Here is a 57671-nt window from a genome sequence, read left to right on the forward strand (position 1 = left end):
GCCCGGTTACATTCCGAACCCGGAAGCTAAGCCTTACAGCGCCGATGGTACTGCAGGGGGGACCCTGTGGGAGAGTAGGACGCCGCCGAACAATCTTTGGAGGACCCCTGGTCACCAGCGTTCAGCTGGGATCAGGGGTCCTTTTTGTTTTTCCCTAGCGCGCCGGGTACTCGGCTGCGCAAGAATGGCTTGCGGTACCGAAGACAGGAGTCACCGATGTCCACCAACTCTCCCGACGACCGACCGGAGCGCGACCAGCGGCGACGGGACAGTGGGGACCGTGGCGATCGCGGTGGCCACCGTGGGGACCGTGGCGGCTTCCGTCGCGGCAACGACCGTGGTGAGCGCGGTGGTTACGGCCGGCGTGACGACCGGCGTGACAGCGACCGTGGCGGTTACGGCCGACGCGACGACCGCCCCGGCGATCGCGGCGATCGCGGCGATCGCGGCGACCGTGGTGAACGCGGCGAGCGCGGTGGATTCCGGCGCGACGACAACCGCGGTGGGTACGGCCGACGCGACGACCGTCGCGAGGGCGACCGCGGTTCTCGTCCGACGTTCCGCCGCGATGACCGGGGCGACCGGGACGGCCGGGGTGACCGCCCCGCCTTCCGCCGCGATGACCGTGGGGAGCGCCGGGAGCGCCGGGACGACGACCGCGGTGGATTCCGGCGTGACGACAGCCGTGGCGGGTACGGCCGACGCGACGACCGCCGTAGCGACGACCGTGGCCAGCGTGGCGGCGACCGCGGCGGCTTCCGTCGGGACGACCGGCGTGATGACCGTCGGGATGACCGCGGTGGTTTCCGCCGCGATGACCGTCGGGACGACCGCCGCGATGATCGTCGGGACGACCGCCGCGATGATCGTCGGGACGACCGCCGTGATGACCGTCGGGACGACCGCGGTGGCTTCCGCCGCGACGACCGCCCCGCCTTCCGCCGTGATGACCGTCGGGACGATCGGCGTGATGACCGTTGGGACGACCGCGGCGGCTTCCGTCGGGACGACCGCGGTGAGCGTGGTGGGTTCAGGCGCGACGACAGCCGAGGCGACCGCGGTGGGTTCCGTGGGCGGGACGACCGTGGCCGTGGGCCGCGGCGGGACGATCGCGGTGGACGTCCCGGTGGCTTCCGGGGCCGGGACGACCGGCGTGGCGGTGGCCGTTTCCGCGAGGAGCGGGAGCGGGACCGCGACCGGGAGCCCATCAAGCGGCTGCCGATCCCCGAGGACGTCACGGGCGACGAGATCGACAAGGACGTACGGCAGGAGCTGCAGAGCCTGCCGAAGACGCTCGCGGACGATGTCGCGAAGAACCTGGTGATGGTCGCCCGGCTCATCGACGAGGACCCCGAGGGCGCGTACGGCTACTCGAAGGTGGCCCTGCGGCTGGCGTCGCGTGTTGCCGCCGTACGCGAGGCGGCCGGGTTCGCCGCGTACGCGAACCAGAAGTACGCGGAGGCGCTCGCCGAGTTCCGGGCGGCACGGCGGATGACCGGCACCGTGGATCTGTGGCCCGTCATGGCCGACTGCGAGCGTGGGCTCGGGCGGCCGGAGAAGGCGCTGGAGATGGCCGGGGCACCCGAGGTGCACAAGCTGGACAAGGCCGGGCAGGTCGAGATGCGACTCGTCGCGGCCGGAGCCCGGCGTGACATGGGGCAGCTCGACGCGGCCATCGTGACCCTGCAGAGCCCGGAGCTGGCCTCCACCTCCGTACAGCCGTGGACCGCGCGACTGCGGTACGCGTACGCCGACGCGCTGCTCGCGGCCGGCCGGGTCGACGAGGCGCGCGAGTGGTTCGCCAAGGCGGTGGAATCCGACCGGGACGGCAGCACGGACGCCTCCGACCGGCTCGCCGAGCTGGACGGTGTGGAGTTCGTCGACGCCCTCGACGAGAGCGAGGGCGAGGACCTCGCCGCTGAGGACGTCTCCGCTGAGGACGGCGACAAGGACTGACGTCGGCAGACGAGAGGGGCGGGGCCATACGGTCCCGCCCCTCTCGCATGTCAGAGGTCGAGCGCGCGCAGCACCAGGCCCGACGCCGGTTTCGGGCCGAACGAGGTCGACTTGCGGGGCATGGTGACACCCTGGCGGGCCAGGTGGCGGACGAGGTCCTCGCGTACCGGGTGCATGAGGACGGCCGTACCGCCGTCGCGTTCCGCCTTCTCGACCGTGGCGGCCGTGTCGTGGATGTAGGAGACGTGGGCCGCGGAGTCCTCGGGGATGTGCCAGAGGTGGGCGAGGAGCGTGGCGTGCAGGACCGTCGCGTCCAGGGAGCGCCAGGCGGCGGGGCGGTCGGCGGGGACCGTGCGGGACAGGAGGTCCGGGTCGGGCCGGTCGACGAGGTGGAAGGTGCCGTCGCCGGCCAGCAGGAAGGCGTTGCTCGCGCAGGCCGCGTCGGCGAGGGCCTCCAGGGCCTCTGCCAGCGGGACTTGGAGGTGGCGGACGCGGAACCGGCCGTCGAGGGCGGCCAGGGCGTCGGCCACCGGCAGGTTGTGCAGCAGGCGGTGGATGGCCCGGACGCGGAGGGGGTAGCGGGCCGTGTCGACCAGGAGGACGAGACCGTAGTCCCAGGGGCTGGGGGAGGGATGCTCCGCGCGGAGCCGGCGGTATGTCGCCCAGCGGTGGTGGCCGTCGGCGATGAGGGCCTGGTGCTGAGCCAGGTCGGCCTGGATCCTGGTGACCTCGGCGGGATCGGTGACCGACCACAGGCGGTGGCTGAAGCCGTCCTCCGTGGTCGTCGAGAGCAGCGGCGGCCGCTCCGCGGTGCGTTCCACGACGGCGGCGGCCGAGCCGTCGCCGCGGTAGGTCAGCAGCAGGGGTTCGAGGTTCGCCGAGGTGGCGCGCATCAGGGCCGCGCGGTCGGCGACGACGTGCGGTATGACGTCCTCGTGCGGCAGGACGACCTGCTCAGCGGGGTCGGACACGCGCAGGGCGCCGATGATGCCGCGTTGCAGCATGCCGCTGCCGTCGCGCTGCTCGTAGACGTACAGGCCCGGTTCGGGGTCGGTGAGCAGAACGCCCTCGGACAACCAGCGGCGCAGGGTGTCCGCGGCCTGGTCGTTGCGGGCGGTGGGGGTGGCGGCCTGCGGGAGGATCAGGCGGACGATGTTGTGCGGGTCGGCGGACTGGAGGTGGTGCAGGCCGTCGGGGCGGACCACGACGTCGTACGGCGGGGATGTCACTGCGGCCAGGCTGCCGACCCGGTCGGGATCGTAACGAAGGCCTCGGAACGGGGTGAGTTCCAGGCCTCGGCGCTCCGTTGCTTCCGAGTGACCGACTGTGTTCATCCCGGCATCGTACGTGCGTCACGACTGTCGGTGGCATGGGGGATGATCGGGGGAAAGGCCGTCGAACGAGGAGCGATGTGGGATGAGCCGGAGCGTCAGGACGAGGCCCGAGGGCAGTGGGCAGGCCCTGAGCAAGGCGTACGACACCGCGCTGCTCGACCTGGACGGTGTGGTCTACGCCGGGGGGAACGCGATCCCGTACGCCGTCGAGTCGCTGGCCGCGGCCCGGGAAGGCGGGATGCATCTGGCGTACGTCACCAACAACGCGCTGCGGACGCCGGATGCGGTCGCCGCACATCTGACCGAGCTGGGGATAGCGACGGGGGCGGACGACGTCATCACGTCGGCGCAGGCCGTGGCCCGGCTGATCGCCGAGCAGGTGCCGTCCGGGGCCCGGGTGCTGGTGGTCGGCGGGGAGGGGCTGCGGGTGGCGCTGCGTGAGCGTGGGCTGGAGCCCGTGGAGTCGGCGGACGACGATCCGGCGGCCGTGGTGCAGGGGTACGGCGGGCCCGAGCTGCCGTGGGGGCGGTTCGCGGAGGCGTGCTACGCCATCGCGCGCGGGGTGCCGTGGTTCGCGTCCAACACCGATCTGACGATTCCCGGTGCGCGCGGGATCGCCCCGGGCAACGGCGCTGCCGTGCAGGTCGTCCGGACGGCCACCGGCGCCGAGCCGCAGGTCGCGGGCAAGCCGCTGCCTCCGATGCACCGGGAGACGATCCTGCGGACCGGCGCCGAGCGGCCCCTGGTGGTGGGGGACCGGCTGGACACGGACATCGAGGGCGCGTTCAACGGGCACGTCGACTCGCTGCTCGTCCTCACCGGCGTGACCGACGGCCCGCGGCTGCTCGCCGCGCCGCCGCAGCACCGGCCGACGTATGTGGACGCCGATCTGCGGGGGCTGCTCACCGGTCAGCCCGAGGTCACCGAGGCGGACGGCGGGTTCCGGTGCGGCGGTTGGACGGCGGTGGCCGGCGCCGAGCGGCTGGAGCTGGAGGGTGACGGTGCGGCCCTGGACGGGCTGCGCGCGCTGTGTGCGGCGGCCTGGACGGCGGCCGGGGAAGGTGTGTGCGAGCTGGAGTCGGGGAAGGCTTTGGCGCGGCTGGGGTTGTGAGGCCGCGACGGGCCGGCCGGTGAACCCTGGGGGAGGACAGGCCTCGGGATCGTGATCGATGGCGAGGGTAGGCTAACCTAACCGCGTGTTGGTCGACAGTCCCCCCGAACAGCGCGCGGAGGCACCCTCCGCGCTCCCGAACCGCCAGGCGATACGTGCCGTTGGGCTGCTCGTGTCGGTCGCGATCCTGGTGCTCGTCGCGTTGGCGAGTATCGCGATCGGAGCGAAGGAGCTGTCCCTGGAGCAGGTGTGGCACGGCCTGTTCGCGGACTCGGGCACCTACGGCGACGTCGTGGTCTCCGAGCGGCTGTCACGGACCGTCCTCGGGCTGCTCGCCGGTGCCGCGCTCGGTCTGTCCGGGGCCGTTCTGCAGGCGCTCACGCGCAATCCGCTGGCCGATCCCGGACTGCTCGGCATCAACGCGGGCGCGTCCGCCGCGGTCGTCACCGCCATCACCTACTTCGGCGTCACCTCGCTGACCGGCTATGTGTGGTTCGCCTTCTTCGGGGCGGCGGCGATCGGTGCGCTGGTCTGGTTCCTCGGCGGCAGCCGCGGGGCCACACCGGTACGGCTGGCGCTCGCCGGTACGGCGATCAGCGCCGCGCTGTACGGCTACCTCCAGGCCGTGATGATCATGGATGGCGCGGCGCTGGGCAAGATGCGTTTCTGGACGGTCGGTTCGCTGTCCTCGGCGACCGGCTCGATCATCACGCAGGTGCTGCCGTTCCTCGCGTTGGGGACGGTCCTCGCGCTCGCCCTGGCCCGGCCGCTCAACGCCATGGCGATGGGCGACGACACGGCCAAGGCCCTCGGCGCCGACCTCAACCGCACCCGGGCGCTGTCCATGCTGGCCGCGACCGTGCTGTGCGGGGCCGCGACCGCCGCCTGCGGGCCGATCGTGTTCGTCGGGCTGATGGTGCCGCACGTCGTGCGCTCCTTCACCGGTCCCGACCTGCGCTGGATCCTGCCGTACGCCACCGTCCTGTCGCCCGTGCTGCTGCTCGCCGCCGACGTCCTCGGCCGGATCGTCGCGCGGCCCGCGGAGCTCCAGGTCGGTATCGTCACCGCGATCCTCGGCGGCCCGGTGTTCATCTTTCTCGTACGACGGCGGAGGACGGCGCAGCTGTGAAGACCGCAGTGAAGACCCCACGTGCCCACCGCGTGCTGCGGACCCCGGGCGGGCTGTCCGTCCGGGTGGACGTCCGCGCCCTGACCGTCGTCGGCCTGCTGCTGGTCGCCGCGCTCGCCGCGAGCGTGGTGCTGATCGGCACCGGCGACTTCCCGATCCCGGCGGCCGACGTGCTGAAGACGCTGGCCGGCGACGGAAACGCCGGTCAGGAGTTCATCGTCACCGAGCTGCGGCTGCCGCGGGTCCTGGTCGGGCTGCTGGTCGGCGCCTCGCTCGGACTGGGCGGCGCCCTCTTCCAGGCCATCTCCCGCAACCCGCTGGGCAGTCCTGACGTGCTCGGCCTCGGGCAGGGGGCGACGGCCGGGGCGCTGACGGTGATCGTGCTGATGTCCGGAAGCTCGACACAGGTCACCGTCGGCGCGCTCGTGGGCGGCCTGGCGACCGGGCTCGCCATCTATCTGCTCGCCTGGAAGCGGGGTGTGCACGGCTATCGACTGGTTCTGGTCGGTATCGGTGTGTCCGCGATGGTCACGGCCGTCAACGGCTATCTGCTCACCAAGGCCGACCTCGTGGACGCGACCCGCGCGGTCGTGTGGATGACCGGGTCCCTCAACGGCCGTGACTGGTCCCAGGTGTGGCCGCTGCTCGGGCTGTGCGCCGTGCTGGTGCCGCTCGTCCTCGCCAACGCGCGCGGGCTGCGGATGATGGAGATGGGCGACGACGTGTCGGGGGCGCTGGGGGTGCGGGTCGAGCGCGTACGGGCGCTGCTGATGGTGGCCGCCGTGCTGCTCACCGCCGCCGCGACCGCCGCCGCCGGCCCCGTCAGCTTCGTCGCGCTCACCGCGCCGCAGCTCGCCCGGCGCCTGACCCGCTCGCCCGGGCCCAACCTGCTGCCCTCCCTGTGCATGGGCGCCGCCCTGCTGGTCACCGCGGACTGGGTCTCGCAGCGGGCCTTCGGCGCCGACCAGCTGCCCGTGGGCGTGATCACCGGCGTGCTCGGCGGCGTCTACCTGCTGTGGCTGCTGGTCACCGAACGCAAGGCGGGCCGGATATGAGCGCCCCCGAAGGGTCGCACGTGAGCGACGGCACCAGCACCGGCAGCGGCCTGAACAACCGAAGGAGCACTGTGAACCGCCTCTCCGCCGAGAACGTCACCCTCGCCTACGACCAGCGCGTCATCGCCGAGCAGCTGTCGGTGGAGATTCCCGACAACTCCTTCACCGTGATCGTCGGCCCGAACGCGTGCGGCAAGTCGACCCTGCTGCGGGCCCTGTCCCGGATGCTCAGGCCCAGCCAGGGCCGTGTGCTGCTCGACGGGCAGACCATCCAGTCGATGCCCGCGAAGAAGGTCGCCCGGACCCTCGGCCTGCTGCCGCAGTCCTCGATCGCGCCCGACGGGATCACCGTCGCCGACCTGGTGGGCCGCGGCCGCTACCCGCACCAGGGCATCCTGCGCCAGTGGTCGGCCGAGGACGAGCGCGTCGTACAGGAGTCGATGGCGCAGACCGGCGTCGCCGAGCTGGCCGACCGCTATGTGGACGAGCTCTCCGGCGGTCAGCGGCAGCGCGTGTGGATCGCGATGGCGCTCGCCCAGCAGACGCCGCTGCTGCTGCTGGACGAGCCGACGACGTACCTGGACATCCAGCACCAGATCGACGTACTGGACCTGTGCGCGGAGCTGCACGAACAGCAGGGGCGCACGCTCGTCGCCGTGCTGCACGACCTCAACCACGCCGCCCGGTACGCGACCCATCTGATCGCCCTGCGCGGCGGGAGGATCATCGCCGAGGGCGCGCCGAACGACATCGTCACGGCCGAGCTGGTCGAAGAGGTGTTCGGATTGCGTTGCCAGGTCATCGACGACCCGGAGACGGGCACGCCGCTGGTGGTGCCGGCCGCGCGGAAGGCGCGCGCGCGTGTGGTGACTACAGAAGCTTCCTGAGACGGAACAGGTCGAACAGGCTCGCCTCCAGCTTCACCCGGCCCGAGCCCCAGGCCTTGGCGAAGTTCAGCTCGCCGTCGACCAGCGCCACCAGATCGTCGCCGGTCATGGCCAGCCTGATCTCCGCCTTCTCGCGCGGTGGGCCCTGGAGGGTGTCGCGCACGTCGATCCGGCCGCCGGTGAGACGGCCGACGAAGGTGACGTCGAGGTCCGTGATGTGGCAGCTCACCGAACGGTCCAGGGCCGCGGCCTCGCGGACGTTCCCTTCGGCGGTCTGCATGGTGTCCGAGAGCTTGTCGAGTGCGCTGCGGCACTCCTCGATCGTGGCCATCGCGATCGACGGTACCGCAGTGGTTCGCGGTAGCGTCGGGGCATGAACGACTCGGTTCCGCAGACGGACGCACCCGAGGAGGCGGTGGAGCCCGAGCCGGCCCACGATCCGGCCGCTCCCGCCCCGCTCGGTGTGCCCCGTACCCCCACCGGCAACGCCGAGGTCGACGCCCAGCTGGCGCGGCTCGGTGACGCCGACCACCTCGCCACGGACGGGCACGTCGAGGTGTACGAGGATGTACATCGGGGGCTGCGCGACGCGCTCACCGCGCTCGACGCCCGCCCGGGACTTCCGGCGCCCCCATCGACGTACGGCAACAGGAGCTGAACCGAACGTGGCAGGAGTCGCACGCCGCCGTCTCGACGCGGAGCTGGTCCGCCGGAAGCTGGCGCGCTCGCGTGAGCATGCCGGCCAGCTGATCGCCGCCGGTCGGGTGACCGTCGGCAAGACCGTCGCGACCAAGCCCGCCACGCAGGTGGAGACCGCGGCCGCCATCGTCGTCGCGCGCGACGACAGCGAACCCGACTATGTGTCGCGGGGCGGCCACAAGCTCGCCGGCGCGCTGAAGGTGTTCGTACCGCGGGGGCTGGCCGTGGAGGGGCGCCGGGCGCTGGACGCGGGTGCCTCCACCGGCGGCTTCACCGACGTACTGCTCAGGTCGGGGGCCGCACACGTCCTCGCCGTGGACGTCGGATACGGACAACTCGCCTGGTCTCTGCAGAACGATGAACGCGTCACCGTCAAGGACCGTATGAACGTCCGCGAATTGACGCTTGAAGCGATCGGTGGGGAGCCTGTGGATCTTGTCGTGGGGGATCTGTCCTTCATCCCGCTCGGGCTGGTTCTGCCCGCCCTGGTGCGGTGTGTGAAGCCGGACGCCGACCTGGTGATGATGGTCAAACCCCAGTTCGAGGTGGGGAAGGAACGGCTGGGGAGCGGGGGCGTCGTACGGAGTCCGCAGCTGCGGGCGGAGGCCGTGCGGGGGGTCGCCGAGCGGGCCTGGGGGCTCGGGCTCGGGGTGCGGGGCGTGACCGCGAGTCCGCTGCCCGGACCGTCCGGGAATGTCGAATACTTTCTGTGGCTGCGGGCCGGGGCTCCGGAACTGGACCCGGCCGACGTCGATCGTGCAGTGGCGGAGGGGCCGCGTTGACAACGAACCGAGCTCGTACTGTTTTCCTGCTCGCCCACACCGGGCGTCCCGCGGCCGTGCGCAGCGCCGAGCTCCTGGTCAAGGGGCTGCTGCGGTCCGGCATCGGCGTGCGCGGCCTGGAGGCGGAGGCGCTGGACCTTCCGCTGCCGGACGAGGTGGAACTGGTCAAGGAGGCCACCCCGCAGTGCCTGGACGACTGTGAGCTGCTGATCGTCCTCGGCGGTGACGGGACGCTGCTGCGGGGGGCCGAGTTCGCTCGGGCGTCCGGTGTGCCGATGCTCGGGGTCAACCTCGGGCGGGTCGGGTTTCTGGCCGAGGCCGAGCGGGACGACCTGGAGAAGGTCGTCGACCGTGTGGTGACCAAGGCGTACGAGGTCGAGGAGCGCATGACCATCGACGTGGTCGTGCACCGCAACGGCGAGATCGTGCACACCGACTGGGCGCTCAACGAGGCCGCCGTGCAGAAGGGGTCCGTCGAGAAACTCCTGGAGGTGGTCCTGGAGATCGACGGGCGGCCGGTGACCGGGTTCGGCTGTGACGGGATCGTGTGCGCGACACCGACCGGTTCGACGGCGTACGCCTTCTCCGCCGGAGGGCCCGTGGTGTGGCCGGAGGTGGAGGCGCTGCTGATGGTGCCGATCTCGGCGCACGCGCTGTTCGCCAAGCCGTTGGTGACATCGCCGAATTCCGTGCTCGCGGTGGAGGTGCTGCCGCACATCTCGCCCGGTGTGTTGTGGTGTGACGGGCGGCGGACGGTGGAGTTGCCGCCCGGGGCACGGGTCGAGGTGCGGCGGGGGGCCGTGCCGGTGCGGCTGGCTCGACTGCATCACGCGTCCTTCACCGACCGGCTTGTGGCGAAGTTCGCGTTGCCGGTTTCCGGGTGGCGGGGGGCGCCGCACTAGAGCTGCTGCGGGGCACAGCGAGCGTTGCCACCCGCCGTGCGGCAACCATCCCCGTGTGGCCGGGCAGCACAGCATCCGGATCTCTTCCGACACGGAGAAGCCCGGCCCACCCCCGCGCGGGCGGGGCATCCGGTCAACGAGTCACTCGCCCATGGGTAACGACCAGCTGCTTCCCCGGTTGGGGTGGGGGCGCGTCGCATCGTACGGGTAAAACCTCGTATGGTCAGGGACGTGTTGGAGGAGATGCGGATACGGTCGCTCGGTGTCATCGACGACGCGGTCGTCGAGCTGTCGCCCGGATTCACCGCTGTCACCGGTGAGACGGGTGCGGGCAAGACCATGGTGGTCACCAGCCTCGGGCTGCTGCTGGGCGGGCGCGCGGACCCGGCCCTCGTTCGGATCGGCGCCAAGAACGCGGTCGTGGAGGGGCGGATCACCGTGCCCGAGGACGCCTCCGCCGCCGTACGTGCCGAGGAGGCGGGGGCGGAGCTCGACGACGGAGCGCTGTTGATCAGCCGTACCGTTTCCGCCGAAGGCCGGTCACGGGCCCATCTGGGCGGGCGGTCCGTGCCCGTCGGAATGCTCGCCGAGCTCGCCGACGAGCTGGTGGCCGTGCACGGGCAGACCGACCAGCAGGGGCTGCTCAAGCAGTCACGGCAGCGGCAGGCGCTGGACCGGTACGCGGGCGACGCCGTCGCCGTACCGCTCGCCAAGTACGCCGAGGCCTACCGGCGGCTGCGGGCTGTCTCCGTGGAGCTGGAGGAGATCACCACGCGCGCGCGTGAGCGGGCTCAGGAAGCCGACATGCTGCGCTACGGGCTCGACGAGATCGCGGGCGTCGAGCCGCGCGCCGGTGAGGACGTGGAACTCGCGGAGGAGGCGGAGCGGCTGGGGCACGCCGAGGCGCTGGCGTCCGCCGCGACGGCCGCACACGCCGCTCTCGCGGGCGATCCGGAGGACCCTGAGGGTGTTGACGCGGCGACGCTCGTCGCGGGCGCTCAGCGGGCCCTGGACGCGGTGCGGTCGCACGATCCGGCGCTGGCCGCGCTCGCCGACCGGATCGGGGAGATCGGGATCCTGCTGCGGGATGTGGCGGGGGAGCTGGCGGGGTACGCCGACGACCTCGACGCCGATCCGCTGAGACTCGCGGCCGTCGAGGAGCGGCGGGCCGCGATCAACGCGCTGACCCGGAAGTACGGCGAGGACGTCGCCGCCGTGCTGGCGTGGGCCGAGCAGAGTGCCGCCCGGCTGACCGAGCTGGACGGCGACGACGAACGGATCGGGGAGCTGACCGCCGAGCGGGATGCCCTGCGGGCCGAACTGGGCGGGCTGGCGCAGGCGCTGACGGACGCGCGGACGGAGGCCGCCGAGCGGTTCGCGGCCGCGGTGACCGCCGAGCTGGCCTCGCTCGCCATGCCGCACGCGCGCGTGTCGTTCTCGATCCGGCAGACCGAGGACCCGGAGGGCGTGGAGGTCGGCGGGCGGACGGTCGCCTACGGGCCGTCGGGCGTCGACGAGGTCGAGCTGCTGCTCGCCCCGCATCCGGGAGCACCGCCGCGGCCCATCGCCAAGGGCGCCTCCGGTGGTGAGCTGTCACGCGTGATGCTGGCCGTCGAGGTCGTGTTCGCGGGGACGGACCCGGTGCCGACGTATCTGTTCGACGAGGTCGACGCCGGTGTGGGCGGCAAGGCCGCAGTGGAGATCGGGCGCCGGCTGGCGCGGCTCGCGAAGACCGCCCAGGTGGTGGTCGTGACGCATCTGCCGCAGGTGGCGGCCTTCGCCGACCGGCAGTTGCTGGTCGAGAAGACCGACGACGGCTCCGTGACGCGGTCCGGCGTGAAGGTGCTGGAGGGCGAGGAACGGATCCGTGAGCTGTCCCGGATGCTCGCCGGACAGGAGGACTCGGAGACCGCCCGGGCCCACGCGGAGGAACTGCTGGCGACCGCGCGGGCGGAGGTCTAGGGAGTCCGTAGGGTGACCGGATGATCAACCGCGCTCGCAGAACCGGTTCCTTCGGACTCGCTGTCGCCCTCTCCCGGGCCGGGATCGCCGGTCTGCGGGCCAAGGCGCCCGGTGGGCGCGGCCGTTGGGAGCGGCAGAACCACGCCGGGCGGACCGTGGAGTTGTACGCCGGGCCCGCGTCCGCCGTCGCGGTCGCCGTCGGGGCGGGCAGGGTGCGGCCCGCCGCCGGGTTCGCCGTGCTCGCCGCCGGTGCCTGCGGAGCATACGACGATGTGGCCGGGGCCGGGGATGCCCGGCGCGGGTTCCGGGCGCATCTGGCGGCGCTCCGGGACGGTGAGGTCACCAGCGGTGCGGTCAAGCTGTTCGGGATCTCGGCGGCCGGGCTCGTCGCCGGGGCGCTGATGAAGGAGCGGCCGCTCGACAAGGTGCTCGCGGGTGTCGTGATCGCCGGGGCCGCGCACTTCGTCAACCTCGTCGACGTACGTCCCGGGAGGGCGGCCGGCGCGGTGCTCGCCCTCGGCGTGCCCGGGCTGCTGCGGGCAGGGCCCGGGGCGGAGCTGGCCGCCGCCGCGATGGGAGCCGCCGCGGCCGTGCTGCCCGACGACCTCGGTGAGCGCGCGATGCTCGGCGACACGGGGGCGCACGCGCTGGGGGCGGCCCTGGGGGCCGCCGTGGTCGCCGGCAGCGGGCGGGCCGGGCTCGCCGCGCACGCCGCCGCGCTCGTGACTGCGGCGGCCTACGGGGAGAAGGTGAGCGAGGCGGCGGGCGCCGCGCGGGTGAACCGGTGAGCTGCTCTCACTCGTGTGGGTGACCCGCGGTACCGTTCCGCCCGGCCCCCACGGGCTCGGCGTTCCCGGAATGCCCCCGCGTCCTGGCATCCTTGACGGAGTACGCGTAGGAAACAGCGCGGTACCTCCCCTCCGCCCGATCCTTCTGTACGTTCTTCGTGACCGTCCGACGCCGAACCAGGAGCCCCGGGCACGTGACCCCCGTGAGCAGCCACTCGCCGCACGGCCAGGCACCGTTGCGCACCGTGCAGGTGCTGGGCGGAGGCAACGCCGTCAGCAGCGCGCACGTGCGCTCCCTGGCCGCCGGGCTCGTCGCACGGGGCGTGAAGGTCACAGTGTGCGCCCCCGTCGAGGCGGAGCACGCCTACGACTTCACCGGCGTCGGCGCCGACCACGTCGATGTGCCGCGCAGCAGCGACCCGGCCGCCGTGGCCGTGCTGCGGGCGGCCTGCTCGGGTGCCGATCTGGTGCACGCGCACGGCCTGCACGCCTCCTTCCGCGCCGTGCTCGCCCTCAGCGCGCGGCGCGTCCGTACCCCGCTCGTCGTCACCTGGCACGACCGGGCGCACGCCGAGGGAGCCCGCGCCCAGTTTCTGCGCCTGCTGGAGCGGCGGGTCGTGAAGGCGGCCACCGTCGTCCTCGGGACCACCTCCGAGCTGGTCGACCGGGCCAGGCGGACCGGCGCGCGGGACGCCCGGCTCGCCGCCGTGACGTTCCCCGCACCGCGCCGGCCCGCCGAACCCGACGATCCCGACCGGTTGCGCCCCAAGGTGCGGGCCGAACTCGGTGCCACCGGACGCCCGTTGCTCATCGCGGTCGGCTCCCTCGACCGGCACCGCGGCTATGACGTCCTGCTCGACGCCACGCGCGCGTGGCGCGGCCTCGATCCCGTACCGCTGGTCGTGATCGCCGGGGAGGGACCGCTGCGTACGGTCCTGCAGCGGCGGATCGAGGACGAGGAGCTGCCGGTGCGGCTCATCGGCCGGCGCGACGACGTCGGTGAACTGCTCGCGGCGGCCGACCTCGCGCTGCTGCCGAGCAGCCGGGAGGCACGCTCCCTCCTCGCCCAGGAGGCCCTCCACGCGCGTGTGCCGCTCGTCGCGACGAACGTCGGCGGCATCCCCGAACTCGTCGGCGACGCCGCCGAACTCGTCCCCTACGGAGATGCCGAGGCGCTCGCCGACGCCGTCGTCCGGCTGATCGGCGACCCCGCGCGGCGGGAGCTGCTGAAGGACAAGGGCGTGCGGCAGGCGGCCACCTGGCCGACGGAGGACGAGACCGTAGCCCAAGTCCTCAGTGTGTACGACGAGTTGACGCAGCCCGCACCCAGGTTCTGACGCATCTGTCCATGCTCTAGGTCGTGTCCGCAACGAAGCACTACTAGGGCACATGCCTGCGGGCCCGCAACGCCAGGCTCAACGCCAGTACCGTCTGCGGATCGTCCAGGTCCGTGCCGAGCAACTCCCCGATCCGCGCCAGCCGGTTGTACAGCGTCTGCCGGTTGAGGTGGAGTTCGCGTGCCGTCTCCGCCTTGCGGCCCGCGTGCGCCAGGTACGTTTCGAGGGTGGGCAGCAGGGGCGGTCGGGAGCGGTCGTCGTGCTCCCGGAGCGGGCCGATGGCGCGGTCAACGAAGGCCGCCAGGTCGGGGTGGTCGCGCAGCCGCCACAGCAGCAGGTCGATGTCGAGGCGGCGGGCGTCGTACCACGGCCGGTCCGGCAGGCCCTGGGCCGCCGTGGCCGTCTCCGCCGCGTGCCGGAGCCCCGCCGACGCCGCCGCCCAGCTGCCCGGCACCCCGACGACCACCACCGGCGGCTGCGTCCCCGGCCGCCGCATCCCGGCCCGCTCCACACCCGCCCGCAGCGCCGCCGCGACCCGGTCCGCGACCGTCTCCCGCTCCGACTCCGCACGCAGGCCCAGCAGCAGCGGGACCCTGCCCTCCACCGGACGTACGCCCAGCAGAACCGGCACCCCCACCGAGGCCAGCTCCTCCGCCACCGCACGGGCCAGCACCGCCCAGCTGCCGCCGGGGGACAGGGCGTCGCCGAGCCGCATCACCACCGGCAGCAGCGGGCTGCCGCCCGGCTTGAAGCCCAGGACACGCGCCTGTGCCGGGGCGTCCTCGGCCGCGATACGGCCCTGAGCGAGGTCGGTCAGGAAGTCCCCCCTGCCCCGGGCCGCCAGCTCCTCCTCCTGCCGCGCCTGCATGAGCACCACGGCGAGGATCCCGGCCGTCCGCTCCGCCGCCATGCGGTGCACCGGCGCCAGGGGAGCCCGTACGGGGAGGAGGACGAGACGGGCCCGTACCGACCCGGTGCCGGGGCCGCCACCCGGTACGTCCACCAGGACCGAGCCCGCCGGCGGGTCGTCCTTGTGCCGGCCGCGCAGCCCCTCCCACACCTGGAGCGGATCCGCGCCCTCGGGGCCGGCACCGGCGGCGTACAGCAGCTGCCCCTCCGGCGTCTCCAGGAAGACCGGGTTGCCGCCGAAGTCGGCCAGGATGCCGAGGACCTGGGGGACTCCGCCGCCGCCCAGCAGGGCCTCGGTGCAGCGCCGGTGCACCTCCTCGGCCCGCTGGAGCAGGGCGTAGTGGCCGTTGACGATCTCGGTGTGGATCTCCTCCGTGACCGTCACGAAGGGCACCTCGCGGTGCAGTTGGACGAGCGGGAGCCCGGCCGCGCGGGCGGTGTCGACGAGGGCGGCGGGCAGACGTGTGAAGCGCGGGCCGAGCTCGACGACGAGGGCCGCGATGCCGCGCTCGGCCAGGGTGCGGACGAACGCGCGCTGTTCGGCCGGGCGCGCGCCGAGGCCGTAGCCGGTGGTCAGCAGCAGCTCGCCGCCCTTCAGCAGCGAGGCGATGTGCGGCACCTCTCCCGCGTGCACCCAGCGCACGGTGCGGTGCAGCCGGTCGGCCCCTGCCAGGACCTCGGGCAGGCCGCTGCGCAGTCCGGGCAGTTCCAGCGCCCGCTGCACGGTGATCCCGGCACCCTCGACATCGCTGTCTCGACCCCTGTCCATGTGCCGGACGCTACCTGCGCCCATGCCTCGGCGACATCTCCGCGGAGGTGATCGCCGGGCCAGGTTGGATCGTCCGGCGCTGGGTAGCGGCGTCGGCATGGACTTCAGTGTGGTCGCCGTCGCGCGTGAGGACGACAGTCCGGTCGAGGAGCCCTTGCGTGTCGCCGTGGTCGCCGACCGGCTCGGCTACCGGGAGGTGTGGGCCGGTGAGGGGCCGACGTGGGACTCGTTCGTGCTGGCGGCCGCGATCGGGCGGGCCACCGAGCGGGTCGCCCTGACGGCCGGTCCGGTGCCGGTGTCCGTACGGGACCCGGTTTCGATCGCCCGGAGCACCGCCTCGGTCGCCGCCGTCACCGGGCGACCGGCCGGGGTGGCGCTGGGGACGTCCAGCAAGCGGGTGGTCGAAGGGGTGCACGGGCGGCCCCGCGTCCGGCCCGCCGCCGTGCTGGAGGAGACGGCCGCGGCGGTACGCGACCAGATGCACGGCGCCCCGGGCGAGGCGATCGTGCCGGGCAGCTCCTTCCGCCGCCGCCACCGGCCGCCCGGCGGCCCCCTCACTGTGGCCGCGTTCGGCGACCGCGCGATCGCCACGGCCGCCGCACACGCCGACCGTCTGCTGCTCGACCTGGTCTCCCCGGAGCAGGTCCGCATCCTGCGCACGAAGATGCTCGACGCCGCCGCACGCGTCGGCCGCACCCCGCCGAGACTCGCCTCCTGGCTGCCGGCCGCCGTCGCGCCCGATGCCGAGTCCCTCACCCAGGTCCTGCGCAGCATCGTCGGCTACCTGGCCGTGCCGGGGTACAGCGACATGTTCATCGCGGCCGGGCTCGGCGAGGCCGTGGAGCTGGCAGCCGGCGGAGCCGACCCCGACACGCTGCTCCGCGCGCTGCCCGCCGAGGCCGCGGGCACGGTGGGCCTGGTCGGCGACCTGGACACCGTCCGCTCCCGCATCGACGCCTACGCAGAGGCCGGCCTCGACGAGATCGCCCTGGTCCCGGCGACGGCGGGTGATCCGGGTGGGGAGCGGACGCTGACGGCGCTCGCGGCGGTCTGAAGAGGTCTGTCCAGTCGCCCGTGCTGTTCAGCTCTTGATGGTGCGGAGCAGGGCAGCCAGATGTCGGCGGTGGCCGGCGACAGCCTGGCGCTGCTCGGGGGCGGCGTCGGGATGGTCGCGCAGCCATGTGTCCAGACGGTCCAGCGCCCGTCGCACGCGCTGTTCCCCCTGAACCCCCTTGGGCGAGGTGCGCAGGGAGTGAGCCAGCTGCACCAGCAGAGGGTGGACCGCGGAGTGGTTGCCCGGGAACACCTCCAGCCAGTCGAGCGCGGTGTCCAGCACCTGGCCGACCGCTTCGGCGTCGGGCAGGTCCCCGTTGCGCAGCAGGGCCTCCAGCAGTCTGCCGTTCGCGCTGTTCCGCTCGGCGCCGGGCCGGAACCTGCCCCGTGCGATCTGGGAGGCGCGCCGGCGGGCAGCGGGGGACAGCGCACGGCTGTCGAGCAGCTTGATCACCAGGTGTCTGACGTGCTGGGCGCGGTACTGCACGGTGCACCAGTCGAGACACGCCCGGTGCAGGTCTTCGAGGACCGGCGGGTCGAGTTCGTCGGCTCCCGCCAGCATCTCGGCGAGCACGAGCCTGGCCTTGCGCGGATGTCCCTGTTGTTCCAGCAGGTCGCAGGCGCGGGCGACGAAGCGGTTCCACTCGGCGTGGATCTCCGCGCGCCGCCCGCAGAGGTAGATCGTCAGCCAGGGCTTGTCGTCGTCCGGTGCCACCAACATGTCCGGGGACAGCACCTGGACCGCACGGGCGGCCAGCCGGCCGCGGTCGGCCCGTGTCGTGCGGCTGCTGCTCAGCGCGACGTTCAGCAGGCCCAGCGCACCCTCTTCCCGGGGGTAGGTGTCCAGCCACTGGAGTGTCGCGGCCAGCGCCTGGGCGTACTCGTCATCGGTGAGGCCGGGGCGCCTCAGCAGTGAGGTGAGCAGGTACGCCGTGTGCTTGCTCGGCGGAGCAGGGGGCAACTGGCCGAAAGCCGCCTTCAGCAGTCGGCCCGTGGTGTCCGGGGCGAACGTCCTGCGCAAGAGGGGCGGCAGGACGGAGCGCGCCACGCTGGGATCGGGACTCTCCTCCAGCAGGGCCAGCGCCTGGTCCGCGAGCCGGTGCAGCTCTTCGGGGTCACGGTCGGGCAACTCGGTGCGCAGGAAGGCGCCGAGCATCTCGCTCACGCTCTTGCGCGAAGCGCCGTGGCACGACGACAGCCATTCCGTGGCCATGCGGCCGAGTTCTGCCTGCTCGTCCTCGGTGAAAGGTGCCTGAACGCTGCGCTCGGCCTTGCCGATGTTCTTCAGCAGCGGAGGCAGCACCATGCCCCGCTGCTGGTGCCGTCCGGGGTTCGCCGCGAGCCAGTTCACAGCGGCCTGCGCGGCACGCGGCAGGGCGTCCCGCCCGGGCAGCTTGGGATGGATCAGCTCTTTGAGCACGTAGGCCGCCTCGGGGCGCAGCCCGTACCCCGCGCGGTCCTCCAGCCAGGCGAGGGAGTCCGTCACGGCCTGCTCGAACACGTCCTTGGGCAGGTCCTCGTACTCCCGGTGTCTGACGAGCACGGGTTCGAAGGCGTAGCTGGCGTTCTCCGGGGCGCCGGGCACCACCGTGTCCAGGAGCAGGCGAGCGGTCCGCTCCAGGCCCGCCCCGGTGAGTTCGGGGCGGCGGACGAGCGGCTTGGCCACGTAGGTCGCCTCCCGCGTGGTGCCGTAACGGTCGAGCCAGCGCAGCGCCCAGCTCAGGACAGGGCCGATGCGCGCGTCGTGGTGGGGCAGGCCGTTCCTGGCGGGGTTGAGGAGGGCCTGCAGCGGGCGGGAGGCGCTGAGGCGGAGAGCGTTGTTCGCGTGGCTCAGCCAGTCGTACGCGAGGTCCGCCGTCCACTGCCTGGACGCCGGGGTGATGTCGTCGGCCCGTAACGCCTGCTGAATGGCCATCGCCGTGCGGGGCCCGCGAGGGTGGATGCGGATCCAGGCCATCAGGTAGGGACGACTGATCCCGGACGACAGGTGGCGTTCCATGGCAAGGATGGTGTCCAGGGCCCCGGCCTTGCGATGGTGCCGTCGCAGCCACGGTTCGACCAGTTCCCGTTCGGCCACCTGGCGCCAGGTGCGCCGGGTGAGGAGGGCCTGCAGTCCCTGGCCGTCACTGTCCTGGGCCTCCACTCCCACCAGCTTCCGCAGGGCTGCGAGGTGCTCGGCGCACCACGCCTCGATCGCACGGCCCAGCCGGTCGTCCACCGCTTCGTCGAGCGTCCCGCGCAGCCGGTCCACCGCCGTGACGACCCGCTCCAGGGCGTGGCCGTCGGCGAGACCACTATCCAGCACCTGGCGCAGACCCTGCCCGTACACGGTTTTGGGGGTGCCGGTGTGAAGGACTGCCTGGCCGAGCAGGAAGTCGGCGTAGAGGTCATGCATGGGCCGGAGCATGTCGTCTTGGGCGTAGAGCAAGCCGTTGTCCATGAGCCGCATGATCTTCCACGCGCCCGCCTTCCGGCGTGGGTCATCGGCACCCTGGGCGAAGAAGTCGAGGGCGGTCGTCAGAGGACAGGGGGAAAGGGCGGCGATCCGGGCCACGGCCACCGTCGCGGGGTCGGCGTCGCCGTACCTGAACGCCGCGGGCAGCCCGATGCCTCCCAACAGGCCTTTCAGCCAGGCGTCGAAGTTCGGCCCCTCCTCGCCGGCGTCGTCGAGGCGGGGCACGACGTCCGCCAGGTCCTTTCCCGCGTCGGCCTGGTTCTCGTAGATCGAGGCATACAGCTGGCTGACCGCCGGAGGGCCGGCGCAGAACCGCTCCATGTACCGCCGGCCCTTCTGCTTGACCGCTTTCCGGGCCCGTTGGCGCACCATTTCCCGGCAGATGTCAGCGTGGTACCGCGAGTCCCAGCGGACGTTGACGGTGTCAAAGGTCGTGTGTGGGAGCAGGGCCTCGCGCGCGAGTTCCGCCAACCGCATCTCCCGTGCGGTCGTCAGCACGGCCAGGGGGACCTCGGACGCGTGGGCCTCGGAGCAGATGGTGCTGTAGGTGTCGGCCGCTGCGTCAAGCCAGTCGATGTCGTCGGCGACCACCAGCACCTTGCTGCCTCTCCCCGCCGCTGTGCCGACGCTGTCCCAGACCCGGGTCAGGGGCGCCTGCTCGGTGAGGTGGACGACCAGCCAGTCCCGGCTGTCGGCCAGGGTGGCGGTCTCCAGGCACAGGCGTGTCTTGCCCGCTCCGGGCTTGCCGGTGAGCACCACTCCGGCGGGCAGGCCCGGTCTGCTCGCCAGTTCGCCGAGTCGGTCGAGGATGCTGCCGGGCGAACTGTCGTCGCCGGGGTCGACGAAGCGCAGCTTCTCCTGCACGAGTGGCTGCTGCCCGTGACGGACCCGCTCCCAGTGGACGTGGTGCTGCTTGAGCGCTTTCCCGACGTGGTTCCAGCCGTCCGGCAGCGCCGGCCGTGGCCGCGGGTCGACGCCCTCCTCGCGCAGCCGCGCCCTCCACTCCTCGTCGTCGACGAGGTCGAGCGCCGTCACCTCATGGGTGCTGACCCCGCTCGCCGTGAGGTGTTCGCGGAACACGGCGACCAGGAGTCCGGAGTCCGTGGTGATCACGGCCGCCCCGGACATGCCCTGCCAGGGGCTCGCACCGCGCGGCGCCGGGGCGGGTGCCGCGCCTTCGATACCGATGCGCAGGTCTTCCGGCGCCTCACCGGTGTCGGCGGTACGGAGCGAGCAGCGGACCGCGACCCGGGCCCGCGTGACGTCGCCCGGCGTGTCCGGCGTACTCCGGTCGATCTCGGCGTACCTGGGGTAGCCGACGGCTCGGGCGGCCACTTCCCTCGGTCTGCTGCGGTCGATGCTCCCCAGCAGCACGGGATCGACGGCGCTGCCGGGATCCGTGTCGAGCCTCAGCAGGGCCAGGTCCAGCCTGCGGTCCCGCCATACGCACGTCACGGGCCGGTGGGTGCCGTCCTCGCCGAGTACGACCGCCACGGCCGTGGTGCCGTCGAGCACATGGGAGGCCGTCAGGACCAGCCGGCCGGAGATCCGGTAACCGCTGCCGAGACTGCACTGGTCGGGATCGGGCAGGTCACCGACGACTCGGGCGACCCGGGCCACGTCCAGGCCGGACGTCACCATCACGGGTCACCTCGGCCGTCGGCTCACGGTGTCGTTCGTGCGGACCGGCTGGTTGTCGATCGTCTGAGCGTCCAGCTGGAGCCGCAGGGTCTGCACGTCACTGCGGCCCTCCGAGCGCTGCGCCCCGGCGGAGATCACATGGACCCGGATGCCGCCGTTCACCCCACCGGACCGGGTGAGTGTCGTCTGCAGTTCGAGTTCGAGGGAGGACACCGAGAGCCGTACCGGTCCTCCCTCGGCCTCCGCCGCGCTCATCGCCTGCGCCAGTTCCCGGCGTATCGCACCGAGGGCGGCCGCCAGGCCGATCTCCTCGTCCTGCACCGATCCGGACGACGTCATCGCTCCCCCTGCCAGACGGTCTGAACCTGGGTCCGTTCGGAAATCCAACATTCGCACGGAAGCCCCGTCAATGCTGTTTCCCGTGATCGCCGACCCGAAATCCCACCGGGGTCAGAGGAGTTCAGCCGCCGTACGCGCCCGAAGCCGTCAGACGCAGGGCCGTGTCGATGAGCGGAACGTGGCTGAAGGCCTGCGGGAAGTTGCCGACCTGGCGCTTCAGGCGGGGGTCCCACTCCTCGGCCAGCAGACCGAGGTCGTTGCGCAGCGACAGCAGCTTCTCGAACAGCTTGCGGGCCTCGTCCACGCGGCCGATCATCGCCAGGTCGTCCGCCATCCAGAACGAGCAGGCCAGGAACGCGCCCTCGTCGCCGGGAAGGCCGTCGACGCCCTCGTCGCCGCCCGAGGTGGGGTAGCGCAGGATGAAGCCGTCCGGCGTGGACAGCTCGCGCTGGATCGCCTCGATGGTGCCGATGACCCGCTTGTCGTCGGGGGGCAGGAAGCCCATCTGCGGGATGAGAAGCAGGGACGCGTCCAGTTCCTTCGAGCCGTACGACTGCGTGAAGGTGTTGCGCTCCTTGTCGTAACCCTTCTCACACACGTCCCGGTGGATGTCGTCCCGCAGCTCCTTCCACCGCTCCAGCGGGCCGTCCACGTCGCCGGACTCGATCAGCTTGATCGTGCGGTCGACGGCGACCCAGGCCATGACCTTGGAGTGCACGAAGTGGCGGCGCGGGCCGCGCACCTCCCAGATGCCCTCGTCCGGGTTCTGCCAGTGGTCCTCCAGGTAGCGGATCAGCTTCAGCTGGAGCAGGGAGGCGTAGTCGCTGCGGGCCAGGCCCGTCATGTGGGCCAGGTGCAGGGCCTCGGTGACCTCGCCGTACACGTCCAGCTGGAGCTGGTGCGCGGCGCCGTTGCCGACCCGGACCGGCGCGGAGTTCTCGTAGCCGGGCAGCCAGTCCAGCTCCGCCTCGCCGAGCTCGCGCTCGCCCGCGATGCCGTACATGATCTGCAGGTTCTCGGGGTCGCCGGCGACCGCCCGGAGCAGCCACTCACGCCAGGCGCGGGCCTCCTCGCGGTAGCCGGTGCGCAGCAGCGAGGACAGGGTGATCGCCGCGTCCCTGAGCCAGGTGTAGCGGTAGTCCCAGTTCCGGACGCCGCCGATGTCCTCCGGCAGGGAGGTCGTGGGCGCGGCGACGATGCCGCCCGTCGGGGCGTACGTCAGCGCCTTCAGCGTGATCAGGGAGCGGATCACCGGCTCGCGGTAGGGGCCGTGGTACGTGCAGTGCTCGACCCACTCCCGCCAGAACTCCTCCGTCGCCTCCAGCGACTGCTCCGGCTCCGGCAGCGGCGGCGCCTCCTTGTGCGAGGGCTGCCAGGAGATGGTGAAGGCGATCCGGTCACCCGGAGCGACCGTGAAGTCCGCGTACGTGGTCAGCGACTTGCCGTAGGTCTCGGCATGTGTGTCGAACCACACGCTGTCCGGGCCCGCGACGGCGACCGTGCGCCCGTCGTGCTTGTGCACCCACGGCACGATCCGGCCGTAGGAGAAGCGCATGCGCAGCGCCGAGCGCATCGGCACGCGGCCCGAGACGCCTTCCACGATGCGGACGAGCTGCGGGGCGCCGTCTCGCGGCGGCATGAAGTCGATCACCCGGACCGTGCCGCGTGGCGTGTCCCACTCCGACTCCAGGATCAGCGAGTCGCCGCGGTAGCTGCGCCGGGCCGCCGTGGGCGGCTGCTGGTCGGAGGCGTGGGCGGGGCCGAGCCGCCAGAAGCCGTGCTCCTCGTTGCCCAGCAGACCGGCGAAGATGGCATGCGAGTCGAAGCGGGGCAGACACAGCCAGTCGACTGTCCCGTCCCGGCAGACCAGGGCAGCGGTCTGCATGTCTCCGATGAGTGCGTAGTCTTCGATGCGCCCGGCCACGTGCAACTCCAGTCGAACGGCCACGTCACCCCGCAAGGGGGCTGTCGCTAGTGCGGTCAAGGGGTCGTTGTAATGCGTCGTTGAGCGTTGAAGCAAAGCAGCCGCGCGGCTGTGACGCCAAACGACAATTGTTGCTCAACGAACTGACGAGCTCTCGTTGTTCCGGTGATTACGGGCGGGGGTGGTGCCGTGTTTCCGGCCGGGCTCGGCAGTGAGTGTCCGAGCAGGATACGACGCACGTAGATGATCTGCGTGCCGCTCTCGGCAAGGAGAGGCCGCCGAACGGGTGAGCAACGGGTGAGAGCGGGCACCTCCGTGTCGACGCGTGCGCGGAGCGTGGCCGGAAGCCATCGGGCCGCGGCGCTGATACGCTGGTAGCCCGTGGACCGGTGGGCGCCCCCCGAAGGCGAAAAATCCGAAGGGGACCCCCGAACCGCAGCGACGGCACCCCGGACATTCCGGTGAGGCAGCCGCACCGCACTCCATACCGCGACCACGGGAGCCCCCTCTTGGCCATGCCGCCCAAATCTTCGACGACCAAGCACATCTTCGTCACCGGGGGCGTCGCCTCCTCTCTCGGCAAGGGCCTGACGGCCTCCAGCCTCGGCATGCTGCTCAAGGCGCGGGGCCTCAGGGTCGTGATGCAGAAGCTCGACCCGTACCTCAATGTCGACCCGGGCACGATGAACCCCTTCCAGCACGGTGAGGTGTTCGTCACCAACGACGGCGCCGAGACCGACCTGGACATCGGCCACTACGAGCGCTTCCTCGACCGCGACCTGGACGGCTCCGCCAACGTCACCACCGGCCAGGTCTACTCGACGGTGATCGCCAAGGAGCGGCGCGGCGAGTACCTGGGCGACACGGTGCAGGTCATCCCGCACATCACCAACGAGATCAAGCACCGCATCCGCCGTATGGCCACCGACGAGGTGGACGTGGTGATCACCGAGGTCGGCGGCACGGTCGGCGACATCGAGTCGCTGCCCTTCCTGGAGACCGTCCGTCAGGTCCGGCACGAGGTCGGCCGTGACAACGTCTTCGTTGTTCACATCTCTCTCCTGCCCTACATCGGGCCCTCGGGTGAACTCAAGACCAAGCCGACCCAGCACTCGGTCGCGGCCCTGAGGAACATCGGTATCCAGCCAGACGCGATCGTGCTGCGCTGCGACCGCGAGGTACCGACCGCGATCAAGCGCAAGATCTCCCTGATGTGCGACGTCGACGAGGCCGCCGTGGTCGCCTGCCCCGACGCCCGCTCGATCTACGACATCCCGAAGACCGTGCACGGCGAGGGCCTGGACGCCTACGTGGTCCGCAAGCTGGACCTGCCGTTCCGTGACGTGGACTGGACGACCTGGGACGATCTGCTGGACCGCGTCCACAACCCGGACCACGAGATCACCCTCGCGCTGGTCGGCAAGTACATCGACCTGCCCGACGCCTACCTCTCGGTCACCGAGGCGCTGCGCGCGGGCGGCTTCGCCAACCGGGCCCGCGTGAAGATCAAGTGGGTCACCTCCGACGACTGCAAGACCCCGGCCGGAGCCAAGGCCCAGCTCGGCGACGTCGACGCCATCTGCATCCCCGGCGGCTTCGGCGACCGCGGCGTCCTCGGCAAGGTCGGCGCCATCCGCTACGCCCGTGAGAACAAGATCCCGCTGCTCGGCCTCTGCCTCGGCCTGCAGTGCATCGTGATCGAGGCGGCCCGCAACCTCGCCGACATCTCCGACGCCAACTCCACGGAGTTCGACCCGGCCACCGCCCACCCGGTCATCTCCACCATGGCAGAGCAGCTGGACATCGTCGCGGGTGAGGGCGACATGGGCGGCACGATGCGGCTCGGCATGTACCCGGCCAAGCTCGCCGAGGGCTCCATCGTCCGCGAGGTCTACGACGGCAAGGAGTACGTCGAGGAGCGGCACCGCCACCGCTACGAGGTGAACAACGCCTACCGCGCCGAGCTGGAGAAGAAGGCCGGGATCGTGTTCTCCGGCACCTCGCCGGACGGCAAGCTCGTCGAGTACGTCGAGTACCCGCGCGACGTCCACCCGTACCTGGTCGCCACCCAGGCGCACCCGGAACTGCGGTCGCGTCCGACGCGTCCGCACCCGCTGTTCGCCGGCCTGGTGAAGGCCGCGGTCGAGCGGAAGAACTCCAAGTAACACACCAGTTGTACGGTGGCCGGGGTGCATACCTTCAAAAGGTGAGCACCCCGACTGCTTTTTCTGCACGTGTGGAGGGACAGGGCATGACGATCAAGGACACTCCCGAGGAGTGGGAGATCCGCGCGACGGACACCCCCTTCGTCGGCAAGAAGACCTCCGTCCGCACGGACGACGTGGTCATGCCCGACGGCTCGGTCGTCACCCGCGACTACCAGGTCCACCCCGGCTCCGTCGCCGTCCTCGCCCTCGACGACGCCGGCCGCGTCCTGGTGCTGCGCCAGTACCGCCACCCCGTGCGCCACAAGCTGTGGGAGATCCCGGCCGGCCTGCTCGACGTCCCCGGTGAGAACCCGCTGCACGCCGCCCAGCGCGAGCTGTACGAGGAGGCGCACGTCAAGGCCGAGGACTGGCGGGTGCTGACCGACGTCTACACCACCCCCGGCGGCTGCGACGAGGCCGTGCGGATCTTCCTCGCCCGCGATCTGTCCGAGGCCGAGGGCGAGCGCTTCGAGGTCGCGGACGAAGAGGCCGACATGGAGCTGGAGCGGGTGCCCGTCGAAGACCTGGTACGCCTGGTGCTCGCGGGAGAACTGCACAACAACTGTCTGGTCGTGGGTGTGCTGTCGCTGGTCGCCGCGCAGAACGGCGACGGGCTGGAGGCGCTGCGGCCGGCGGAGGCGCCGTGGCCGGCACGTCCGTTCGAGTCCTGAACGCTGCGCCCTTGGCGGTGTGACCATCTGCTGATCCGATCGGGGGATGTGCCCGCCGTGCTCCGCCCGGACCGTAGCAGAGCGTGAACTAGGCTCGGGAAACGCCCGATCCGGAGTCCCGGCGGGCGCCGACGTGCGGTGGGATCGGGAGCGTGGCCCGTGACGGAACAGGCGGTGGACACGGACGGGGTGCGGCTGTGGTACGACGCTCCCGAGGAGAGCCGGTTCCTGGGCCGCACCCGGGAGTTGAAGGAGCTGCGCGCCGACATCGAGCGCGCCGGCCTCGACACCCTCGCCGGTCGCAAGGCTCCCCGCGCGCGCGTGCTGCTCATCGCCGGCCGGCCCGGCTCGGGCCGCACGGCACTCGCCGAGGAGCTGGTGCGCCAGGTCGCGGACGGTTATCCGGACGGGGTGCTGCGTGCCCGCCTGAGCGACCCCGACGGCACCCCGGTTCCCGTCGAGCAGACCGCCCGCGAGCTGCTCACCGCCCTGGAGCGGCAGGCGCCCGCCGGAGCCGCCGAGGACGACCTCACGGCGACCTTCCGCGAGGCCCTGGCCGACCGCCGGGTGCTGCTCCTGCTCGACGACGCCGCCGACGCCGAGCAGGTCGACGCCCTCCTGCCGGACACCCCCGACTGCCTGGTCGTCGCCGTCGCCGAGGGCCCCCTGACCGGGATCGCGGACGTCCGCCCGTGCACCCTCGGCGGCCTCGACACCAAGTCCGCGGTGGAGCTGCTGTCCCGGCACACCGGCTCGGTGCGCATCACCGTCGACCCCCGCGCCGCCGAGAGCCTCGCCGAGCTCTGCCAGGGGCAGCCCGCCGCGCTGACGCTGGCCGGCGGCTGGCTCGCCGCCCGCCCCAAGGCGACCGTCGCCGACTTCGCCAAGCAGCTGCGCGCGGAGGGCGACGAGGGAACACCCCTCCACCGCGTCTTCCGCCTCGCCTACGCGTCCCTGCCGAGCCCCGCCGCGCGGATGCTGCGGCTGCTCTCCCTCGCCCCGGCCGGTCTGGTCGACGCGCACACCGCCTCCGCGCTGGCCGGCTGCGCGGTGAGCGGCGCCCGCACCACCCTGGACGACTTCGTCCGCCTCGGCCTGCTGCACGCCGTGGACTCACCACTGCCGCAGTACGAGGTCCCCGGCTGCCTGTACCCCCTGCTGAAGGTCCTCGCCGACCACCACGACCGTCCGGCCGAGCTCCAGCTGGCCCGTGCCCGCATGCTGGAGCGGGCCGTACGGCTGCTGCAGGCCTGCCGGGCGATCACCGAGACCGACAGCCCGCAGGCCGCGAAGAAGCTCCTCGGCATGCCGAGCTCCCTGCGCTTCCCCCATCCCCGGGCCGCCGCCGAGTGGCTGAGCCTGCGCCGGCCCGCGCTGCTCGCCATGGCCCGTCTCGCCGTCGCCGACGGGGAGCTGGACACCCTGGCCCGGCGGCTGATGGCCCAGCTGGTGCGGGCGATGGTCGCCCACTTCGGCACGCAGGCCGCGGCCCCGGACCTGTACGGCATCCACCGCCTCGTCCTCGACGTGGCCGAGCGCCGCGACCTGCCCCGCGAGAAGGCGGCGGCCCTGCTGAACCTGGCCGACCTCGACGCCCGCACCGGCCGCACGGCCGAGGCGCTGGTGCGCTACCGGGCCGCGCTGGACGCCGGGCGGGAGGCGAACGACCCGTACGCGACCGGCCGCGCGATGGAATCCGTGGGCGGCGCCCACCTGGAGCTCGGTGACTACGACCGGGCCGCCGACTGGTTCGGCCGGGCCCTGACCGAACGGCTCGCCCGGGGCGAGCGGGCGGACGCCGCCCGGCTGTACGGCCGTATCGCCACCGCCCACACCTACGCGGGCCGCTACGGCGAGGCGCTGCGGGGCTGGCGGGCCGCGATCGCCGGACACCGCCGGACCGGTGATGTTCCCGCCCACGCCCGGGCGTTGAGCGAGCTGGCCCGCGTCCAGGAGTACGCCGGGCACCCCGAGGAGTCGCTGAGCACCTGCCAGGAGGCCGTCGAATGGGCGCGCCGGGCCGAGGACGTACGGCTGCAGGCGGCCCTGCACCTGCGGCTCGCCGACACGCTCGAACGCCTCGGCGACCCCACGGCGGCCCATCTGCACCGCAGGGCGGCCGAACGGATGCTGGGGGAGGAGCCGGGCGATGAGCTCTCTGAGGCCGATCCGGACCCAGAACCTCTGGAACAGGACGCTAACGCCTGCGAAATCCGTAGTACATCCGCTGAAGATTGATGCAATGAAAGGCTAGACAGCGGGAACACCTTCATTAGACTGGCTCTGCCGCACGTTCTCCTGCGGTCTATCCCGGTGTGCCTGAGCGCTTCCGGGTATGCCCTGTAATGCCCCCATACCCTCCGAGCCAAGGACCGTGATCGACGTGAAGGTCGGCATTCCCCGCGAGGTCAAGAACAACGAGTTCCGGGTGGCCATCACCCCCGCCGGCGTGCACGAGCTGGTGCGCCACGGCCACCAGGTCGTCGTCGAGCACGGTGCCGGTGTCGGCTCCTCGATCCCGGACGACGAGTACGTCGCCGCCGGTGCGGAGATCCTCCCGACCGCCGACGAGGTGTGGGCCTCGGCCGACCTGCTGCTGAAGGTCAAGGAACCCGTCGCCGAGGAGTACCACCGCCTCCGCAAGGACCAGACGCTCTTCACGTACCTGCACCTGGCCGCCTCCAGGGAATGCACCGACGCCCTGCTGCAGTCGGGCACCACGGCGATCGCGTACGAGACCGTCGAGCTGCCGAGCCGCGCGCTGCCGCTGCTCGCCCCGATGTCCGAGGTGGCCGGTCGCCTCGCCCCGCAGGTCGGCGCCTACCACCTGATGCGCGCGGGCGGCGGCCGCGGGGTGCTGCCCGGCGGCGTCCCGGGCGTGCCGGCCGGGCGGGCCGTGGTCATCGGTGGCGGTGTCTCCGGCTGGAACGCCGTGCAGATCGCCATCGGCCTGGGCTTCCACGTGACCCTGCTCGACAAGGACATCAACAAGCTCCGCGAGGCCGACAAGATCTTCGGCACGAAGATCCAGACCGTCGTCTCCAACGCCTTCGAGCTGGAGAAGGCGTGCCTGGAGGCCGACCTCGTCATCGGTGCCGTCCTCATCCCCGGCGCCAAGGCCCCGAAGCTGGTCACCAACGAGCTGGTGTCCCGGATGAAGCCGGGAAGTGTCCTTGTCGACATCGCGATCGACCAGGGCGGCTGCTTCGAGGACTCCCGGCCGACCACTCACGCCGAACCGACCTTCAAGGTCCACGAGTCGGTCTTCTACTGCGTCGCCAACATGCCCGGCGCGGTGCCCAACACCTCCACCTACGCGCTGACCAACGCCACGCTGCCGTACGTCATCGAGCTGGCCGACCACGGCTGGGCCCAGGCGCTGCGCCGCGACCCCGCGCTGGCCAAGGGCCTCAACACCCATGACGGCAAGGTCGTGTACAAGGGCGTGGCCCAAGCGCACGGCCTGGAGCACGTGGAGCTCGCCTCGCTGCTCGGCTGAGGAGGCGCACGGCGTAGGCCGGCTAAGTCACCAACTGGTCAAGGCGATACGTCAACACGAGTCGTCAACGCCCCGCACCCGGCCGGACCTTGCCGACAAGGTCCGGCCGGATGTGTGTATGGTCACTTTGCGATTCTCGGCCAACTCGCCTCGAACGTAACCCTTCAACCGATTCGCGCACCGGTGAAACCTGCCGTGCGACGGCCGTACGCCCTTGACAGCGGGATGTTTCATTGCCGACACATCGGGCCGGGTCCGGCGGATTGTGTTGCTGCGAACCGCCGACACGCCATAGAGTCGCCAACCGTCGGCATGGTGCCACGCTGACCTGTCTAGAAGTTTCCTGGTCACCAAGGAGGTAAGACGACTTGTGAATGAGTCGACATTTACTCCCGGGGGTGGTCAACCAGGAATGCCTGCACGGGGCCAGGGCCCCGGGCGGTTCGAGGCTGTCGGCTCCGTCGCTGTGCGCACCTTCGCAGCCCACCAGAGTCAGAGTCCGCAGATGGCTCCGACAGCACCCCAGAGCATGGATGGCCAACACGTGAACGCCATGGCCGGCGACGGAAGTGGCGCGCCCCACAACCACTTCGCCGACTACGACGAACTGCCCGACGGGCACTTCTACGACCCCGACGCGGAGTACGAGCCCGACCCCGAGTACGCGGCCACGCTCGCGCCCGACGCGGCCCGCCAGCGCCGCGAACGCATCGGCCCGACCGGACGCCCGTTGCCGTACTTCCCGATCCCCGGCCCGCTGACCGACCACGGCCCCGCGAAGATCATCGCGATGTGCAACCAGAAGGGCGGCGTCGGCAAGACGACGTCGACCATCAACCTGGGTGCCGCGCTCGCGGAGTACGGGCGCCGCGTGCTGCTCGTCGACTTCGACCCGCAGGGCGCGCTGTCGGTCGGACTCGGCGTCAACCCGATGGAGCTCGACCTCACCGTCTACAACCTGCTCATGGAGCGGGGCATGGCGGCCGACGAGGTCCTGCTGAAGACCGCGGTCCCCAACATGGACCTGCTGCCCAGCAACATCGACCTGTCGGCGGCCGAGGTCCAGCTGGTCTCCGAGGTCGCCCGCGAGTCGACGCTGCAGCGCGCGCTGAAGCCGCTGCTGCCCGACTACGACTACATCGTGATCGACTGTCAGCCCTCACTCGGTCTGCTCACCGTCAACGCCCTGACGGCCGCGCACAAGGTGATCGTGCCGCTGGAGTGCGAGTTCTTCGCCCTGCGCGGTGTGGCGCTGCTGACCGAGACCATCGAGAAGGTCCAGGAGCGGCTCAACCCGGAGCTGGAGCTCGACGGGATCCTGGCCACCATGTACGACTCGCGCACGGTGCACAGCAGAGAGGTGCTCGCGCGCGTCGTCGAGGCGTTCGACGACCACGTCTACCACACGGTCATCGGGCGCACGGTCCGCTTCCCGGAGACCACGGTCGCCGGAGAGCCGATCACCACCTACGCCTCCAACTCCGTCGGTGCCGCCGCCTACCGCCAGCTCGCCAGGGAGGTGCTCGCCCGGTGTCACGCCGAGTGAGTCTGCCGGGGGCCGACGAACTCTTCCGTACGACAGGGGGGATGGCGCTGCAGTCGTCCACTCCCAGGCGTCAGGCCAACGGCGAGGCACGCGTGCCCGCTCCCGCGGGGGAGAGCGAGCCGGCGGCGGCCGCCGAGGAGGTGCCGCAGTCGGTGCCCGCGCAGGGCGGCGACGGCGAGGGGGTGGAGCACGTCGCGGCGGACGCGGAGCCGGCCGAGGCCGGTGAGTCGCGCAGCCGCGGCACGGAGCGGTCCGCGAGGCGTGCGGCGCAGGAAGGTTCTGCCGCGCCGCAGGCCGCCTCCGCCGCCGCGGCGCCGCGCAAGCGCGGGCGGGCGGCCACGCGGCGGCCCAGCGGCCGTGAGCGGCACGACGAGAAGATCACCGTCTACGTCTCCGCCGAGGAACTCATGGATCTGGAGCATGCCCGTCTGGTGCTCCGGGGCGAACACGGGCTGGCCGTCGACCGCGGGCGGATCGTCCGCGAGGCGGTCGCCGTCGTGCTCGCGGATCTGGAGACCAGAGGGGACGCCAGCATCCTCGTACGTCGGCTGCGTGGGCGCTGAGCGGTCTCCGCTTAGCGGTAGCCTGCGGGGGCTATGACCTCGAACGGTTCCTCAGCCTCCGGCGGCGCGGCCGGCCGTCGGCGTGCGCTGGGCCGTGGGCCGGGCGCGGCGCCGGCGGCTCCACCGGTCGCGCCCGGTGTGCCCGGTATGGGGCCGGTCGTGCCTGTGGAGCCGGAGGTCGCTCCACGGGAGCCGGAGCCGGAGCCCGCGGTCGTAGTTCCAGAACCGGAGCCGGAGCCCGCGGTCGTGGTTCCGGAACCAGAACCGGAGCCGGAGGCCGCCGCCCCGGAACCGGAGCCCGCACCGGCTCCCGGGCCCCCTCCGGGTGAGCCGCCGGACCCTTCCGCCCCCCAAGAGCCCGGCGACGGCGTCTTCAAGGTCCGGCTGGCCAACTTCGAGGGCCCCTTCGACCTGCTCCTCCAGCTGATCTCCAAGCACAAGCTGGACGTCACCGAGGTCGCCCTGTCGAAGGTGACCGACGAGTTCATGGCGTACATCAGGGCGATGGGTCCGGACTGGGACCTCGACGAGACGACCGAGTTCCTCGTCGTCGCCGCGACCCTGCTCGACCTCAAGGCGGCGCGGCTGCTGCCGGCCGCCGAGGTGGAGGACGAGGCCGACCTGGCGTTGCTGGAGGCCCGGGATCTGCTGTTCGCGCGGCTGCTGCAGTACCGGGCGTACAAGCAGATCGCGGACATCTTCAGCGGCAGGCTCGACGAGGAGGCCCGCCGCTACCCGCGTACCGTCGGACTCGAACCCCACCACGCCGAACTGCTCCCCGAGGTCGTCATCAGCATCGGCGCCGAGGGCTTCGCCAAGCTCGCCGTCAAGGCGATGCAGCCCAAGCCCAAGCCGCAGGTGTACGTCGACCACATCCACGCGCCGCTGGTCAGCGTGCAGGAACAGGCCGGGATCGTCGTCGCGCGGCTGAAGGAGCTCGGCGAGGCCAGCTTCCGGTCGCTCGTCGAGGACACCGACGACACACTGACCGTCGTGGCCCGGTTCCTGGCCCTGCTGGAGCTGTACCGCGAGAAGGCCGTGGCGCTGGAGCAGGAGACCGCGCTCGGCGAGCTGCTGGTGCGCTGGACCGGCGGGGACGCGGACGCCGGGCCCATGGTGACCGACGAGTTCGACCGACCGCCCGAAGTGCCCAAGGAGGAGAAGGCGTGAGCGAGGAGACCAGCGAGGTGCCCGCGGGTCTGCGGACCGTGGCCGACCTCGACCTCAAGCCCGCCCTGGAGGCGGTCCTCATGGTCGTGGACGAGCCCGCGACCGAGGAGCACCTCGCGAAGATACTTCAGCGGCCCGGACGGCAGATCGCGGACGCGCTGCGCGAGCTGGCCGACGAGTACACCGTCCAGGGACGCGGCTTCGAACTGCGCCTCGTCGCGGGCGGCTGGCGCTTCTACACCCGGCCCGAGTACGCGGCGGCCGTCGAGGGCTTCGTGCTCGACGGCCAGCACGCCCGCCTCACCCAGGCCGCGCTGGAGACCCTCGCCGTGGTCGCGTACCGTCAGCCGGTCAGCCGCAGCAGGGTCTCGGCCGTCCGAGGCGTGAACTGCGACGGCGTCATGCGCACCCTCCTGCAGCGCGGTCTGATCGAGGAGGCGGGCACGGAACCCGAAACAGGTGCCATCCTGTACAGGACGACGAACTACTTCCTGGAACGGATGGGCCTGCGCGGTCTGGACGAGCTCCCGGAGCTCGCGCCCTTCCTCCCGGAGGCGGAGGCGATCGAGGCCGAGACCCAGGAAGGCGTACCGTCGTTCGATCCGGACGCCCCGGACATGGACGACGGTCCCTCGACGAACATGCCTATCACGACGACGACGGAACTTTGATGCGAAGCAGCGGCAACGGCAAGAGCGGCGGGAACGGCGGGCGCGGTAACTACCGTGGCGCCGGCAACAACAGGGACCAGAAGCAGGGGCAGGGACGCCCCCGCAAGCCCCGCCCCGAGGAGCGCCGCTACGACGTCGGCCCCGGGGCGACCAAGGACGGGCCCAAGTCCGGGCGCGGTGGCGCGGCCCGCGGCGGCGCCAAGGGCGCGCCGAAGAAGGCGCAGCCCCAGCGTGGCCGTACGGCCCCTGCCCGCTCCCGGGAGTACGAGGCGCGGGCAGAGGAGCGCAACCGGGAGCGGTACGCGGGCAAGAAGGACGTCAAGCTGCCCAAGACCTTCCCCGGCGCCGAACAGGAGGGCGAGCGGCTGCAGAAGGTCCTCGCGCGCGCGGGCTACGGTTCCCGGCGCGCCTGCGAGGAGCTGATCGAGCAGGCGCGGGTCGAGGTCAACGGCGAGATCGTCACCGAGCAGGGGCGCCGGGTCGACCCGGAGAAGGACGAGGTCAAGGTCGACGGGCTGACCGTGGCGACCCAGTCGTACCAGTTCTTCGCGCTGAACAAGCCCGCCGGTGTCGTCTCGACGATGGAGGACCCGGAGGGCCGTCAGTGCCTCGGTGACTACGTCACCAACCGCGAGACCCGGCTCTTCCACGTCGGGCGGCTCGACACCGAGACCGAGGGCGTCATCCTGCTCACCAACCACGGTGAGCTGGCGCACCGGCTGACCCACCCCAAGTACGGCGTGAAGAAGACCTACCTCGCGCACATCGTCGGCCCCATCCCCCGCGACCTGGGCAAGAAGCTCAAGGACGGCATCCAGCTGGACGACGGGTACGCGCGCGCGGACCACTTCCGGGTCGTCGAGCAGACCGGCAAGAACTACCTCGTCGAGGTCACCCTCCACGAGGGCCGCAAGCACATCGTGCGCCGCATGCTCGCCGAGGCCGGCTTCCCGGTCGACAAGCTGGTGCGCACCGCCTTCGGCCCGATCACCCTGGGCGACCAGAAGTCGGGCTGGCTGCGGCGGCTGTCCAACACCGAGGTCGGCATGCTGATGAAGGAAGTCGACCTCTAGAAGCCTTCAGATAGAAGCCTTCAGAACGCCTTGCCATGATCACCATCCCCATTTATTGTCAGCATGACGATAAAAGGGGATGGTGAATCGCGTGTCCAAACGTGCCGCAACCGGAGCACTCCTCGGCCTCGCCCTCGGCTTCCCGGCCGAGTTCAACGACGTCCCGTCGATCCTCGCCAAGTGCGGGCCCTGGCGGCAGATGCGGCTGCCGACGCCCGCGATCGTCACCGACGACACGCAGATGACCCTGGCGCTGGGGCGGGGCCTGCGGACGGCCATGGACCGGGGCGTGCTCGGCCCCGAGGGGATGGCCGAGCCCGTACGGCAGGAGTTCATCGCCTGGAACCGCTCCCCGGAGAACAACCGCGCGCCGGGCAACACCTGCCTCAGGGCCTGTGGGCTGCTGGAGCGCGACGACCGGCCCTGGCAGGACGCCAGCCAGGTCGGTTCCAAGGGCTGCGGCGCCAACATGCGCGTGGCCCCGATCGGGCTCATCCCGGCACTGAGCGACGAACAGCGCGCCGGCGCCGCCCAGTTGCAGTCCGCGCTCACCCACGGGCACCCGACGGCCCTCGCCGCCTCCGACCTCACCGCGCACGCCGTACGGCTGCTCGCGCAGGGCGCCGAGCCGGCCGGGCTGACAGAGCTGCTGCTCTCGTACGCGTACGACAACCGCAGCCACTACCACCAGCGCTGGCTGGGCGACCTGTGGACCCGCGGCCAGGACCCCACCCCGGAGCACTTCATCGCGCGCGGCTGGGACGAGTGCGTCCAGGCCCTGGAGCGCCTCCAGGGCGCCGTGCGCACCGTCTCGCCCGAGACCGACCCGTGTCTGGCCACCGGCGCGGGCTGGATCGCCGAGGAGGCCCTGGCGACCGGCCTGCTCTGCTTCCTGCTCTTCGTCGACGAACCGCTGACGGCCCTGCGCCGTGCCGCCTGCACCTCCGGCGACTCCGACTCGATCGCCTGCCTCACGGGCGCCTTCGCGGGCGCGTACCTGGGCGCGGACGTCTGGCCGGCCGAGTGGGCCGACCGCATCGAGTACCACGGGGACCTGCTCGCGCTCGGGGCGCTCTGGGACGCCTGACGGGCGCGGGGTTCGGGGATGCCGCCCGTCTCAGGGGGCGGGCGTCGCGCACCGGTACGGCGTGAGCTGACTAGGCTGGACGGACCAAGAGCCGATACGCACATCAGCAAGGAGCATCGCCGTGGCGGTACGAGCGGTCCGGGGCGCCGTCCAACTGGAGCGGGACGAAGCCGGCCACATGGACGAGCAGGTCGGAGCCCTGCTCACCGCCATCCTGGAACGCAACGACCTGGCCACGGACGACCTGATCAGCATCTGGTTCACGGCCACGCCCGACCTGCACAGCGACTTCCCGGCGGCCGCCGCCCGCAAGCTCGGCATCGTGGACGTCCCGCTGATCTGCGCTCAGGAACTGGACATCGAGGGCGCCATGCCGCGCGTGGTCCGCGTCCTCGCGCACATCGAGTCCGACCGGCCCCGCGCCGACATCGCGCACGTCTACCTCGGCGCCGCGGCCGCCCTGCGCAAGGACATCGCCCAGTGAGGACCGCACTCGTCATCGGAACCGGGCTCATCGGCACGTCCGCCGCCCTCGCCCTCACCCAGCGGGGCGTCGTCGTCCACCTCGTCGACCACGACCCGGAGCAGGCCCGTACGGCGGCCGCGCTCGGCGCCGGCACCGAGGAGCCGCCCGCCGGGCCCGTCGACCTCGCGATCGTCGCCGCCCCGCCGGCCCATGTGGCCGACGTGCTCACCGACGCCATGCGGCGCGGTGCCGCACGTGGCTACGTCGACGTGGCCAGCGTCAAGGGCGGCCCGCGCCGCGAGCTGGAGACGCGAGGGCTCGACCTGTCGGCGTACATCGGCACGCACCCCATGTCCGGCCGCGAGCAGTCCGGCCCGCTGGCCGCCACCGGCGACCTCTTCGAGGGCCGCCCCTGGGTGCTGACCCCGACCCGGGACACGGACACCGAGGTGCTGAACCTGGCCCTGGAGCTGGTCTCGCACTGCCGGGCGGTGCCGGTCGTCATGGACGCCGACGCCCACGACCGTGCCGTGGCCCTCGTCTCCCACATGCCCCACCTGGTGTCCAGCATGGTCGCCGCGCGCCTGCAGCACGCCGAGGAAGCGGCCGTACGCCTGTGCGGACAGGGCATCCGGGACGTGACCCGCATCGCCGCCTCCGACCCCCGCATGTGGATCGACATCCTCTCCGCGAACCCGGGTCCGGTCGCCGACCTGCTCGGGGACGTCGCCGCCGACCTGGAGGAGACGGTGCGGGCACTGCGCGCCCTGCAGTCCTCCGACGAGAACAAACGCCGGGAGGGCACGGTCGGCATCGAGGACGTGCTGCGCCGCGGCAACGCCGGGCAGGTCCGGGTCCCGGGCAAGCACGGGTCCGCTCCGCGGGTCTACGAGACGGTGGCGGTCCTCATCGACGACCAGCCCGGGCAGCTGGCCCGGATCTTCGCGGACGCGGGCCGGGCCGGCGTCAACATCGAGGACGTACGGATCGAGCACGCGACCGGGCAGCAGGCCGGTCTGGTGCAGCTCATGGTGGAGCCGAAGGCGGCGCCGGTGCTGGAGGCCGCGCTGCGGGAGCGGGGCTGGGCGATCCGGCAGTAGCGGGTTGCCGCCGGGCTGGGCCGATCGGGGTACGCGCACCCAGTAACCTTGTGCGGGGCAGTCGCGCCCCCACCCCCGCCAGCCCGGTCCAGGAAGGTCCCCACTGTGGAAAGCGCCACGCCAGTGATTGTCGCCATCGACGGCCCCGCCGGCACGGGCAAGTCGAGCACGTCGAAGGCCGTGGCCGCGCAGCTCGGCCTCAGCTACCTGGACACCGGCGCCCAGTACCGGGCGATCACGTGGTGGATGGTGAACAACGGCATCGACACCGACGACCCGCAGGCGATCGCCGCCGCGGCTGGCAAGCCCGAGATCGTCTCCGGCACCGACCCGACGGGCCCCACCATCACGGTCGACGGCGTGGACGTCTCCGGCCCGATCCGCACCCAGGAGGTCTCCTCCAAGGTCAGCGCGGTCAGCGCCGTACCGGAGGTGCGCGCCCGGATCACCGAGCTGCAGCGCTCGCTGGCGGCCTCCGCCGCGCACGGCATCGTCGTCGAGGGACGCGACATCGGCACCACCGTCCTGCCGGACGCCGACCTGAAGATCTTCCTCACCGCCTCCCCGGAGGCCCGCGCCGCCCGCCGCAGCGGTGAGCTCAAGGGCGCGGACGTGCACACCACCCGCGAGGCGCTGCTCAAGCGCGACGCCGCCGACTCCGGCCGCAAGACCTCCCCGCTGGCCAAGGCGGACGACGCGGTCGAGGTGGACACCACCGACCTCACGCTGGCCCAGGTCATCGAGTGTGTCGTCACCCTCGTCGAGGAGAAGCGGGCCGGGAAGTGACCTCACCGTCCGTGCCTTCGGAGCGGGGCGCCGAAGTCGGGCGGCGCATCGGCGTCGGCCTGATGTACGGGCTGTGGCGGCCGCGCGTGCTCGGCGCCTGGAGGGTGCCCGCGGCCGGCCCGGTGATCCTCGCCGTCAACCACTCCCACAACATCGACGGCCCGATGGTCATGGGCGTGGCGCCCCGGCCGACGCACTTCCTGATCAAGAAGGAGGCGTTCGTCGGGCCGCTGGACCCGTTCCTGACCGGCATCGGCCAGCTGAAGGTGGACCGGGAGACGACCGACCGCACGGCGATCACGCAGGCGCTCGACGTCCTGACGGCCGGCGGCGTGCTCGGCATCTTCCCGGAAGGCACCCGGGGCGAGGGCGACTTCGCCTCCCTGCGCGCCGGGCTCGCCTACTTCGCCGTCCGCAGCGGCGCACCGATCGTGCCGGTCGCCGTCCTGGGAAGTTCCGAGCGGCCCGGACGGTTGATACGAGGGCTGCCACCGCTGCGCCACCGCATCGACGTCGTCTTCGGCGACCCCTTCGACGCGGGCGACGGAAGCGGGCGGCGGACCCGCCGGGCGCTGGACGAGGCGACCGAACGCATCCAGAAGCAGCTCACCGCGCACCTGGAAAACGCCAGACGCCTGACCGGGCGCTAGGCGACACTGAGTAGTGGATCACCCCTTTTGACACGGGGTGCGCCACCGATCACCACGATGAACGAGGTACGGACTTCATGAACGACCACATCCACTCCGAGGGCTCGGGCGAGGAGCACGACCACGGAGCGCTTGGCGACGCCGAGTACGCGGAGTTCATGGAGCTCGCCGCGGAAGAGGGCTTCGATCTGGAGGAGGTCGAGGGCGCGATCGAGGCGGCCGGGCACGGCCCGCTGCCCGTGCTCGCCGTCGTCGGCCGCCCCAATGTCGGCAAGTCGACTCTGGTGAACCGCATCATCGGCCGCCGCGAGGCGGTCGTCGAGGACAAGCCCGGCGTCACCCGCGACCGCGTCACGTACGAGGCCGAGTGGTCGGGCCGCCGCTTCAAGGTCGTCGACACCGGCGGCTGGGAGCAGGACGTCCTCGGCATCGACGCCTCCGTCGCCGCGCAGGCCGAGTACGCCATCGAGGCCGCCGACGCCGTCGTCTTCGTCGTCGACGCCAAGGTGGGCGCGACCGACACCGACGAGGCGGTCGTCCGCCTGCTGCGCAAGGCAGGCAAGCCCGTCGTGCTGTGCGCCAACAAGGTGGACGGCCCGAGCGGCGAGGCCGACGCCGCGTACCTGTGGTCGCTGGGTCTCGGCGAGCCCTACCCGGTTTCGGCCCTGCACGGCCGCGGCACCGGCGACATGCTCGACCAGGTGCTGGAAGCGCTGCCGGAGGCGCCGCGCGAGACCTTCGGCGGAGCCGGCATCGGCGGCCCGCGCCGCGTCGCCCTGATCGGCCGCCCGAACGTCGGCAAGTCCTCGCTGCTGAACAAGGTGGCCGGTGAGGAGCGCGTCGTCGTCAACGAACTCGCGGGCACCACCCGCGACCCGGTCGACGAGCTGATCGAACTCGGCGGCAAGACCTGGAAGTTCGTCGACACCGCCGGCATCCGCAAGCGCGTCCACCTCCAGCAGGGCGCCGACTACTACGCCTCGCTGCGCACCGCGGCCGCCGTCGAGAAGGCCGAGGTCGCCGTCGTCCTGATCGACGCAGCCGAGTCCATCTCGGTGCAGGACCAGCGGATCGTCACCATGGCCGTCGAGGCGGGCCGCGCGCTGGTCCTCGCCTTCAACAAGTGGGACACCCTCGACGAGGAGCGCCGCTACTACCTGGAGCGGGAGATCGAGACGGAGCTCGGCCAGGTGTCGTGGGCGCCGCGGGTCAACGTCTCGGCGCGCACCGGCCGCCACATGGAGAAGCTGGTACCGGCGATCGAGACGGCCCTCGCCGGCTGGGAGACCCGGGTGCCGACGGGCCGGCTGAACGCCTTCCTCGGTGAGCTGGTCGCCGCGCACCCGCACCCGATCCGGGGCGGAAAGCAGCCGCGCATCCTGTTCGGCACGCAGGCGGGCACCAAGCCTCCGCGGTTCGTGCTCTTCGCCACCGGCTTCATCGAGGCCGGCTACCGGCGCTTCATCGAGCGCCGCCTGCGCGAGGAGTTCGGCTTCGAGGGGACGCCGGTCCACATCTCGGTGCGGGTGCGCGAGAAGCGCGGTGCGAAGAAGAAGTAACACGAAGTAACACCTGGACCACATGACGAAGGGCGGCCCCGACAGGGCCGCCCTTCGTCATGGTGCCGTCCCCTTCAGACGCCTCTGCGGGGGGCCGGCGGCAGTGCGGCCGGCACATGGTGCATCCCGGTGCCGTGCTGGCCGATGTGCCCGACGCGATGCCAGTGCGCCTTGCGCGGGATGTTCCCGAAGGCGGTGAACCCCAGCTCCTCCTCACCGCTGCGGTCACCGGGCAGCGCACGGAAGGACTTGACGTACTCGGCGTAGAGCGCGTCGTAGATCGGCGTGGCCGATGGGCCGCCCTGAGTATCCTGAGCCGCCCACGATGAGGGGATCGACTGGTAGGACTGGCGGCGGGGAACGTCGTAGGTGTGCACGTATGTGCAAACGACCCCGGCGTCGAAGGGATGCGGCTGGGCGACGCCGTAGGGGGCGCGGCGCTCAGGTGCCCGCGAGCGGCAGCGCGGCCCCGACCAACTGGCCGCTCGCCGCGGCCTTGTCCAGGGCGTCCCGCAGCAGGTCCTCCCGGGGCTGACGCCCGATCGAACCCACCGGCGCCGCGAACATCAGCACCTGCTGGTGCTTGTTGGCGGCGGCCCGCCACCCGTCGGTTACCTGGAGCGGCTGGTGCGCCTGCCACCACGCCACCGGCTGCGCGCCCACGGCGGCCGGCTGCAGCACCGCGTGCAGCCGGCCCATGGCGAGCAGCACGGACCAGCCGTGCAGCACCGGCGGTACGGCGGACAGCGCGGTCAGCGGCATGAAGCCCTGCTCGATGAGGAGCGGCAGGAAGTCGTCGCCGACACCGGTCGCACCGGGGCGCACGATGGGTCCGGTGGGCTCCACCACCAGGGCGGGGTGCAACTCGTCCGCGATCAGGACCAGTCCGCTGGTCACGCCGAGCACGGCCTGCTCGGGGACGACCTTCCCGGGCTCCAGGTCGACGCTGTCTCCGGTGATGGACTTCACGGCACCCTGGAGCTGCTCCTCGGTGACCTGGACGACCTGCGAGGGCAGGCAGCTGGCGTGGGCGAAGGCGAGGACGGCGGTCTCGTCCCCGATGAACAGGACGGTGCTGGTGCGCTCCTGCTCGGAGTCGCCCGGGGTGCGGCAGGACGTGCAGTCGTAACTGCCCGGGGCGGTCTCTCCGGCGAGCAGGCGGTCGGCTTCTTCGTCGCCGATCTCGGCGCGTACCTCGTCGCTGACGTCGAGCATGCGCGGCACGGGTGGCTCCCTCGGGATGCGGTACGTGGCGAGGCCGGGTGGCTCCCGGCCCGTGATCCGGGTGGGTCCCGGGCTCATGAAGAAGACAACGGGTGATCTGTGGTGGGGGTCACGCCCGACGGCGAACGGAATCGAACCATCCGACGCGCAGGGTCACCTGCGATGCGGAATCGACCACTCACCGTCAAGTGCGCTTGGACGCAAGGGCGTTGGACGAGTGAGGTGGGTCACAGATCGCCCAGGAAGGTGGTCGACAAATCACGAAATCAGCGAATGAAGTGGGTGGCCGAAAATTACTGATACCTGAGGTAACAGTCAACTGGCCTGGAGCGACATGGGGTTGGTTGCTCCAGGCCGTGGATGCTCCTTACATTCCTCGGCCGTGTGCAACGAGCACCGCTCGGGTACGTCCGCCGGCCGCACGCTTCGTCAGGTGTCGGCTCTCAGCACAGCCTCCGGCGGACGGGGGCGGAGCGCGACGACCGCGTCCTACGCGTGGGAAGCGCGCCTCGCCTTGGGGGATCCCGAGTCCTTCGAGAGGGACCTACATGTCTGAATGTGCCGATACCACTCGCGACAGCGCCCCCAAGAAACGTGCGACGAACCGTACGACAGCGGTCCTCGCCGGGGCGGCACTGCTCGCGCCCCTGGGACTGCTGGCCGCGACCGGCAACGCCGCGGCGGCGGACAGCGGAGTGTGGGACCGCATCGCCCAGTGCGAGAGCGGCGGCAACTGGCACATCAACACCGGCAACGGCTACTACGGCGGACTGCAGTTCTCCGCCTCCACCTGGCGCGCGTACGGCGGCACGGCCTACGCGCCGACCGCCGACCAGGCCTCCAAGGCGCAGCAGATCGCGGTCGCCACGAAGGTCCAGCGCGCCCAGGGGTGGGGCGCGTGGCCGACCTGTTCGGCGCGTGCCGGGGCGTCCGGCAGCGCGCCCGCAGCGTCCGCCTCCGGGCCGGACACGGTGAACACGGCCCCGTCCCAGGCCCCGTCCAAGGTGCCGGCGCGATCGACGGACCGCGCCGACCGGGGCTCGTCCCGCGGCGACTACACCGTCCGTGAGGGCGACTCGCTGAGCGGTATCGCCGCCCGGCACGGGATCACCTGGAAGAAGCTCTACGCCGCCAACAAGGACGTCATCGGCGGTGATCCCGACATGATCGTCCCCGGGCAGCGCCTCGACATCTGAGCCGTTCCCCCTCCGCCCGGGGCGCGGGGCCCCGCCCGGCCCATGCCGGGTGGGGCCCTCGGCGTCGCTGAGCGCGGCAGTCAGCCGCGGGCCCGCAACTCGCCCGCCTCGCCGCTGAACACCACCGTGCCGCGGCTCAGTTCGTACACGAGGGCCGGTGGGCGGTGCAGGGCGGGCGGCAGCCGCTGCTCGGCGATCACCACACATGCGTCGAGTGAGCCGAGCAGCTCGTACGTGCGGGCCGCGACCGTGGGCGACATGCCCTGGGCGGGCTCGTCGACCAGCACCACGCGCGCGCGTGCCAGCAGTGCGCGGGACAGGGCGAGCATGCGCTGCTCGCCACCGGAGAGGGTGCCGGCGCGGCGCGCGAGCAGGGGGCGCAGCCGGGGGTAGGCGTCGAGGGCGAAGTCGTACCGCTGTGCGGCGAGTTCCAGGTTCTCGCGGACGGTGAGCGAGCCGAACACGGCCCGCCGCTCCGGTACCAGGCACAGCCCGCGCCGGGCCCGCTCGTACGCCGGTACGCGGGTCACGTCGGTGCCGTCCCACACCACCGCCCCGCCGGACAGCCGCACCGTCCCGGCCAGCGCGCGCAGGGCGGTGCTGCGGCCGGAGCCGTTGCGGCCCAGCAGGACCGTCAGACCGGGGCCCGGCGCGGCGAGGGTGATGCCGTGCAGTGCCTCCACAGGGCCGTACCGCACGCGCGCGTGCCGCAGGGAGATGGTCATCGGCCCACCGTTCCCAGGGAGCCGAGGACGCGGTCGGGCGGGCCCGAGGCGACGATCCGGCCGGCGGTCATCACATGCACGGCGTCGGCGAGGCCGGCGACCAGGTCGAGATCGTGCTCGACGACGAGCAGCGCCGTGCCGTCGGCGGCCAGCGCTCTGAGCACGCGGGCCAGCGCGGCCACCTCGGCGGTGTCGAGGCCGGCGGCGGGTTCGTCGAGCAGCAGCACGCGCGGACCGCCCGCGAGAGCCCGGGCCAGCTCCACGCGGCGCAGCGTCCCGGTGGGCAGCCCCGCGGCGGGCAGCGCCCGTACCGGCCCGTCCAGCCCCAGCAGCCGCAGCGCGCGCTCCACGGCGTGCGGATCCGCGACGCGGCCCTGCTCGGCGCCGACGCGGACGTTCTCGGCGACGGTCAGTGTCGGGAAGACGGCCAGCTGCTGAAAGGTCCGTGCGATACCGAGCCGGGTGCGCGCGTGGGCGGACAGCCGCGTGATGTTCTGCCCGCCGTAGGACACCTCTCCGCGCGCGGGGCGCAGCGTCCCGGCCAGGCAGTGGAAGAGGGTGCTCTTCCCGGCACCGTTGGGCCCGACGATCGCCGTGACCCGCCCCGCGGGCACGTCCAGGCCGACCCCGTCGAGGGCGGTGAAACCGCCGTAGCGGGCATGGAGGCGGTGGGCCCTGAGGATGGGGGAGGAGGGGGCACGCGGGCCGATCAAGGACGGGGTGGGGGAGGAAGGGGCGCGGGGACCGGCCGGGGCCGGGACGGGAGCGGCGACCGTGCGGTCGGGCGGGGCGGCTTCCGCGCGTCGGCTTCGCCGACCCGGTGGGGCGCCGCGCCGCCCGTCCGCCCGGGCCGGCCGCGCCGACCGCTGCGCGGCGCGATGTCCGGCCGGTGGGCCGCCGTGCGCCCGATTGCCCTCGCCGTCTGATTCCGCACGCGCGGTTCCGGCGTGTCCTTCCGTACGTGCGGCTCCGGTGTCCCCTTTCGTACGTGCGGCTCCGGTGTCGCCTCCGGTACGCGCCGCTCCGGCGTCCCCTCCAGCACGTGCCGTCCTGGCGTCCTCTTCCGAACGTGCCGTGCCAGTGGGTTCGTGGTCCGGGGGCCCGCCGCCCCGCTCATACCGGCCTGCCGAGCCGCCCCGCCCCACCGCCGTCGCCCCGGCCGGCGCCGGCCGACGCGCCTCCGGCCGTCCCGTCGGCCGTACACGTGCCCTCGCCCACGTCCCCACCGGTGTCAGCGTCACGCTCCGCCGCAGCCGCAGCCGGGTCACCGCCGCGAGCACGGCCTCGTACGGGCCCCCGGGAAGGCGTCCGGCCAGCACCGCCAGCATGCCGATCACCGCCGCCGCCACCCCGCCGCGCGTCCCGGCGTCGAGGCCGACCAGGAGGGCCGCGGCGGTCAGGGCGCCCAGGGTGCTGTCGGCGCCGAGGACGACGACCGCGGCGAACCACAGCAGGCCGCGGACGGGGTCGTACGCGGCGGGGTCGAAGGCGCGCAGGCCCATGCCGAGCATGCCGCCGCCGAGGGCGGCCAGCGCGGCGCCCGAGACGAACGCCAGGAGCTTGAGGGAGGGGACCTGGACGCCCGCCGCCTGCGCCCCCGGCTCGTGGTCCCGCATCGCCGCGAGGGCCCGGCCCGTGCGGCCCCGGCGCAGCGCGTGCACGGCCAGCAGGGCGCCCGCCAGGAGGAGCAGCTCCAGGACGTAGTAGGCGCGGTCCCCGGCGAAGCCGGCGGGGCGGCCGAGGGACAGGCCGGACGTGGCGTACGGCTGGGCGAAGACGAAGCGGCTCACACCGACACCGACCGCGAAGGTGGCCAGCGCCAGTGCCAGGCCCTGGCGACCGATCGCCGGCCAGCCGGTCAGCAGCCCGAGCGGGGCCACCAGGACGACCGCCACCGCGAGCGCCGCCAGCTCCGGCATCCGGGGCAGCCCCGGGAAGCGGCCCGCCGCCAGCAGCGCCGTGAACAGGGCGCCGAGACCGGCGTACGCCGCCTGCCCCAGCGAGATCTGGCCGCCGCGGCCGGTGACCACGACCAGGGACAGCAGCACCACGCCCAGCGCCGGGACCTGGACCGAGGTGTGCAGGTCCCGGCCCGCGAAGCCGAGCGGCAGCAGGAACAGCACGAAGGCCACGATCCAGACGCCCTGCGGCGTCGGCGCGCGCGCGGTGGCCGTGCGTGGCAGCGCGTCGCGCGTGCCCACCCCGGGCAGCACAAGGGCCGCGACCAGCAGCGCCACCACGAAGAGGTTGGCGCCCACCGCCTGCAGCAGCGGCTCGCCCCACCCGGTGGGGTGCAGCCGCGTCAGCTGGCTCTGCGCGACCCCGATGCCGAGGGCCGCGGCGACGGCGACCGGCAGGCTCCGCATCCGGGCGGCCACCGCGACCGCCACCACCTCCATCACCAGCAGCGGCAGCCCGTACGGGTCCAGCCGCACGTACGGCGCCAGCAGTACACCCGTCAGGCCCGCCGTGAACGCCCCGAACGCCCATCCCGCCGCTGCCACCCGGTCCGCGTCGATCCCGCCGAGCACCGCGAGCCTCCGGTCGTCCACCACGGCCCGCAGCTCCCGCCCGAACCGCGTCCACCGGATCACCGCCCCGACGCCGACGGCCAGTACGACCACCACCGCCAGCTGTCCCCACGGCTCGTCCGGCACCAGCTGCGGCGCGTCCTCCCGCGCCCCCTGCCCCCACAGCAGCGCCGCCCCGCCCACCAGCAGCACGAACACCCCGATGGACGCCACCAGCGTCTGCGCCGGGTCACCGCCCAGCACCGACAGGGGCCGGAAGACGAACCGTTCCAGCACCACCCCGATCCCCGGCGCCAGGACCAGCAGGGTCACCGTGGCCCCCGCCCACAGCGGCCAGCCCCACTCGACCACGCACTGCCGCAGCACGTACGCGCACACCATGGCCGTCGCGCCGTGCGCGAAGTTGAGCACGCCCGTCGCGCGGTACGTCACGACCAGGCCGATCCCGGTGAGCGCGGCGGCGCTGCCCACCGACAGACCGGCGAGGGTGAGGTCGTACGTCAGCGAGGACATCAGTCGGTTTCTTCTGCAGGCTCACAGATCGGGCAGGGGCCCAGCTCGCCGCTCGCCACCAGCTCGGGGTCCACGGGGACGGACTCCACCTTCCCGGCGACCAGCGGACAGTCCGCGCGGTGCCACAGCGTGCCGCCCGGCACCATCAGCATCTCCCCGCTGACCGCGACCGGCGAGGGGGCCGCCTGACCGGACGTGTCCGCGTCGGAGGGCTCGGCGGCCACCAGGAGGCCGTACAGCTCCTCCACGCGCGCGGCGGCCTGCGCACCCCGGCCGTGGGTGAGCAGCACCGCCCCCGCGATGATCAGCGCGGCGCCGGGGACCGTGCAGGACGCGAGGTAGGGCAGCTGCCGTTCGGCGTACCGCTCGCCGGAGACTCCGTACCAGCCGATGACGCACAGTACGGCCCCCGCGGCGAGCGCGGCCCATCCGGCCCACAGGACGGGATGCACGGTCCGCAGTCGGGCTGTCCGCATCACTGGCTCCCACACGTCGGGTGTCTGTGCACGTGCCTGTATGCCACTGTCCAAGTCTGCCGATGGCTTGCACTATGCCTCCTGGAAGCTGACCCTGAAAGCACCGGGCGCGCATGGCCCGGACCGACACCCGGTGGTGAGCCAGATGGTTCTCGGCAGCGACCTCAGGCGGGGGAACGCACGGAGGGAACGCGGCCCGAGGGCGGCAGGACGGGGAACGGCGCTGGCGGCCGCCCTGCTCCTGGCACTCGCTCCGGCCCTCGCGGCCTGCGGGGACGACGACGGCGGCGACGGCACCACACCCCCGACCCCGACCGTGGAGCGGACGACGAGCGCGCCGGCCACCGCGCCCGCGGACCGGGCGGCGGCGGAGACCGAGATCCGGCAGAACTGGGAGAAGTTCTTCGACCCCGCGACCTCCCTGCAGGACAAGCAGGACCTGCTGGAGAACGGCGACCGGATGGCCCCGGTGCTGCAGGCGTTCAGCGGTGACGAGCGCGGCGGGCAGGTCCGGGCGAAGGTCACCAAGGTCGAGTTCACCTCGGCGACCGGGGCGAACGTGACGTACACCCTGACCCTGAAGGGCGCCACCGCCCTGCCGAACGCCTCCGGAACGGCGGTCGAGCAGGACGGCGTCTGGAAGGTGTCCACCAAGACGCTGTGCGCACTGGTCCAGATGAGCGGCAATGGGTCGGCGTCGCCGATCCCGGGCTGCTGAGGCACTGGCCGCGGCGGCGCTGCTCGCGCTGAGCGCGGCCTGCGGCAGCCGCCTCCCGGAGCGTGACTTCGAGCGCGACGACCGGACGTCCGCGCCCACGCGTGGCACGGGCGAGCCGATCCGCGTCGGCATCATCACCAGCGCCACCAGCCCGGTCGGCGGCCACGCCTTCACCGGCCCGCGCGACGGCGCCAAGGCGTACTTCGACCGGCTCAACGAGCGCGGGGGCATCGACGGCCGCCGGGTCGAGGTGCGCCTGTGCGACGACGGCGGCAGCGGCGTGGGCAACAACGAGTGCGTGCACAAGCTGATCGACGAGGACCGGGTCGTCGCCCTGGTCGCCACCACGGCCCTCGACTACGCCGGTGCCCCCCGGGTCTCCCACGCGCGCGTGCCCGACATCGGCGGCCAGCCCATCGGCGCCGCCTACGACACCTATCCCCACCTGTACGGCATCTACGGCAGCCTCGCGCCCCGCGACGGCACCCCCGGCTGGGACGGCAAGCTGTACGGCGGCACCGAGGTCTACCGCTACTTCAAGCGCGAGCACGGGGCCCGCACGGCCGCCGTCGTCTCCTACAACCAGTCGGCGTCCGCCGCCTACGCCCGGCTCGTCGAGCGGGGACTGAAAGCCGAGGGCTACGAGGTCGTCACCGAGCAGGTCGACTTCGCGCTGCCCAACTTCCGCGCGGTCGCGGCCGACCTGAAGGAGCAGGGCGCCGACCTCGTCTTCGACGCCATCGACACCCACGGCAACGCCCGGCTGTGCGAGGCGATGGACGACGCCGGCGTCGATGTCCTCGCCAAGGTCACCAACGTGCAGAACTGGACGTCCACCGTCCCCAAGGACTACAAGGACTCCCCGCGCTGCCGCAACGCCCTGTGGACGACCGGATCCAGCCGCAACTTCCAGGACACCCGCAACAAGGCCGTACGGGAGTTCCGGAACGCCACCAGGGGGCTGACGACGCACTCCCAGTGGCAGCTGGAGGGCTGGGCGGCCGCCCGGTGGTTCACGGACGCGGCCCGGTCCTGCGCGCGCACGGGCATCACGCACGCGTGCGTCGACGACTTCATGAACCGCAGCGACGGCTACACCGCCGGCGGTCTGCTGCTCCCCGTCGACTTCGCGCGGCTGGCCGAACCGCCGAAGACCCGCAGGATCTGCCTGTCGGTCGCCCGCTGGGAGGACGACCGGGGCTGGGTCTCCCAGGGGTCCATGAACCGCACCTGTTTCAAGGTGCCGCTGCTGGCGTACGAGCCGTGACCGGCGCCCACACCGGCCGCGGGGGGCAACCACAGGGCCGGTTTCCCGGTCTAACCCGGCAACAGGAGCCGAGGCAGGAAAGGGAGGAACCGCACCGCATGACGTCGCCTGCCTCGCAGGCCGCACAGCTGCGCGCCGACTGCATCGCCGACTCCGCGGGCGGGCTGACCTTCGACGTCACCACGCACGGGGGCACCGGCGTGGCCCACCTGCTGCTGCGCCGCCGCGACACGCACCAGGAGGTCAGCCTGCCGCTCGCCCCTGCCGCCGTGGGCCGGCTGCGGGCCGCGCTGCCCAGCAGCGTCGCCCTGCCCGAGGGACGCTGGGACGCCTACGCGCGCGTGGCCGACGGCGAACCGCGCCGCCTGGCGCCCGGCGTCACCGACCTGCGCTCGCTGACCGCCCGCACACCCACCGGCTCCCGCGTCGCCGTCCGCATCCCCTACGCCACCCGGCAGGGCAACCTCAGCGTCCGCAGCTGGCTGCGCGCCCCGCACGCCGAGGCGGACGAGCTCCGCCTGGAGGACGCCGAGCTGACCGTACGAGGGCGGGTCTACGGCATCCGGCTCGGCCCCGACGCCTGTGCCGAACTGCGGGAACGGCACGGCTCGCGCCCCGTCCGCCGGACCGGTGTCGCCGTCGGCCAGGCGGAGTTCCGCCTCACCGTGCCCTACGGCGCCCTGCGTCCGGGCGTGTGGGATCTGTGGCTGCGGCCCGTGGGGGAGGCGGGGCCGCGGGTGCGGATCGCGCGGCTGCTCGACGACGTCGCCGACAAGCAGCCCGTGCTCATCTGTCCACGCGTGCGCGTGCGGACGCCCGACGGGCCCGTGGAGGCCGCGCCGTACTACACGCGGGACAACGACCTGTCCCTGTCCGTCACCGCGGTGACACCCTGACACTTGAGGACAGTACTTGTCCGCGACGGCTGGCAGACTCGGACCATGCTCGAGACCTCGGCACGACTGCTGCGCCTGCTCTCCCTGCTCCAGGCCCACCGCGAGTGGTCCGGCACCGAGCTGGCCGAACGCCTCGGCGTCTCCCCGCGCACCGTGCGCCGGGACGTGGACCGGCTGCGCGAGCTCGGTTACCCCGTCAACGCCAGCCCCGGCACGGGCGGCGGCTACCAGCTGGGCGCGGGTGCCGAGCTGCCGCCGCTGCTGCTGGACGACGACGAGGCCGTCGCCGTCGCCGTCGGCCTGCGCACGGCGGCCTGGCAGGGCATCGAGGGCATCGGCGAAACCTCCGTACGGGCCCTCGCCAAGCTGGAGCAGGTGCTGCCGAACCGGCTGCGCCGCCGGGTGAGCGCCCTCAACGCCTTCACCGTGCCGATGCTGCGCGTCGCCCAGCCCTCCGCCGTCGACCCGGCCGTCCTCACCGAGCTCGCCCACCTCTGCCGGGACGCCGAGCGGCTCCGCTTCGAGTACCGCGGTCACGACGGCGCGACCACGCGCCGCACCGTGGAACCGCACCGCCTGGTGTGCTCCGAGCGCCGCTGGTACCTGGTCGCCTGGGACCTCGACCGGGAGGACTGGCGCACCTTCCGCGTGGACCGCGTCACGCCGAAGCCCCCGCACGGCCCGCGCTTCGTCCCGCGTGAGCCGCCCGCCGAGGACCTGGCCGCGTATGTCTCCCAGGGCGTCTCCACACGGGCGTACGCCACGCACGGCCTGGTCCGGCTGTTCGTGCCCGTGGAGGTGGCCGCCAAGCGGATCTCACCCTCCGTCGGGGTCCTGGAGGCCGAAGGCCCGGACAGCTGCCTGCTGCGCACCGGCGCCGCGAGCCTCGACGTGATGGTGATCCACGTGATGATGATGGGTTTCGCGTTCGAGGTGCTGGAGCCGGACGGGCTGACCGAGGTGATCAGGAGGGCTCGCGACCTGCTTGATGACGCTTTGGCTCGGGCTGAGGGGTCTCGGCCGCGTACTCGGGATGGTGCAGGTCGAACGCCGGCGACTCGGAGCGGATCCGGGGCAGGGTGAGGAAGTTGTGCCGGGGCGGCGGGCACGAGGTCGCCCACTCCAGGGAGCGCCCGAAGCCCCAGGGGTCGTCGACGCCGACCTTCTCGCCGTACTTGGTGGTCTTCCAGACGTTGTGGAGGAACGGCAGCGTCGACAGGCCGAGCAGGAACGAGCCGATGGTCGAGACCGTGTTCAGCGTCGTGAAGCCGTCCGCGGCGAGATAGTCCGCGTACCGGCGCGGCATGCCCTCGGCGCCCAGCCAGTGCTGCACCAGGAACGTGGTGTGGAAACCGGTGAACAGCGTCCAGAACTGGATCTTGCCGAGCCGCTCGTCGAGCATCTTCCCGGTGAACTTCGGCCACCAGAAGAAGAAACCGGCGAAGATCGCGAACACGACGGTGCCGAAGACGACGTAGTGGAAGTGCGCCACGACGAAGTACGAGTCGGTGACATGGAAGTCCATCGGCGGCGAGGCCAGGATCACCCCGGTCAGTCCCCCGAGCAGGAACGTCACCAGGAAGCCCACCGCCCACAGCATCGGCGTCTCGAAGGACAGCGAGCCCCTGATCATGGTGCCGGTCCAGTTGAAGAACTTCACGCCCGTCGGCACCGCGATCAGGAAGCTCATGAAGGAGAAGTACGGCAGCAGCACCGCACCCGTGGCGAACATGTGGTGCGCCCACACGACCACCGACAGACCGGTGATCGTCATCGTCGCGCCGACCAGCGTCAGGTAGCCGAACATCGGCTTGCGGCTGAAGACCGGAATGATCTCGGTGATGATCCCGAAGAACGGCAGCGCGATGATGTACACCTCGGGATGCCCGAAGAACCAGAACAGGTGCTGCCACAGGATCGCCCCGCCGTTGGTCGCGTCGAAGATGTGCGAGCCGAACCGCCGGTCCGACTCCAGGCACAGCAGCGCCGCCGCGAGCACCGGGAACGCCATCAGGATCAGGACCGACGTGAACAGCGTGTTCCAGGTGAAGATCGGCATCCGGAACATCGTCATGCCGGGGGCGCGCATCCCGATGATCGTGGTGAGGAAGTTGACCGCGCCGAGGATCGTGCCGAAGCCGGACAGCGCCAGGCCCATGATCCACAGGTCGGGTCCGACGCCGGGCGAGTGCTCCTGGCTGTTCAGCGGCGCGTAGGCGAACCACCCGAAGGCGGCCGGCCCCGACGGCACCACGAGCGAGCCGAGCACGATCAGCCCGCCGAACAGGAACAGCCAGTAGGACAGCATGTTCAGCCGCGGGAAGGCCACGTCGGGCGCGCCGATCTGCAGCGGCATCAGCTCGTTGGCGAAGCCCGCGAAGGTCGGCGTCGCGAACAGCAGCAGCATGATCGTGCCGTGCAGCGTGAACAACTGGTTGAACTGCTGGTTGTCGACGAGCTGCAGCCCGGGCCGGGCCAGCTCGGCGCGCATCACCAGCGCCATCGCACCCGCGGCCAGGAAGAACCCGAACGACGTGATCAGGTAGAGATGGCCGATCTTCTTGTGGTCGGTGGTGGTCAGCCAGTCGACGATCAGCCGGCCGCGCTGCCTGGTCCCCGCGGGTCTCGCCGTCGCCGGTACGGTCTGCGTCCCCATCGCTCGCTCGCCCCTTCGCTCATCGCGTTCCGGGCCCGCCGAAGCCCGCGCGCCACGCGTGGCCGCGAGCTCACGCCATGAGGCGCGCGCCGCCCGCGCTCCGACCGGGGGCATATGGGGGATGTGTGCCGGAACCGTGTATTTCCTGTGCTGTGTCGGCTCCCGCCGCTCCGCGCCGGGACGGAATGGAATGGAGTCCTGGGGCACTTCTTCCGGCACTTTCCGACGGGTTATTGGAAGAGCTGCCACGACACGCGGAAATTTCCCTCGAATGCCTGCGGAAGCCCCGCGGAACCGCTCGTCCGTGTGACGTACTCGGACCGAAACGCGTGTCGTGATCCTGTGACAGAAGTGTGACGCGAGAGGCATGCGGGAACGCGGTTGCTGCCTGGACTTCCCCGGTTGCCGGACAGGGCATAGCGTGGCCGCATGGCATCCATTCCGACACCTCCAGGCGAACCCCAGGACAGTCCGGACACCTATGTCGGCCTCGAATCCGGCGCGGCGGAACGGCGTGCGCGCGAGCGGGGATGGTCGACGGTGCGGGCGCTGCCGCCGGGGGCGATCATCACCATGGAGTACCGCGTGGGCCGGCTGAACTTCGAGGTGAAGGACGGCCGCGTGGCGCGCGCCTGGAAGGGCTGACACACAGGTCTGCTCCGCAGGGCCGGCAGACGGCGACGGCCCCGGCTCCCGTGCGGGAACCGGGGCCGTCGGCCTGCGGGGATGGGGTGTGCGTACCGGCCCCGCGCCGTCGGACGGGCGCTTCAGCCGCCTGTCAGGGGGCGGGCCGCCGGTGCCGTGCCGCGCGGCAGGCGGTCCGGGTGCGGCGGGCGGCGGCTGCCGGCCGGAGTGACCGGCGTGCGCTCCGAGCGGACCGCGTGCGGGTGGCCCTGGGCCAGGTGGACGGGCGCCCGGGAGCAGACCATGGAGACCGGCTCGTGCGCCGCGACGCCGTCCCGGTCGGCGGGCAGCGGCGTGAGCACCACGGGCGCGGCGAGCGGGGCCGGCACCGGTACCGCACCGCCCTGGCGGTCGCGCCAGCGGTCGCGCAGGTCGAGGATCCAGGTCTCGGCGCGGGTGATCAGCGGCTCGAACCACGGCAGGGCGAGCAGGATCAGCAGGCCCGCCACCCAGCCGAGGAGCACGTCGCTCAGCCAGTGCGTACCGAGGTAGACGGTGGACATGCCGACGCCGAGCGAGGTCACCGCGGACACGGCGGACAGCCAGCGCCGCGCCCTCGGGGTGGAGGCCAGATAGGCCAGGATTCCCCAGGTCACCACGGCGTTGGCGGTGTGGCCGCTGGGAAATATATCGCCGCCCAGGCCCATCTCGTTCGAGCCGATCACGGTCGCGTAGTGCGGGCCGAGGCGGCCCATGCCGTACTTCGCGGCACCGACGGTGATGTTCAGCAGCAGCAGCGAGACGCCGAGTGCGAGCAGCGGCCGCAGCGTGTGCTGCCGCCAGGAGCGCCAGCCCAGCCAGGCGGCGACCATCACGGCGGTGGGGCCGCGCTGGCCCAGCACGACGTAGTAGTCGACGAACGCGTGGATCTGGGACCACTGCTGGTACGGCCGGAAGAACATGACCTGCCAGTCGAGCCGGACCAGCCACGAGGTGATGACCACGGCCCACACGATCGCCAGATAGAAGGCCAGGGTCGAGACGAGCAGCACGACCCTGTGCCGGCTCATCTTCGGCACATCGATGTGGGCCGGCCGTTCCGGCTCACGGTCCAGCCTCGCGAACACCCGGTCCAGCCGGGTGAGGTTCGGTTCGGTACGCACCCAATCGACGTTACAGCGAGTGAGGTCTGAACTCCGTCGAATCAGCGGCTTTGTGATGACGATGTGATGTGGGATTCCTCTCAGGCGGAGGATTATTTCCAGCGAATCCGCAATACATGCGGGCTGCGACCTTCAATTCTTTTGATCATAGCGGGTGGGGGTTTTATTGCACTTTTGAATTCGTTCACCGAATCCTGGTTCGGAATTCTCCGGTCGCTCACTCACCGTGCCCGCCAGGTCAGGGCGGACCGGAGCCGTTCAGCCAGAACGCCCCGTAGACGGCCGAGGCCACCGCGACACCCCCGGCCACCAGCGCCGACCTGGAGGTACGCAGCCGGGCCAGCGCCAGGGCGAGGGGCAGCAGCAGGGGGAAGGCGGGCAGCAGCAGGCGCGGCTTGGAGCCGAAGTAGCTCGACGCGCACAGGGCGAGCGCGGTGACGACGCCCGCGTACACCAGCAGCGGGAGCGGCTGGCGCTGCCGTACGCAGACGACGTACAGCCAGACCACCAGGCCGACCCCGGCGATCAGCCCGAGCCCCGCCAGGGCCGACGGGAACGACGTGAACTTCTCGGCGACGAAGCGGGCGAAGGCGTAGCCGCCGTCGAAGCCGTTGCGCCAGCCGGCCTGGACGTCGAGGTAGCCGAGCGGGCCCTTGCCGGTGTGGTGGCCGACCCACAGGACGTACCCGGCGGCGCCGAGCGGCGCGAGCAGCATGCCGAGAGCGACAGTGACCCCGCCGCGCGCCCCCGCCGGGGTGTCCCCGCTTCGTGCGAGTGCCCCGGTGCCCGCGCTCCGCAGGAACGCCGCGATCCCGGCCGCCCACACCGCCGCCACCACCGCGAGCCCCACCGGACGGGTCAGCCCCGCGAGCAGGGCCAGACCGCCCGCCGTCACCCAGCGGCCGGTCAGGACCGCGTACAGCGACCATGCGGCGAGCGCCGTGAACAGCGACTCGCTGTAGGCCATCGACTGCACGATCCCGACGGGCAGCACCGCCCACAGCAGCACCGCGCACACCCCCGCCCGGCGCCCGTACACATGGTCCGCCACCGCGAAGATCCCCCAGGCCGCGGCGAGCGAGGCGAGCAGGCTGACGACGAAACCCGCGTCGGCGTACGACAGCGGCGTCATCGTCGCGCCCAGCCGCTCCAGCCAGGGCAGCAGCGGGAAGAAGGCGAGGTTGGAGTGCACGTCGCCGTTCGGCAGGCGCACCTCGTAGCCGTAGCCCAGCTCGGCCACCCTGACGTACCAGAGCGCGTCCCAGCGGGCCGTCAGCAGCGTGTACGCGCTCTTGCCGCGCGCGGCGCTCCACACGGCCAGGACGACGAGGCCCAGGGCACGTACGGCCGCGTAGCCGAGGAGCGCCGGGGCGGCCCGGCGCAGGGCCCCGGGGCGGGCCGGTGTCGCGCGCGTCGCAAGATCGGTCACCCGCCCGATTATCCGCACGCCCCGCAACCGCCCGGCCCGCCGGGGCGTGGCTGCCGGGGAAGAGAGTGGTGTACGCCACACCGGTTCGGCCGGAAGTGTGAGAGGTCCGCCACGTGACCTCGGCGCGGACTCGCGTACGCTGACGTGTCACTCGCTTGTCGTAGCGCGGACCGGAGACCCCGCTCCTCTCCGGTCGAGTCGCGGGGAGTCCCCGCCCCGTGAGCCCGCCGAACGCGAGGGAGCATCTGGGAGGTACGTACATGTCCGGGACGACCACGGCTGCCGTCGGGCTGCGCCGTCGGGCGGCCGGGGCCGGTGCCAACCGCTGGGTGGTTCTGGTCGTCCTCTGCGTCAGTCTGCTGCTCGTCGCCGTCGACGCCACCGTGCTGCACGTGGCGGTCCCCGCCGTCACCGAGGACCTCAGGCCCGGCGGCATAGAACTGCTCTGGATCGTCGACGCCTACCCCCTCGTCTGCGCCTCGCTGCTGATCCTCTTCGGCACGCTCGGCGACCGCGTCGGCCGCAGACGGGTTCTGCTCCTCGGATACGCCCTCTTCGGTGTCGCCTCCGGCATGGCGGCCCTCGCGGACAACGCACAGGTCCTGATCGTCGCCCGGGCGCTGCTCGGCGTCGGCGGGGCGATGATCATGCCGGCGACCCTGTCGATCCTGCGGCAGGTCTTCCCGGACCGGCGCGAGCGGGCGCTCGCGATCGGCATCTGGAGCGCGGTGGCCGCCGTGGGCGCGGCGGTGGGACCGCTGCTGGGCGGGTTCCTGCTGGAGCACTTCTGGTGGGGGTCGGTCTTCCTCGTCAACATCCCGCTGATGCTGGTCAGCCTGCCGGTGGGCCGTCTGCTGCTGCCCGAGTCCAAGGGCGACGGCAACGGCCCCTGGGACGTGATCGGCGCGCTGATGGCGGCGGCCGGGCTGTTCGGCGCGGTCCTCGGCGTGAAGCGGCTCGGCGGCGGCGAGCCGGTGGGCAGCCTCTTCACCGTGGTGCCGCTGGTGGCGGGCACCGCCCTGCTGGTCGCCTTCGTACGACGGCAGCGGCGCCGCACGCATCCCCTGGTGGACCTGCGGATGTTCGCCCGCCCGGCGTTCAGCACGTCCGTGGGGTGCATCGTGCTGGCGATGCTCGCGCTGGTGGGCCTGGAACTGATCGCGGCGCAGTACCTGCAGCTGGTGCTGGGGCTGTCGCCGCTGCAGACCGGGCTGCGACTGCTGCCGCTGACCTTCGCGGCGATGGCGGCGGGGCTGGCCGGGGCGCGGATGCTGCGGCGGTTCGGGCCGCGGCGGATGGTGTGCTTCGGGTTCTGTCTGACGGCGGCCGCGGTGGTGCTGCTGACGGCGCTGGGCCGGGCGGACAACTGCGGGCTGATGGTGTCCGGGTTCGTGCTGCTCGGCTTCGGCCTGGAGACGACGCTCTTCGGGGCGTACGAGTCGATGCTGAGCGAGGCGCCGCAGGAGCAGGCCGGCGGGGCCGCGGCGATCGGCGAGACGTCGTACCAGCTGGGGGCCGGTATCGGGATCGCGCTGCTCGGCAGCGTGATGAACGCGGCCTACACCCCCGGCCTCGCGGGCGTGCCCGGCGTGCCCGCCTCGGCGTCGGCCGCCGCCGGGCACTCCCTCGGGGAGGCCTACGAGGTGGCCGCCCAGCTCGGCGGACCGGCCGGGGCAGCCCTGCGCCACGCCGCCCGGGACTCCTTCGTGTACGGACTGCACGTGACCCTGCTGGTGAGTGCGGCGCTGTTGCTGCTGGGTGCCGTGATGGCGCTGCGGCTGCCGCGCACCATGCAGTGCGAGGTGCCGTCGGCGGAGGCCGAGATCCCGGCGCAGCGGGAAGTCACCCAGTCCCGCGTCTCGGCCTGACGCCCCGGGGTGGACGCGGGGGACACCGTTACGTAACGTCGGCTCCAGAGCCGTAACTAGCGGTGCTAGTTTTCAGGGAGGGTGTCCCATGTCCGCGTCCTCGAAGCTGCCCCCGTTCGACCCCGCCGACCCCCTCGGCATCGACGACCTGCTGGAGCCGGAGGACCTGGCGATCCGGGACACCGTGCGGGCCTGGGCGGCGGACCGGGTGCTGCCGTACGTCGCCGAGTGGTACGAGCAGGGGGAGCTTCCCGGTATCCGCGAGCTGGCCCGGGAACTCGGCGGTATCGGGGCGCTCGGAATGT

The 57671-nt window shown here is 72.2% G+C and carries 50 protein-coding genes and 1 rRNA gene (1 of these 51 running past the window's edge); 37 read left to right on the forward strand and 14 right to left on the reverse strand.

The annotated features are described in order from the left end of the window. The 3 genes from rrf to NW895_RS12480 all read left to right on the forward strand — a co-directional run. A 5S ribosomal RNA gene (rrf, locus tag NW895_RS12470) occupies positions 1 to 91 on the forward strand; the annotation flags it as partial. A gap of 189 nt (positions 92 to 280) precedes the next feature. Next, positions 281 to 1324 carry a hypothetical protein gene (locus tag NW895_RS12475; protein ID WP_289936025.1) on the forward strand — a complete coding sequence of 348 codons (1044 nt, stop codon included), beginning with the start codon at positions 281 to 283 and terminating at the stop codon, positions 1322 to 1324. After that, a complete protein-coding gene (locus tag NW895_RS12480; protein ID WP_289936003.1) occupies positions 1216 to 1956 on the forward strand; it encodes a tetratricopeptide repeat protein in 741 nt (246 codons plus the stop codon). Before NW895_RS12475 ends, NW895_RS12480 begins: the two co-directional genes overlap by 109 nt. Positions 1957 to 2006: 50 nt before the next feature. Here the strand turns inward: NW895_RS12480 and NW895_RS12485 are convergent, their stop codons facing one another. Further along, complete coding sequence (locus NW895_RS12485; RefSeq protein ID WP_289935532.1) at positions 2007 to 3290, reverse strand: DUF1015 domain-containing protein; 1284 nt, start codon at positions 3288 to 3290, stop codon at positions 2007 to 2009. An 82-nt stretch (positions 3291 to 3372) separates the two neighbouring features. Here NW895_RS12485 and NW895_RS12490 point away from each other — a divergent pair, with 82 nt between their 5' ends. The 4 genes from NW895_RS12490 to NW895_RS12505 all read left to right on the forward strand — a co-directional run bounded on the left by NW895_RS12490 (position 3373) and on the right by NW895_RS12505 (position 7472). After that, entirely contained in the window at positions 3373 to 4401 is a 1029-nt protein-coding gene (locus tag NW895_RS12490) for an HAD hydrolase-like protein (RefSeq protein WP_289935533.1), read from the forward strand. 85 nt (positions 4402 to 4486) lie between these two features. Further along, on the forward strand, positions 4487 to 5530 hold the full coding sequence (locus NW895_RS12495; protein ID WP_289935534.1) for an iron chelate uptake ABC transporter family permease subunit: 1044 nt from the start codon (positions 4487 to 4489) through the stop codon (positions 5528 to 5530). A gap of 8 nt (positions 5531 to 5538) precedes the next feature. Beyond that, positions 5539 to 6585 (forward strand): iron chelate uptake ABC transporter family permease subunit, encoded by a 1047-nt coding sequence (locus NW895_RS12500; RefSeq protein ID WP_289936004.1) that lies wholly within the window; start codon positions 5539 to 5541, stop codon positions 6583 to 6585. Then, positions 6582 to 7472, forward strand: coding sequence for an ABC transporter ATP-binding protein (locus NW895_RS12505; RefSeq protein WP_289935535.1), 891 nt, complete (start codon positions 6582 to 6584; stop codon positions 7470 to 7472). Before NW895_RS12500 ends, NW895_RS12505 begins: the two co-directional genes overlap by 4 nt. Here NW895_RS12505 and NW895_RS12510 read toward each other — a convergent pair. Next, a complete protein-coding gene (locus NW895_RS12510) occupies positions 7456 to 7803 on the reverse strand; it encodes an SCP2 sterol-binding domain-containing protein (protein WP_289935536.1) in 348 nt (115 codons plus the stop codon). The two genes, NW895_RS12505 and NW895_RS12510, sit on opposite strands and share 17 nt — an antisense overlap. Positions 7804 to 7845: 42 nt before the next feature. Between NW895_RS12510 and NW895_RS12515 the strand changes: the two genes are divergently transcribed. From NW895_RS12515 to NW895_RS12540, 6 genes are all read left to right on the forward strand, one after another. Further along, positions 7846 to 8130 carry a hypothetical protein gene (locus NW895_RS12515; protein ID WP_289935537.1) on the forward strand — a complete coding sequence of 95 codons (285 nt, stop codon included), beginning with the start codon at positions 7846 to 7848 and terminating at the stop codon, positions 8128 to 8130. A gap of 7 nt (positions 8131 to 8137) precedes the next feature. Continuing rightward, positions 8138 to 8953 (forward strand): TlyA family RNA methyltransferase, encoded by an 816-nt coding sequence (locus NW895_RS12520; RefSeq protein WP_289935538.1) that lies wholly within the window; start codon positions 8138 to 8140, stop codon positions 8951 to 8953. Further along, a complete protein-coding gene (locus NW895_RS12525; protein ID WP_289935539.1) occupies positions 8950 to 9855 on the forward strand; it encodes an NAD kinase in 906 nt (301 codons plus the stop codon). The genes NW895_RS12520 and NW895_RS12525 overlap by 4 nt, the downstream gene beginning before the upstream one ends. Before the next feature lie 219 nt (positions 9856 to 10074). Further along, positions 10075 to 11817, forward strand: coding sequence for a DNA repair protein RecN (recN, locus tag NW895_RS12530; RefSeq protein WP_289935540.1), 1743 nt, complete (start codon positions 10075 to 10077; stop codon positions 11815 to 11817). 20 nt (positions 11818 to 11837) lie between these two features. Beyond that, entirely contained in the window at positions 11838 to 12605 is a 768-nt protein-coding gene (locus tag NW895_RS12535) for a hypothetical protein (RefSeq protein ID WP_289935541.1), read from the forward strand. Between the two features lie 194 nt (positions 12606 to 12799). Then, the gene (locus NW895_RS12540; RefSeq protein WP_289935542.1) at positions 12800 to 13942 is read left to right on the forward strand and encodes a glycosyltransferase family 4 protein; all 1143 of its coding nucleotides are present in this window, start codon (positions 12800 to 12802) and stop codon (positions 13940 to 13942) included. A gap of 43 nt (positions 13943 to 13985) precedes the next feature. Here the strand turns inward: NW895_RS12540 and NW895_RS12545 are convergent, their stop codons facing one another. Further along, a complete protein-coding gene (locus tag NW895_RS12545) occupies positions 13986 to 15620 on the reverse strand; it encodes a PucR family transcriptional regulator (RefSeq protein WP_289935543.1) in 1635 nt (544 codons plus the stop codon). A 97-nt stretch (positions 15621 to 15717) separates the two neighbouring features. On the opposite strand from NW895_RS12545, the gene NW895_RS12550 reads away from it, so the two are divergent. Next, the gene (locus NW895_RS12550; RefSeq protein WP_289935544.1) at positions 15718 to 16674 is read left to right on the forward strand and encodes an LLM class F420-dependent oxidoreductase; all 957 of its coding nucleotides are present in this window, start codon (positions 15718 to 15720) and stop codon (positions 16672 to 16674) included. Positions 16675 to 16701: 27 nt separating this feature from the next. Here NW895_RS12550 and NW895_RS12555 read toward each other — a convergent pair whose 3' ends face one another. The 3 genes from NW895_RS12555 to NW895_RS12565 form a co-directional block, all read right to left on the reverse strand. Beyond that, a complete protein-coding gene (locus NW895_RS12555; protein ID WP_289935545.1) occupies positions 16702 to 20769 on the reverse strand; it encodes a trypsin-like peptidase domain-containing protein in 4068 nt (1355 codons plus the stop codon). A 6-nt stretch (positions 20770 to 20775) separates the two neighbouring features. Continuing rightward, on the reverse strand, positions 20776 to 21108 hold the full coding sequence (locus tag NW895_RS12560) for a trypco2 family protein (protein WP_289935546.1): 333 nt from the start codon (positions 21106 to 21108) through the stop codon (positions 20776 to 20778). A gap of 121 nt (positions 21109 to 21229) precedes the next feature. Beyond that, positions 21230 to 23032: a glycoside hydrolase family 15 protein gene (locus tag NW895_RS12565; RefSeq protein WP_289936005.1), complete on the reverse strand. Its 1803-nt coding sequence runs from the start codon at positions 23030 to 23032 to the stop codon at positions 21230 to 21232. Positions 23033 to 23547: 515 nt separating this feature from the next. Between NW895_RS12565 and NW895_RS12570 the strand changes: the two genes are divergently transcribed. The 15 genes from NW895_RS12570 (at position 23548) to der (ending at position 40080) form a co-directional block, all read left to right on the forward strand. Next, positions 23548 to 25197, forward strand: a complete 1650-nt coding sequence (locus NW895_RS12570) for a CTP synthase (RefSeq protein ID WP_289935547.1) — start codon at positions 23548 to 23550, stop codon at positions 25195 to 25197. A gap of 86 nt (positions 25198 to 25283) precedes the next feature. After that, positions 25284 to 25910 carry an NUDIX hydrolase gene (locus NW895_RS12575; RefSeq protein ID WP_289935548.1) on the forward strand — a complete coding sequence of 209 codons (627 nt, stop codon included), beginning with the start codon at positions 25284 to 25286 and terminating at the stop codon, positions 25908 to 25910. 159 nt (positions 25911 to 26069) lie between these two features. After that, positions 26070 to 28148 carry a tetratricopeptide repeat protein gene (locus NW895_RS12580; protein ID WP_289935549.1) on the forward strand — a complete coding sequence of 693 codons (2079 nt, stop codon included), beginning with the start codon at positions 26070 to 26072 and terminating at the stop codon, positions 28146 to 28148. A 136-nt stretch (positions 28149 to 28284) separates the two neighbouring features. Beyond that, on the forward strand, positions 28285 to 29409 hold the full coding sequence (gene ald, locus NW895_RS12585) for an alanine dehydrogenase (RefSeq protein WP_289935550.1): 1125 nt from the start codon (positions 28285 to 28287) through the stop codon (positions 29407 to 29409). Between the two features lie 412 nt (positions 29410 to 29821). Then, on the forward strand, positions 29822 to 30955 hold the full coding sequence (locus NW895_RS12590) for a ParA family protein (RefSeq protein WP_289935551.1): 1134 nt from the start codon (positions 29822 to 29824) through the stop codon (positions 30953 to 30955). 41 nt (positions 30956 to 30996) lie between these two features. Then, positions 30997 to 31518 carry a hypothetical protein gene (locus NW895_RS12595; RefSeq protein WP_289935552.1) on the forward strand — a complete coding sequence of 174 codons (522 nt, stop codon included), beginning with the start codon at positions 30997 to 30999 and terminating at the stop codon, positions 31516 to 31518. A 33-nt stretch (positions 31519 to 31551) separates the two neighbouring features. After that, positions 31552 to 32688, forward strand: coding sequence for a segregation/condensation protein A (locus NW895_RS12600; protein ID WP_289935553.1), 1137 nt, complete (start codon positions 31552 to 31554; stop codon positions 32686 to 32688). Continuing rightward, positions 32685 to 33359 carry an SMC-Scp complex subunit ScpB gene (gene scpB / locus NW895_RS12605; protein WP_289935554.1) on the forward strand — a complete coding sequence of 225 codons (675 nt, stop codon included), beginning with the start codon at positions 32685 to 32687 and terminating at the stop codon, positions 33357 to 33359. The genes NW895_RS12600 and scpB overlap by 4 nt, the downstream gene beginning before the upstream one ends. Beyond that, positions 33359 to 34432 carry a pseudouridine synthase gene (locus NW895_RS12610; RefSeq protein WP_289935555.1) on the forward strand — a complete coding sequence of 358 codons (1074 nt, stop codon included), beginning with the start codon at positions 33359 to 33361 and terminating at the stop codon, positions 34430 to 34432. Before scpB ends, NW895_RS12610 begins: the two co-directional genes overlap by 1 nt. Before the next feature lie 79 nt (positions 34433 to 34511). After that, positions 34512 to 35519: an ADP-ribosylglycohydrolase family protein gene (locus NW895_RS12615; RefSeq protein ID WP_289935556.1), complete on the forward strand. Its 1008-nt coding sequence runs from the start codon at positions 34512 to 34514 to the stop codon at positions 35517 to 35519. A 121-nt stretch (positions 35520 to 35640) separates the two neighbouring features. After that, on the forward strand, positions 35641 to 36003 hold the full coding sequence (aroH, locus tag NW895_RS12620; protein WP_289935557.1) for a chorismate mutase: 363 nt from the start codon (positions 35641 to 35643) through the stop codon (positions 36001 to 36003). Further along, positions 36000 to 37085, forward strand: a complete 1086-nt coding sequence (locus NW895_RS12625) for a prephenate dehydrogenase (protein ID WP_289935558.1) — start codon at positions 36000 to 36002, stop codon at positions 37083 to 37085. The genes aroH and NW895_RS12625 overlap by 4 nt, the downstream gene beginning before the upstream one ends. A 105-nt stretch (positions 37086 to 37190) precedes the next feature. After that, the gene (cmk, locus tag NW895_RS12630) at positions 37191 to 37871 is read left to right on the forward strand and encodes a (d)CMP kinase (protein ID WP_289935559.1); all 681 of its coding nucleotides are present in this window, start codon (positions 37191 to 37193) and stop codon (positions 37869 to 37871) included. Beyond that, positions 37868 to 38521, forward strand: coding sequence for a lysophospholipid acyltransferase family protein (locus tag NW895_RS12635; protein WP_289935560.1), 654 nt, complete (start codon positions 37868 to 37870; stop codon positions 38519 to 38521). Before cmk ends, NW895_RS12635 begins: the two co-directional genes overlap by 4 nt. 77 nt (positions 38522 to 38598) lie before the next feature. Continuing rightward, positions 38599 to 40080: a ribosome biogenesis GTPase Der gene (gene der / locus NW895_RS12640; protein WP_289935561.1), complete on the forward strand. Its 1482-nt coding sequence runs from the start codon at positions 38599 to 38601 to the stop codon at positions 40078 to 40080. Positions 40081 to 40154: 74 nt separating this feature from the next. Here the strand turns inward: der and NW895_RS12645 are convergent, their stop codons facing one another. Together NW895_RS12645 and NW895_RS12650 are read right to left on the reverse strand one after the other, a co-directional pair. Beyond that, complete coding sequence (locus tag NW895_RS12645) at positions 40155 to 40457, reverse strand: hypothetical protein (RefSeq protein ID WP_289935563.1); 303 nt, start codon at positions 40455 to 40457, stop codon at positions 40155 to 40157. A gap of 64 nt (positions 40458 to 40521) precedes the next feature. Beyond that, positions 40522 to 41304 (reverse strand): hypothetical protein, encoded by a 783-nt coding sequence (locus tag NW895_RS12650; protein WP_289936006.1) that lies wholly within the window; start codon positions 41302 to 41304, stop codon positions 40522 to 40524. Positions 41305 to 41852: 548 nt separating this feature from the next. Here NW895_RS12650 and NW895_RS12655 point away from each other — a divergent pair. Beyond that, the gene (locus tag NW895_RS12655; RefSeq protein WP_289935564.1) at positions 41853 to 42500 is read left to right on the forward strand and encodes a transglycosylase family protein; all 648 of its coding nucleotides are present in this window, start codon (positions 41853 to 41855) and stop codon (positions 42498 to 42500) included. Between the two features lie 80 nt (positions 42501 to 42580). Here NW895_RS12655 and NW895_RS12660 read toward each other — a convergent pair whose 3' ends face one another. From NW895_RS12660 to NW895_RS12670, 3 genes are read right to left on the reverse strand one after another with little or no spacing between them, the layout of a single operon-like run. Then, positions 42581 to 43225, reverse strand: a complete 645-nt coding sequence (locus tag NW895_RS12660; protein WP_289935565.1) for an ATP-binding cassette domain-containing protein — start codon at positions 43223 to 43225, stop codon at positions 42581 to 42583. Next, positions 43222 to 46269: an ATP-binding cassette domain-containing protein gene (locus NW895_RS12665; protein ID WP_289935566.1), complete on the reverse strand. Its 3048-nt coding sequence runs from the start codon at positions 46267 to 46269 to the stop codon at positions 43222 to 43224. The genes NW895_RS12660 and NW895_RS12665 overlap by 4 nt, the downstream gene beginning before the upstream one ends. Beyond that, positions 46269 to 46745, reverse strand: a complete 477-nt coding sequence (locus tag NW895_RS12670; protein ID WP_289935567.1) for a hypothetical protein — start codon at positions 46743 to 46745, stop codon at positions 46269 to 46271. Before NW895_RS12670 ends, NW895_RS12665 begins: the two co-directional genes overlap by 1 nt. Positions 46746 to 46890: 145 nt before the next feature. Here NW895_RS12670 and NW895_RS12675 point away from each other — a divergent pair, with 145 nt between their 5' ends. The 4 genes from NW895_RS12675 (at position 46891) to NW895_RS12690 (ending at position 50709) form a co-directional block, all read left to right on the forward strand. Continuing rightward, positions 46891 to 47463, forward strand: a complete 573-nt coding sequence (locus NW895_RS12675) for a hypothetical protein (RefSeq protein ID WP_289935568.1) — start codon at positions 46891 to 46893, stop codon at positions 47461 to 47463. Beyond that, positions 47432 to 48730 carry an ABC transporter substrate-binding protein gene (locus NW895_RS12680; protein ID WP_289935569.1) on the forward strand — a complete coding sequence of 433 codons (1299 nt, stop codon included), beginning with the start codon at positions 47432 to 47434 and terminating at the stop codon, positions 48728 to 48730. Before NW895_RS12675 ends, NW895_RS12680 begins: the two co-directional genes overlap by 32 nt. A 98-nt stretch (positions 48731 to 48828) precedes the next feature. After that, positions 48829 to 49626, forward strand: coding sequence for a hypothetical protein (locus NW895_RS12685; protein WP_289935570.1), 798 nt, complete (start codon positions 48829 to 48831; stop codon positions 49624 to 49626). A gap of 45 nt (positions 49627 to 49671) precedes the next feature. After that, positions 49672 to 50709 carry a YafY family protein gene (locus NW895_RS12690; protein ID WP_289935571.1) on the forward strand — a complete coding sequence of 346 codons (1038 nt, stop codon included), beginning with the start codon at positions 49672 to 49674 and terminating at the stop codon, positions 50707 to 50709. Here the strand turns inward: NW895_RS12690 and ctaD are convergent. Further along, entirely contained in the window at positions 50591 to 52282 is a 1692-nt protein-coding gene (gene ctaD, locus NW895_RS12695; protein ID WP_289935572.1) for a cytochrome c oxidase subunit I, read from the reverse strand. The genes NW895_RS12690 and ctaD overlap by 119 nt on opposite strands. A gap of 429 nt (positions 52283 to 52711) precedes the next feature. On the opposite strand from ctaD, the gene NW895_RS12700 reads away from it, so the two are divergent. Further along, positions 52712 to 52927, forward strand: coding sequence for an I78 family peptidase inhibitor (locus NW895_RS12700; protein ID WP_289935573.1), 216 nt, complete (start codon positions 52712 to 52714; stop codon positions 52925 to 52927). Between the two features lie 122 nt (positions 52928 to 53049). Here NW895_RS12700 and NW895_RS12705 read toward each other — a convergent pair whose 3' ends face one another. After that, a complete protein-coding gene (locus NW895_RS12705; protein ID WP_289935574.1) occupies positions 53050 to 54069 on the reverse strand; it encodes a phosphatase PAP2 family protein in 1020 nt (339 codons plus the stop codon). Positions 54070 to 54307: 238 nt separating this feature from the next. Further along, positions 54308 to 55498 carry a mannosyltransferase family protein gene (locus NW895_RS12710; protein ID WP_289935575.1) on the reverse strand — a complete coding sequence of 397 codons (1191 nt, stop codon included), beginning with the start codon at positions 55496 to 55498 and terminating at the stop codon, positions 54308 to 54310. A gap of 260 nt (positions 55499 to 55758) precedes the next feature. On the opposite strand from NW895_RS12710, the gene NW895_RS12715 reads away from it, so the two are divergent. Then, positions 55759 to 57366, forward strand: coding sequence for an MFS transporter (locus tag NW895_RS12715; protein ID WP_289935576.1), 1608 nt, complete (start codon positions 55759 to 55761; stop codon positions 57364 to 57366). Between the two features lie 88 nt (positions 57367 to 57454). Next, positions 57455 to 57671, forward strand: partial view of an acyl-CoA dehydrogenase family protein gene (locus NW895_RS12720; protein WP_289935577.1) — the start only. 974 nt of this gene lie beyond the right edge of the window; the window shows 217 of its 1191 coding nt (coding positions 1–217); its start codon is at positions 57455 to 57457; the stop codon falls past the right edge of the window.

This window comes from Streptomyces sp. S.PNR 29, assembly GCF_030386795.1.
Classification (GTDB): Bacteria; Actinomycetota; Actinomycetes; order Streptomycetales; family Streptomycetaceae; genus Streptomyces.

What these genes read in the sequence shown, in the direction of transcription:
- NW895_RS12485 (WP_289935532.1), bottom strand. Translation starts at nt 3,290, where the DNA reads ATGAACACAGTCGGTCACTCGGAAGCAACGGAGCGCCGAGGCCTGGAA.
- NW895_RS12490 (WP_289935533.1), top strand. Translation starts at nt 3,373, where the DNA reads ATGAGCCGGAGCGTCAGGACGAGGCCCGAGGGCAGTGGGCAGGCCCTG.
- NW895_RS12505 (WP_289935535.1), top strand. Translation starts at nt 6,582, where the DNA reads ATGAGCGCCCCCGAAGGGTCGCACGTGAGCGACGGCACCAGCACCGGC.
- NW895_RS12510 (WP_289935536.1), bottom strand. Translation starts at nt 7,803, where the DNA reads ATGGCCACGATCGAGGAGTGCCGCAGCGCACTCGACAAGCTCTCGGAC.
- NW895_RS12515 (WP_289935537.1), top strand. Translation starts at nt 7,846, where the DNA reads ATGAACGACTCGGTTCCGCAGACGGACGCACCCGAGGAGGCGGTGGAG.
- recN (WP_289935540.1), top strand. Translation starts at nt 10,075, where the DNA reads ATGGTCAGGGACGTGTTGGAGGAGATGCGGATACGGTCGCTCGGTGTC.
- NW895_RS12535 (WP_289935541.1), top strand. Translation starts at nt 11,838, where the DNA reads ATGATCAACCGCGCTCGCAGAACCGGTTCCTTCGGACTCGCTGTCGCC.
- NW895_RS12545 (WP_289935543.1), bottom strand. Translation starts at nt 15,620, where the DNA reads ATGGACAGGGGTCGAGACAGCGATGTCGAGGGTGCCGGGATCACCGTG.
- NW895_RS12550 (WP_289935544.1), top strand. Translation starts at nt 15,718, where the DNA reads ATGGACTTCAGTGTGGTCGCCGTCGCGCGTGAGGACGACAGTCCGGTC.
- NW895_RS12555 (WP_289935545.1), bottom strand. Translation starts at nt 20,769, where the DNA reads ATGGTGACGTCCGGCCTGGACGTGGCCCGGGTCGCCCGAGTCGTCGGT.
- NW895_RS12560 (WP_289935546.1), bottom strand. Translation starts at nt 21,108, where the DNA reads ATGACGTCGTCCGGATCGGTGCAGGACGAGGAGATCGGCCTGGCGGCC.
- NW895_RS12570 (WP_289935547.1), top strand. Translation starts at nt 23,548, where the DNA reads ATGCCGCCCAAATCTTCGACGACCAAGCACATCTTCGTCACCGGGGGC.
- NW895_RS12575 (WP_289935548.1), top strand. Translation starts at nt 25,284, where the DNA reads ATGACGATCAAGGACACTCCCGAGGAGTGGGAGATCCGCGCGACGGAC.
- NW895_RS12590 (WP_289935551.1), top strand. Translation starts at nt 29,822, where the DNA reads ATGCCTGCACGGGGCCAGGGCCCCGGGCGGTTCGAGGCTGTCGGCTCC.
- NW895_RS12595 (WP_289935552.1), top strand. Translation starts at nt 30,997, where the DNA reads ATGGCGCTGCAGTCGTCCACTCCCAGGCGTCAGGCCAACGGCGAGGCA.
- NW895_RS12600 (WP_289935553.1), top strand. Translation starts at nt 31,552, where the DNA reads ATGACCTCGAACGGTTCCTCAGCCTCCGGCGGCGCGGCCGGCCGTCGG.
- NW895_RS12610 (WP_289935555.1), top strand. Translation starts at nt 33,359, where the DNA reads ATGCGAAGCAGCGGCAACGGCAAGAGCGGCGGGAACGGCGGGCGCGGT.
- NW895_RS12615 (WP_289935556.1), top strand. Translation starts at nt 34,512, where the DNA reads ATGGTGAATCGCGTGTCCAAACGTGCCGCAACCGGAGCACTCCTCGGC.
- der (WP_289935561.1), top strand. Translation starts at nt 38,599, where the DNA reads ATGAACGACCACATCCACTCCGAGGGCTCGGGCGAGGAGCACGACCAC.
- NW895_RS12655 (WP_289935564.1), top strand. Translation starts at nt 41,853, where the DNA reads ATGTCTGAATGTGCCGATACCACTCGCGACAGCGCCCCCAAGAAACGT.
- NW895_RS12660 (WP_289935565.1), bottom strand. Translation starts at nt 43,225, where the DNA reads ATGACCATCTCCCTGCGGCACGCGCGCGTGCGGTACGGCCCTGTGGAG.
- NW895_RS12665 (WP_289935566.1), bottom strand. Translation starts at nt 46,269, where the DNA reads ATGTCCTCGCTGACGTACGACCTCACCCTCGCCGGTCTGTCGGTGGGC.
- NW895_RS12670 (WP_289935567.1), bottom strand. Translation starts at nt 46,745, where the DNA reads ATGCGGACAGCCCGACTGCGGACCGTGCATCCCGTCCTGTGGGCCGGA.
- NW895_RS12675 (WP_289935568.1), top strand. Translation starts at nt 46,891, where the DNA reads ATGGTTCTCGGCAGCGACCTCAGGCGGGGGAACGCACGGAGGGAACGC.
- NW895_RS12680 (WP_289935569.1), top strand. Translation starts at nt 47,432, where the DNA reads ATGGGTCGGCGTCGCCGATCCCGGGCTGCTGAGGCACTGGCCGCGGCG.
- NW895_RS12685 (WP_289935570.1), top strand. Translation starts at nt 48,829, where the DNA reads ATGACGTCGCCTGCCTCGCAGGCCGCACAGCTGCGCGCCGACTGCATC.
- NW895_RS12690 (WP_289935571.1), top strand. Translation starts at nt 49,672, where the DNA reads ATGCTCGAGACCTCGGCACGACTGCTGCGCCTGCTCTCCCTGCTCCAG.
- ctaD (WP_289935572.1), bottom strand. Translation starts at nt 52,282, where the DNA reads ATGGGGACGCAGACCGTACCGGCGACGGCGAGACCCGCGGGGACCAGG.
- NW895_RS12700 (WP_289935573.1), top strand. Translation starts at nt 52,712, where the DNA reads ATGGCATCCATTCCGACACCTCCAGGCGAACCCCAGGACAGTCCGGAC.
- NW895_RS12715 (WP_289935576.1), top strand. Translation starts at nt 55,759, where the DNA reads ATGTCCGGGACGACCACGGCTGCCGTCGGGCTGCGCCGTCGGGCGGCC.